This window comes from Streptomyces sp. NPDC002104 (genome assembly GCF_053593795.1).
Window position 1 is genome coordinate 56877 of sequence record NZ_JBSFDF010000027.1, and the last position, 49420, is coordinate 106296.

A 49420-nucleotide genomic window follows, 5' to 3' on the forward strand; every position below is an offset into this window, starting at 1 on the left:
CTCCCGCCACTCCCGCGCCACGGCCACCGGATCGCGGTTCATGCGCACGCTCGCCCGGCCCAGCGCGATGGTGTTCTCCCCGGGCTCGGGATCGATGTCCGGAAGCGGCCCGTCCGGGTCGTAGGCCGACAGGTCCCGGTTCCAGACGTGCTCCAGGTACTTGATCGCGGTCGCCCCGCTGACCTGCAGGCGCCGCACCTCGTGGGCCAGTTCCCGCGCCTCGGCGTCGGTGTCGCCGAGGACGAAGGTCGCCGCCGGCAGGATCTTCAGCTCGTCGGGGGTGCGCCCGTACCGGGACAGACGCCCCTTGACGTCCGCGTAGAAGGCGCGGCCCTCGTCCAGCGTGCCGTACCGCCCGAAGATGGCGTCCGCGGAGGCCGCCGCGAACTCCCGGCCCTCGTCCGAATCGCCCGCCTGGAAGATCACCGGCCGCCCCTGGGGGCTGCGCGGCACGTTGAAGTGCCCGGAGATGTCGAACTGCTTGCCCCGGTGGGCGAAGGCGCCGGGGCCCGCGTCCCGCAGGAACTCCCCGGAGAGCGGGTCGGCGAGGATCTCGCCGCCGTCCCAGGAGTCGAACAGCTCGTGCGCGGTGTCCAGGAACTCCCGTGCCCGCTCGTAGCGTTCCTCGCGCGGCAGGAAGCCGCCGCGCCGGAAGTTCTCCCCGGTGAAGGCGTCCCAGGAGGTCACCACGTTCCAGGCGGCACGGCCCCCCGACAGGTGGTCGAGGGAGGCGAACTGGCGGGCCACCTCGTACGGTTCGTTGAAGGTGGAGTTGATCGTGCCGGTCAGCCCGAGGTGTTCGGTGACGGCGGCGAGGGCCGCCAGCACGGTGAAGGTGTCCGGGCGGCCCACCACGTCCAAGTCGTAGATCTCACCGCCCTGTTCGCGCAGGCGCAGGCCCTCGGCGAGGAAGAGGAAGTCGAACTTCGCGCGCTCGGCGGTCCGCGCGAAATGGACGAAGGAATCGAAGTCGATCTGGCTCCCGGCGGCCGGGTCGCTCCACACGGTGGTGCTGTTGACCCCGGGGAAGTGTGCTGCGAGGTGGATCTGCTTGAGCGGCTTGCTCATGGCTGCTGTCGGTCCTTCCTGGGGAATCAGGCGGCGGGGGAGGCGGTGGCGGGAGAAGCGGTGGCGGCGACCGCCGCGGCCGGGGCGGCGTAACGGTTCGCGGGGCGTTCGAGCCCCAGCAGGCCGCGGAGCGAGGAGGCCTCGTAGGCCTGCCGGAACACCCCGCGCCGCTGGAGCTCCGGGACCAGGCCGCGGGTGATCGCCGGCAGGTCGTGGGCGAGCACCCCCGGCCGCAGCCGGAAGCCCGTCAGCCCGGCCTCCTGCCCTTCCAGCAGCAGGTCGGCGAGGTGCGCCGGAGTCCCCGCGAAGACGGGGGCGTCACTCGTGTACGCGGACCCGTGCACGGCGTCCAGCCGCTGGAGGCGCCGCTCCGCCGCGGCCGGCTGCTCGTCGAGGAAGACCGTCAGCTCACCGAACAGGTGCGGGGTGCCGGGCAGCGCCGCGACGGCGGTGCGGATCTCGTCGGCGTTGCGCGCCGTCACGTAGCCGATGTCGGCGGACCGGGCGAGGAAGGGGTACGCGGCGGCGTCCGAGGCCAGCGCGCTGACCGGGGGCAGGCCCTGGGGCGGCCGCGGGGTGATGGAGGGGCCCTTCACACTGAAGTGCGGGCCCTCGAAGTCGATGTAGTGCAGCTTGGCGCGGTCGATGAACCGTCCGGTGGCCACGTCGCGGATCTCGGCGTCGTCCTCCCAGCTGTCCCACAGCCGGCGCACCACCTCGACGTGGTCCGCGGCCTCGCCGTACAGCTCGACCTGGTCCAGGACCCCCGCACGGCGCCCGAAGTGGGCCACCTCGTCCGGGCGTTCGGAGATCTGGATGCGCAGCCCGGCGCGCCCGCGGCTCACGTAGTCCAGGGTCGCGAGCGCCTTGGAGACGTGGAAGGGCTCGGTGTGCGTGGCCACCACGCTCGGCACCAGCCCGATGTGCCGGCTCAGCGGCGCCAGCCGGGCCGCGACCAGCACCGCGTCGAGCCGGCCCCGTACCAGGTCGGTGCGGCCGTCGGGCCCCGCCGGATCGGTGGACTGCAGGCTCAGCGAGTCCTCGAAGGTGACGAAGTCCAGCAGCCCGGCCTCCGCCTCGGCGACGAGCGCCGCCCAGTGGCCGGCGGTGAACAGCCGGTCGGCGTCCGCCCCCGGTTCGCGCCAGGCGGCGGGATGCCAGCCCGCTCCGTCGAGGGCCACGGCGAGGTGGAGAGCGGGGCCGGGGGTGGTGGTCGGGGAAGGGTGCACGGGCATGGTGGAACGGCCTCCTGATCGGGCGGCGCGGCGAAGGTGAGGAGCAGACGCGCGGAACGCGGGGTGCGCGGCGCGGGGCGCGGAACGCTGATCAGGAACGACAGAGGGAGCCGGCGACGCGCAGCAGGTCGATGTGCGCGCGGGAGTGCAGCCGCACGGTGCGGCGCGGGGTGAGGGCTTCACCGGCGGTTCGTACGGTCATGCCCAGCCACCCCCTTCACCTCGTGCTCCGGTCGTCCTACCGACGCTAGATCAGGCGGGACCGGGTCACAACGGGTGGAATGTCAATCCGTGTTAATGCTTCGTGTCGGGAGTGCGAAGCCCGATGAAGACCGGCTCGCGGCGCAGCGTGAACCCCATCGAGAGGTACAGCCCGACGGCCGAGGTGTTCTGCGCCGCGGCATGCAGGAACGGGGTGTCCCCGCGCTCCTCCACGGCGGCCGCGACCGCACGGATCAGCCGCCCGGCGAGCCCCTCGCCCCGGTGCTCGGGGTGCGTGCACACCGCGCTGATCTCCGACCAGCCCGGCGGCCGCATCCGCTCGCCCGCCATGGCGACGAGCCGGCCGCCGCGGCGGATCCCGAGGTACGTGCCCAGCTCGACGGTGCGCTCCCCGAACGGGCCGGGCCGCGTCAGCTCGACCAGCTCCAGCATCTCGGGCACGTCGGCGGGCCCCAGGACGACGGCCTCCGGCTCCTCCTTGGCCTCCACCGCGCGGCCGTCGAGCTGCACGCCCGGTATCGACATCACGGTCTCCCAGCCCGCGGGCGGGGTCGGCAGCCCGGTCACCCAGACCTCCCGGCCGGGGCCGGCGAGCTCGGCCAGATCCGCCCAGGCCCGCGGATCCTCCGGGTCGCTGAGCGCGGCGAAGGGGGAAACCCCGGCCGGGTAGCGGGCGGCGAGTCCGGCGGGACCGGGCTCGGCGAAGCTCCGGTGCGGGCCGTCGAGCGCGGCCCAGACGGGATTGTCGAGGACCGCTTCGGGCCGGGACTCACGGGACATGGGCGGAAGCTTCCTTCGATCGGGCGCAGGCACTCGTGCGGGCGGTCTTGACGGCCTCTGGCGGTGCCGTGAGACTGCGAACGCCAGCCTAATGGGGGTCGCGGACAGGAAGGGGGCACGGTGGACATGCTCACCGCACCATCCGCCGCCACCACCCCGCTGCGCCGCTCCTGGCTCACCCGCCGGCTGCACATCGATCTCCTCCGCGTCTGCAGTGCCACGGCCCCGGCCGCCTGAGGCCCGCCGAGCACGCACGCACGTATGCACATAAGCGCGTACATATGCACGTACGCAGACCGAGGAGCACCATGTCCCAGACCCATGTCCAGACGCCTGCCCAGACCGCTGCCCAGACCGCTGTCCAGACCTACGTCCAGGCGGCCGTCCAGCCGGCCCAGCGCCGCGGCGTGCGGGCCGCCGTCCTGCGGGGCCGGATCGGCACCGGCTTCTCGCCCGTACCGCACCGGTACCGGCTCTTCGTCGCCGCCGACGACTGTCCGAGCTGCCTCGGCGTCACCGCCGCCTTCGCCGAACTCGGCCTGCGGGACACCGTGGCCCTGACCGTCCTGCGGCCCGGCTCCGACCCGGCCGGCTCCGACGCGGCCGGATCCGACGCGGCCGCGTACGACGCGCTCCGCCGCGCCTACGAGGCCGCCGGGCACGACCACGACGGCACGCTCACCGTCCCCGCGCTCTGCGACGGCTGGAGCGGCCGGGTCGTCTCCAACCACGCCCCCGACATCCTGGAAGACCTGCGCAGGCTGAGCGTGCACCCGGCCTTCCGCCCGGGCCGGTAGACCCCCCGGGCAGGACCTTCGGACCGTTCGTCCGGCTTTCACGCAACGAATCGCCGCCTTCTCCCGCCGATGCGCAACGAATCGATGCGCGGAGCGCAACGGTCACGCCTTGTCCCGGTCGAACGCACGAACGTACCGTTGAGGGACCCCCACCCCTCCTGCCACAGAGGTACGCCCATGCCCCCGCTGCGCACCGCCCTCCTCCAGAGTTCCGGACGGCTCGGCGACACCGCCGACAACCTGAAGGCGCTCGAAGAGGCCGCGGCACGCGCCGCACAGGCGGGGGCCGGGCTCCTCGTGACCTCGGAGATGTTCCTGACCGGCTACGCGCTGGAGATCGAGGACATCGCCCGGCTCGCCGAACCGGCCGACGGCATGTCCGCCCGCGCCATCGGCGAGATCGCGGGCCGCCACGGGCTGGCCGTGCTCTACGGCTACCCCGAGCGGGACGGCGACGCCGTCTACAACGCGGCGCAGCTCATCGGCCCCGACGGGGAACGGCTCGCGAACTACCGCAAGACCCACCTCTTCGGCTGCTTCGAGCAGGCGGCCTTCACCCCCGGCGACACCCCCGTCGTCCAGGCCGACCTCGGCGGCCTCCGCGTCGGCGTCATGATCTGCTACGACGTCGAGTTCCCCGAGAACGTCCGGGCGCACGCGCTCGCCGGCACCGACCTCCTCCTGGTGCCGACCGCGCAGATGCACCCGTTCCAGTTCGTCGCCGAACAGCTGGTCCCCGTACGGGCCTTCGAGAACCAGATGTACATCGCGTACGTCAACCGCACCGGCCCGGAAGGCGAGTTCGAGTTCGTCGGCCTCAGCTGCCTGGCCAGCCCCGACGGGGTCACCCGGACCCGGGCCGGCCGCGGCGAGGAGCTGGTGTTCGGCGAGGCCGACCCCGAACTGCTCCGCGTCTCGCGCGAGACCAACCCGTACCTGCGCGACCGGCGCCCGGGGCTGTACGCCTCGCTCGTCTGACCGCGGCCGGCGGCGAGCCCGCCGCCCCGCCCCCACCGCTCGCCCTTCCCCCTGCCCCACCCCGCTAGGAGTCGTACCCCATGACGTCCACGGTGCCCACCACCGCCGTCCCGCACAGCGACGGCGCGCTGCCGATCACGATGTTCGGCCCGGACTTCCCCTACGCGTACGACGACTTCCTCGCGCACCCGGCAGGACTCGGGCAGGTACCGGCGACCGAGCACGGCACCGAGGTCGCCGTCATCGGCGGCGGGCTGTCCGGCATCATCTCCGCGTACGAGCTGATGAAGATGGGCCTCAAGCCCGTCATCTACGAGGCCGACCAGATCGGCGGCCGGCTGCGCACCGTCGGCTTCGAGGGCGCGGGCACCGAGGAACTGACCGCGGAGATGGGCGCCATGCGCTTCCCGCCGTCCTCCACGGCCCTCCAGCACTACATCGACCTCGTCGGCCTGGTCACCGAGCCCTTCCCGAACCCGCTCGCCGAGGCCACCCCCTCGACGGTGGTCGACCTCAAGGGCGAGACCCACTACGCCGAGACCATCGCCGACCTCCCGCAGGTCTACCGCGACGTGTCCGCCGCGTGGAACGCCTGCCTGGACGAGGGCGCCGACTTCTCCGACATGAACACCGCGATGCGCGAGCGGGACGTCCCGCGCATCCGGGAGATCTGGGCGAAGCTCGTCGAGAAGCTCGACGACGAGACCTTCTACGGGTTCCTCTGCAAGTCCGAGGCCTTCAAGTCCTTCCGCAAGCGCGAGATCTTCGGCCAGGTCGGCTTCGGCACCGGCGGCTGGGACACCGACTTCCCGAACTCGATCCTCGAGATCCTGCGCGTCGTCTACACCGAGGCGGACGACCACCACCGCGGCATCGTGGGCGGCTCGCAGCAGCTCCCGCTGCGCATGTGGGACCGCGAGCCCGAGAAGATCGTGCACTGGGCCCAGGGCACCTCCCTGTCCTCCCTGCACGGGGGCACCCCGCGCCCGGCGGTCACCCGCCTGCACCGCACGGCGGGCAACCGCATCACGGTCACGGACGCCTCGGGCGACATCCGCACGTACCGCGCCGCGATCTTCACGGCCCAGTCCTGGATGCTGCTCTCCAAGATCGCGTGCGACGACACGCTGTTCCCGATCGACCACTGGACGGCGATCGAGCGCACGCACTACATGGAGTCCTCGAAGCTCTTCATCCCGGTGGACCGGCCCTTCTGGCTGGACAAGGACGAGCAAACGGGCCGCGACGTCATGTCGATGACCCTGACCGACCGCATGACCCGCGGCACCTACCTCCTGGACAACGGCCCCGACAAGCCGGCCGTCATCTGCCTCTCCTACACCTGGTGCGACGACAGCCTGAAGTGGCTGCCGCTGTCCGCGAACGAGCGGATGGAGGTCATGCTGAAGTCCCTCGGCGAGATCTACCCGAAGGTCGACATCCGCCGGCACATCATCGGCAACCCGGTGACCGTGTCCTGGGAGAACGAGCCCTACTTCATGGGTGCGTTCAAGGCCAACCTGCCGGGCCACTACCGCTACCAGCGCCGCCTGTTCACCCACTTCATGCAGGACCGGCTCCCCGAGGACAAGCGCGGCATCTTCCTCGCGGGCGACGACATCTCCTGGACGGCGGGCTGGGCGGAGGGCGCGGTCCAGACGGCCCTCAACGCCGTCTGGGGCGTCATGCACCACCTCGGCGGCTCCACGGACTCCACGAACCCGGGCCCGGGCGACGTCTACGACGAGATAGCCCCGGTCGAACTCCCCGAGGACTGATTTCCTCACGCACCACTCGCACCACTCGGCCCTGGCGGGCCTCCCGGGCTTCGCGGCGCTGCGCCGGACTCCGTCCGGCGGGGGCGCGTCGGTGTGGCGGCTCCGGCCGCCCGGGGCTGATGTGGGTGGGCGGGCCCTGCGGGGCGGGGTCCCCTACCCGCCCTTCGCCCGTTCCCCGGGGCTCCGCCCCGGACCCCGCTCCGCGGGCGATCTCAGCCCCTCCGGCGTTTGAGGAGCGGGGGTCCGGGGGCCGGCCCCCGGGGAACGGTGGAAGGGCGGGTAGGGGACTTCGCCCCGCAGGGTACGGTGATCAGCCCGTCGGGGTCAGGAGGCAGCGGCCGACCAGGCCGACGCCCGCGTCGAGGGACTCGGTGAACTCCTCCGCCAGGTCGGGGGAGCGCCGCAGCGACCAGAGCAGACGGGCCGACGCCCAGGCCCCCGCACGGGCCCGCTCCAGGCTCCACGCGCCGAGCAAGTGCGTCAGCGGGTCCGCGACCTCCAGCAGGTCCGGGCCCGGCATCAGGTCCTCCCGGATGTGCTCCTCCAGGGAGACCAGGGTGTCGCCGACCCGGTCGAAGTCCGCTTCGAGCGCCGCCGGTTCGCAGTCGAGCGAACGGCAGGTGGCGACCACCGCCAGCGCCAGGTCGTGGCCGATGTGCGCGTTGATCCCGGCCAGCGCGTGCTGGAGCGGCCGGATCCCGGGGTGGCGGCGGTACTGGAGCAGCGGCCGCCAGCAGGCCGGGGCCCGGTCGGCCTCCACCGCCGTCAGATAGCGCTCCGCGAAGCGGACGCTGAGGGCCTCCGCCCGGCGGGGCGAGGGGAACGCGCCGTGGGCGATCCCCTCGTGCAGGGACTGCGTCACCGTGAGGTACACCCGGTTGAAGACGGCGACGCCGTCCCGCTCGGGGAGCCGCTCGTCCAGGGCGCGCATCCGCGCCAGCACCGCTTCCATGGGGACCATGGGACGCAGCGTCGCATCCGCGGGCCGCGATCAGGGGAACTTGGCCGTACGCTTCGCCGGTTCGGGCGAAACTCCGTCAACCCCGCTTGTCCCCGGGGTCCGCGGAAGCGTCCCCCGCGCCCCCCGCGCCGCCCTCGGCCCCCGCCGTCTCGTCGTACGCCGAGGTCCCCGAGTCCAGCAGCGGTTCCTGCTGCTTCAGGTGCGCCGGGGCGAAGTACCGCAGGGCGTGGTAGCCCGTGATCACGACGATCGTGCCGAGCGCGATCCCGCCCAGCTCGAAGCTGTCGGTGATGTGCAGCTGGACCCCGCCCACGCCGATGATGATGCCCGCCGCGGCCGGCACCAGGTTCAGCGGATTGCGCAGGTCGACCCGGCCGTTGATCCAGATCTGCGCGCCGAGCAGGCCGATCATGCCGTACAGGATCACGGTGATCCCGCCCAGCACCCCGCCGGGGATCGCGGCGACGACCGCGCCGAACTTGGGGCACAGGCCGAAGAGGAGGGCGAAACCGGCCGCGGCCCAGTAGGCCGCCGTGGAGTAGACGCGGGTGGCGGCCATGACGCCGATGTTCTCGGAGTAGGTGGTGTTCGGCGGGCCGCCCACCGCCGTGGACAGCATCGAGGCGGCGCCGTCGGCCGCGATGGCCGTGCCGAGCTTGTCGTCGAGGGAGTCGCCGGTCATCTCGCCGACGGCCTTGATGTGTCCGGCGTTCTCCGCGATCAGCGCGATGACCACCGGCAGCGCGATCAGGATCGCCGACCACTCGAAGGCGGGCGCGTGGAAGGTGGGCAGCCCGACCCAGTCGGCCCTGGCCACGCCCGACAGGTCCAGCCGCCAGTGGTCCACGGCGTCCGGCCCGCCCACCGTCGAGTGGATCTTGCCGAAGACGAGGTCGAGGATCCAGGAGAGGGCGTACCCGAAGACCAGGCCGAGGAAGATCGCGATCCGCGACCAGAAGCCGCGCAGGCAGACCACGGCCAGCCCGGTGAAGGCCATCGTCAGCAGGGCCGTCCACTGGTCCTGCGGCCAGTACGTGGACGCCGTCACCGGCGCCAGGTTGAAGCCGATCAGCATCACGACCGCGCCCGTCACCACCGGCGGCATCGCCGCGTGGATGATCCGGGCCCCGAACCGCTGGACCGCCAGCCCCGCCAGGAACAGTGCCGCGCCGACCACGAAGACCGCGCCCGTGACGACCGCGCTGTCCCCGCCGCCCGCCCGGATCGCCGCCGCGACCCCCACGAAGGAGAGGGAGCAGCCCAGGTACGAGGGGACCCGGCCGCGGGTCGCCAGCAGGAAGATGACGGTGGCGACACCGGACATCATGATCGCGAGGTTCGGGTCCAGCCCCATCAGGACCGGCGCCACGAAGCTGGCTCCGAACATCGCCACGACGTGCTGGGCACCGAGCCCGGCGGTCCGCGGCCACGACAGCCGCTCGTCCGGCCGCACCACCGCGCCGGGGGCGGGGGTGCGCCCGTCTCCGTGCAGGGTCCAGCGCACGCCGAGGCCCATGTTCCACCGCTTTTCGTTCGTTCTGCGTTCTGCGTTCGCCGTCGCTCGCCGAGAGCGTGGCCACGCTACGAGGACGTAGGTGGCCAGGCGACATATTACGGCCGGATAGGTGCAGGTTCGTCCCGGTTGACGGCCGGGACCTGTGCCGCCGCCGGCCGCTGCCGCAGTACGGCCGCCCCCACGATCAGCGCGAACGACAGCAGCGTGACCAGCCCGAACGACACCACGAGCGAGGTCGCGTCGGCCACCGCGCCGATGGCCGACGGGGCGATCAGCCCCGAGGTGTACGTGATCGTCGCGACACCGGCGATGGCCTGCGCCGGGGCCGGACCGCTGCGCGCGGCCGCCGCGAAGGCGAGCGGGACCACCACGGCGATGCCGAGCCCGATCAGGCCGAACCCGGCCAGGGCCGCGGCCGGCTGGTGGACCGTGACCACGAGCAGCCCGCCCGCGGTGGCCAGGGCGCCGCCCGCGCGGACCGTGCGGACGGGCCCGAACCGGTCCACGACCTTGTCCCCGGCCAGCCGGGCCAGCGCCATCGTCAGCGCGAAGGCGGTCGTCGACGCGGCGGCGAGACCGGCGTCCGTGTGCAGCACGTCCCTCAGGTACACCGCGGACCAGTCCAGGCTCGCGCCCTCCGCGAAGACCGCGCAGAAACCGATCGCGCCGATGAACAGCGCGGACTTCGGCGGCAGCGCGAAGTGCGGCGGCGCCTCCTCCCCGCCGGTGTCGGTGCGCAGGTCCAGGACGCCCCGTACGGCGATCAGCCCGGCCAGCGTCAGGGCGAGCGCGGCGATCAGGTGGTGCAGGCGGGCATCGGCGCCGGCGTGCGCGGCGACCGTGCCGGCGGCCGAGCCGATCAGGGCGCCCACGCTCCACATGCCGTGCAGCGAGGACATGATCGAGCGCCCCAGCCGGTTCTCGGTCTCCACGCCCAGCGCGTTCATCGCCACGTCGGACATGCCGGCGGTGGCCCCGTAGACGAAGAGCACGAAGCAGAGCGTCCACAGGTTCGGGGCGAGGCTCGGGAGGATCAGGGCGAGCGTCCACAGGCTCAGCAGCATCCGCAGGGCGGTGCGCGCGCCGAAGCGGTGGTTGATGCGGCCGGCCAGCGGCATCGTGAGCGCCGCGCCGAGCGCGGGGAAGGCGAGGGCCAGGCCCAGGGTGCCCGCGCTGAGCTGCGCGTGCTCCTGGATCCATGGGATGCGGGTCGCGAAGGAGCCGGTCACCGCGCCGTGTGCGCAGAAGACGCCGGCGATGGCGAAGCGGGCATGGCGCAGTCGCGCCGGGCTGAGGTCGGTTTCCCCGGTCATGACACGTAAACTATCAGGGACCCTGCCTGATAGTTAGCCCCCGGAACTCCTAGGATGGGCTCCGTGACTCCTGCCAAGGCCCTGACCGCCGCCACCGCCTCCACCCGCGCCGCGTCCCCCGCTCCGTCCCCCGCGTCGCCGAGCACGGCCCGTGCCATCAACGACAGGCTCGCCCTCGAACTCCTCCAGGAGGAGGGCCCCCTGACGGCGCCCCAGCTGAAGGAGCTGACCGGTCTGTCCCGGCCCTCCGTCGCCGACCTGGTGGAACGGCTCACCGGGGCCGGACTGATCGAGGTCGTCGGGGAGTCCGGCGAACAGCGCCGCGGACCCAACGCCAAGCTCTACGGGATCGTCGCGGGGCGGGCCCACCTCGCCGCGCTCGACGTACGGACGGACAGCGCCACGGCGGTCGTCGCCGACCTCCTCGGGCGGCCCCTGGCGCAGGCGGCCCTGCCCGTGGACGCCGTGGACGAGGCGGTGGACCGGCTGGAGGAGCTCGTCCGCGAGGCCGGCGCCGACCGGCTCCACACGGTGGTGATCGGAGCACCGGGACTGGTGGCCCCCGGCTCCGGGGAACTCCGCGACACCGCCGGGCTGCCCGCCTGGCACCGGGACCTGGTCGCGGCGGTGCAGCGGCGGCTGCCGGCGGTGGTCGTGGTGGAGAACGAGACCAACCTGGCGGCCCTGGCCGAACAGCGCGTCGGAGCGGCCCGGGACCTCGACTCCTTCGTGCTGCTCTGGCTCGGCGAAGGGGTCGGCGCCGCCGTGGTCCTGGACGGGCGGCTGCGCCGGGGCGCCTCCGGCGGAGCGGGGGAGATCGGCTTCCTGCCGGTGCCCGGGACGGGCGGCCTCCCGTCGGCCACGAACTGCGACGGCGGCTTCCACGAGCTGGCCGGCCGGGCCGGGGTGGCCGCGCTCGCCGCGGCCCACGGCTACGACGGGCCGGTCGAGGAGGCCGTCGCGGGCGCGGCCGGACCGGAGTTCCTCGAGGCCCTGGCCGAACGGCTCGCCCTGGGGGCGGCGGCCGTCGCGGCGATCCTGGACCCCGGCTGCGTCGTGCTCGGCGGGGAACTCGGCCGCGCGGGCGGACCCGCCCTGGCGGCCCGGGTCGCCCGCCGGCTCACCGCCCTGAGCCCGGTCCCGACCGAGGTCCGCGCCGGGGCGCTCGGCGACACGGCGGTGCTCACGGGCGCGCGGCTCGCCGCCCGCGAGTCGGCGCAGTCCGTCCTCTTCACGGCCTGAGGCGCCGGGGCCACGGCCGCAGGCGCCGGGTCCCGCCCGGCCCCGGCCGGCGGGCCGCCCTCAGCCGGCGGGCCGCCCAGCCGCCCCCTCAGCCGCCTCCTCAGCCGGCCAGGAACTGCGCGAAGGTCTTCTTGCCCACCGCGTGCGCGGGAGCCAGGTTGCCGCCCCGCACGAACCCGGCGTACGCCTTGCCGGCCAGGGGGAGCGGCACCACGCGCCGCCGGATGCCCCGCGCGGCCAGGTACATGCGGCCCAGCTCCGTCAGCGCGTGCGTCTCGGGGCCGCCCATGTCCGGGACCCGGCCCGCCGGCTCCGGTACGGCCAGCTCCGCGAGCCGCTCGGCGACCTCCTCGGCGGCGATCGGCTGCACCCGGACCCCCTTCGGCAGCAGGACCACCGGCAGCTTCGCCGCCGTGCCGGAGACCCGGGCCACCAGATCGTGGAACTGCGTGGTCCGCAGGATCGTCACGCCGAGCCCGGAGGACTCCAGCAAGCGCTCCACCGCCAGCTTGCTCCGGTAGTAGCCGAGGGGGACCCGGTCCACCCCCACGATCGAGATGTAGACGATGTTCCGGACCGTCCCGGCCCGCCGGGCCGCCTCGATCAGGTGCCCGGCGGCCACCTCGTCGCCGCCGCGGGTCGCGGTCGCGCAGTGCACGACCACCTCGGCGCCCGCCGTCGCCGCGTCGAGGCCGGCGCCGTCCAGCAGGTCCACCGGGTACACGGGCGCGTGCCGGCTGAGCACGCGGACGTCCTCGTGGCCCGCCTCCCGCAGCCGGGCGGCGACCAGCGCCCCCAGGTTCCCCGTACCTCCCGTGACCAGGATGCCGCCCATGGTGTCCGCTCCCTTCCCAGGTCGGCGCGCCCCCGTGCGAGCCCGCCACCTGGGGACCGTACAGCCCCCGCGGTCAAGGAAGTTGGCGGACCCGGCGAGATCGCCGAGCGGTCCGGGGAACGCGAGGACCCGGTGGCCGCCGGGCCACCGGGTCCTCACGTTCCTTCACCTACGCGGTCACCGCGCGGGCTGTCAGCAGGCGCCCTGGTCCTTCCAGACGCCCCACTCGCCCGTGGTGCCGGGCGTCTCGTTCTGCGTCCACCACTGGGCCTTCCAGTTGTGGCCCTGGTGCGAGACGACGCTTCCGCCCGTGTACACGTTGCCGGCGACGTACGCCGGGTTGGTGCAGGTACCGCCCGGAGGCGTGGTCGGAGGCGTGGTCGGCGGGGTGGTCGGGGGAGTCGTCGGCGGGGTGGTGGGCGGCGTGGTGGGCGGGGTGGTCGGCGGGGTCGTGGGCGGCGTGGTGCTGCCCGGCTGGACCACCGTGGTGCCGCGCGCCAGGTCACCGGCGAGGGCGTACGTGGTGCCGGAGATGTTCACCGTCCAGTTGGAGGGCGTGGACACCGGCAGGTAGTAGTTGAAGGCCAGGTCGACCGAGGCGCCGGGGGCGAGCGTCTGCCACGCCGGGAGCTTCAGCGAGACCCGGTGGAAGTCGCCCTTCAGACCGCCCACGTTGCTGCCGGTGTGGTCGCTCTTGATCACCTTGGTGCCGAAGCCCGACTGGTCGGAGGCGTTGGCCGGAGCCGCCGTCGAGTAGTCGAACTGGAACTCCGTGCCGCCCGGAAGCGTCGCGTTCGTGTTGTTCGTGATCTTGAGCTTCGGGGTGATCGGGTAGTTGGAGTCGCCGAGCTTGAACTCGTTGAACTCCGTCTTGATGTCCACGGCCTGCGTCGGCAGCGCGGTGTTGGACTTCTTGGCGCCGTACGGGGAGGCCGCCTTGAACTTGTCGTACATCACGGAGGTCAGCGTGTCGCCGATCTCGTACTGGCCCTTCGCGGCGTTCCAGCCGTAGTCGCCGGCCATCTCCCAGACCATCGTGCCGCCGATGCCGCGGTTGACCACGTAGTCGGCCTTGGCCGCCACCGACTGCTCGTCCTCCGTGGAGAGGAAGACCTTCTTCTGCGCGTTCCACAGCCACGGGGCGACCAGGTTCGCGTCGTACTTGCGGACGTAGGTGCCGGTCAGCGTGGTGTTCGCCGGGAAGCCGTACTTGGTGACGTAGTCGCCGACGATCCCCTTCTCGAGGTTCTTGGCGTGCCACATCGGGTTGGAACCGGCGGGGGACTCGACCCCGTTGGTGTCCTTGTCGTGCCACAGGTTGTCGATGCCGACCGCGCCGTCACCGCACTTGGTCAGACCCGCGCCGGCCGGGCAGGTGGTCGCGGAGGCCTTGCCCCACAGGCCGTCGGTGCCGCCCTGGACGTTCTTGAAGCCGCGGGTGTAGTAGGGCAGGCCGATGTTGATGCGGCCCGCCGGCATGGAGCCGCGGAAGTAGTGGTAGGCCCAGTCGGTGTTGAGGTAGCCGATGCCGCCGTACTGGGAGCTGCCGTAGACGTTGGCGGCCGCCAGTTCGGCGTCCTTGCCGTCGTCGAAGAGCGAGGCGTTGGGACCGACGTACTCGTTCCAGGCGCCGTGCAGGTCGTAGGACATGATGTTGACGTAGTCCAGATACTTCTGCATCTGGAAGGTCTCCATGCCGCGCAGCAGGTAGCCGGAGGAGGGGGCGGCGACGGTCAGCAGGTAGTGCTTGCCGTCGGCGGCGCCGGCCCGGTCGAGCTTCTCGCGCAGGGCCTTCATCAGGGCGTCGTAGCCCTGGACCAGTCCGGCCCGGCGGGCGTTGGAGAGCTGCCAGTCGAGTGGGTTGCCCGCGTCCTTCATGGTGGTCGGGTACTCGTAGTCGATGTCGACGCCGTTGAACCCGTACTTGCGGATGAACTCGACCGAGGAGTCCGCGAAGGTGTTGATGCCGGCCTGGTTGACCGAGCCGTCGGCGTTGGTGGCCATCGAGTAGAAGCCGCCCGACGCGACGCGGTTGCCGTCGTCGCCGAAGTAGCCGCCGGTCTCCGCCCAGCCGCCGACCGAGATCAGCGTCTTGACGTTCGGGTACTGCTTCTTGAATTTGTTCAGAAGGTTGAAATTGCCCTTGTAAGGGAGGGCGGGGTCCATCTCGGCACCCGCGACGCCCGGCCAGGTCATCCCGGTGGCGGAGTTGTTCGCGTTGTCGTTGCCGACCGAGATCTTGTTGTTGCCGTCGACGTGGGCGAAGGCGTAGTTCAGGTGGGTGACCTTGGACCACGGGATGTTGTTGGGCAGGTAGGCGGGGGTGCCGTCCTTGCCCGTGCGCCAGCCCGTGAAGTAGCCGATGACGCGGCGCTGGTGGTCGGCGCCCATCTTCTCGCGGCCCTCGGTGTCGTAGACCGAGCAGTACGGGACGTCCACACCCGCGGTCTTGTACAGACCGTCGGGGCGACAGGACTCGTTGTCGGCGGCGTGCGAGACGCCCGCCGAGAGCCCCGCGACCAGCAGACCGGCGATTGCGGCGCCGGACGTCAGGAGCATGGCCCGCGTCTTGGTGGGGGACAGCATTGTGCCTCCTGGGGAGGGGAGGATGGCAGGACACAACAGGCTGAAACGTGGTGCGTGTTGGCCCGTGACGTGCGCACATCTGACGGGCTGTCTCCCGGGGAAGATGAAGGGAACGTTAAGAGGACTAGACCAACCCGTCAATAGGTCTGGACCAAAGTGCGCGATCCGGCAAGGCCCGGCGCGGGTTCCGTCAAAGGGATCGCCCAGGGGATCTTCCGGACATGTGCGGGGGGAGCGGATTCGGTCGAATGGCGCAATCGGCGCGCCCGCGGGTGACCGCATGTGTGACCCAGGCCACATTGACTCACCCGCATGGCCGCCGATCACCCGTGGCACACTGGCTTCAGTACCAGTAGCAGCGCACTCCGGGGTCGGTGCAATTCCGAACCGGCGGTTATAGTCCGCGACCCGTCCGCAGCCAGCGGCCGGTTGACCAGGTGAAATTCCTGGACCGACGGTTAAAGTCCGGATGGGAGGCAGTGCGCGGCGGGCCAGTCACCGGTACGCCGCCGTCGGCGGTCCACCGGCACATCCCTCGGGACGTGCCGTCGAGCGGACCGTGTTTCCGGCCTCGGCGTCCCCGCGTGTGCTACCCGCTTCATCTGTCGTATCCCGACAGGCCCCGGAGTCCGTGCCCGATGAGGCAGGAGGACCCGGTGGCGACACACGCCGCGCACGCAAGCCCCGACGCGGGCACCCGCGCCATGCGCCGAGCCATCGAGCTCGCCGCCCGCGGACTCGGCTCCACCAGCCCCAACCCCGTCGTCGGCTGCGTCATCACCGACGCCTCGGGCACCGTCGTGGGCGAAGGCTGGCACGAGCGGGCCGGCGGCCCGCACGCCGAGATCCACGCCCTCGGCGCCGCCGGCCCGGCGGCCCGCGGCGGCACCGCCTACGTCACCCTCGAACCCTGCAACCACACCGGCCGTACGGGACCCTGCGCACAGGCCCTCATCGCCGCCGGGATCACCCGCGTGGTCTACGCCGTCTCCGACCCGAACCCGCAGGCCAGCGGCGGCGGCGCCACCCTGCGCGCCGCCGGCGTCGACACCGAGGCCGGGCTCCTCGCCGAGGAGGCCGAAGCGGGCAACGCCGCCTGGCTGACCTCCGTACGCCTGGGCCGCCCGTACATCCTGTGGAAGTACGCCGCGACCCTCGACGGCCGCATCGCCGCCGCCGACGGCACCAGCCGCTGGATCAGCTCCCCCGAGTCCCGCGCCGACGTCCACCGGCTGCGCGCCGAGTCCGACGCCGTCGTCGTGGGCTCCGGCACCCTGCGCGCCGACGACCCCCACCTCGCGGTACGGGGGATCGACGGGTTCACCGCCGCCGACCAGCCCCTGCGCGTGGTCCTGGACACCCACGCCACCATCCGGCCCACCGCCCGGGTCCTGGACGAGGCCGCGCCCACCCTGATCGCCGTCGCCGAGGATGCCGATACCCGCCACCTCGCCGGAGTGGAGCTGGCCCGGCTCCCGTACGACAAGTACGGGATCTCCGTGGACGCCCTGCTGCGCGAGCTGCACGGGCGCGGCATCCGCTCCGTCCTCCTCGAAGGCGGCCCCACCCTGGCCGGCGCCTTCGTCGCCGCCGGGGCCGTCGACAAGGTCGTCGGCTACCTCGCCCCCGTCCTCCTCGGTGCGGGCCCGCTCGCCCTCGCCGACGCCGGCATCGGCACCCTCGCCGACGCGCTCCGGCTCCGGATCACCGAAACCGTCCGCATCGGCGCGGACATCCGCGTCACCGCCGTCCCCGCGCCGGCCCCCTCCGCCCCCACTGCCCTCACAGCCCTCAAGGAGCACTGAGTGTTCACCGGAATCGTCGAAGAACTGGGCGAGGTCGTCGCCGTCGAGCAGCTCGCCGAAGCCTCCCGCTTCCGCCTGCGCGGCCCGGTCGTCACCGAGGACGCCAAGCACGGGGACTCCATCGCCGTGAACGGCGTCTGCCTGACGGTCGTGGAGACCGGTGACGGAGAGTTCACCGCCGACGTCATGCAGGAGACCCTCAACCGCTCCAGCCTCGGCGCCCTCACCCAGGGCTCCCGGGTCAACCTGGAGCGCCCGATGGCGCTCGGCGGACGGCTCGGCGGCCACCTGGTGCAGGGGCACGTGGACGGCACCGGCACGATCCTCGACCGGACCCCCTCCGAGCACTGGGAGATCGTCAAGGTCGCCCTCCCGGAGAACCTCTCCCGCTACGTGGTCGAGAAGGGCTCCATCACGGTCGACGGCGTCAGCCTCACCGTGGTCGAGGCAGCGGCCGACTGGTTCACCATCAGCCTGATCCCCACCACCCTCGCGCTGACCACCCTGGGCATCAAGAAGCCCGGCGACCCGGTCAACCTCGAGGTCGACGTCCTGGCGAAGTACGTGGAGCGGCTGCTCGGCGCGAACGGCGGGCAGGGGGAGACGGCACGATGAGCGCCCTGAACTGGCTGAACTCGGAGGCGTTCACCGCCTTCGACCAGCACATCAAGTGGTCCGACATGATCGGCAACACGATCGGTCTGATCGCCCTCGCCCTCGGCTGGCGGCGCTCCATATGGACCTGGCCCGCCCAGTTCCTCTCCGGCGTGATCCTCTTCGTGGCCTTCGCGGCCGGCCACCTGTCCGGCAGCGCCGGCAAGCAGGTCGTCGTCATGCTCGTCGCTGCGTGGGGCTACGCCCAGTGGAACCGGGGCCGGCAGCAGGCCCAGGACGGCGGGCTCGCCGTCCGCTTCGCCACCTGGCGCGAACGCGGTGTCCTGGTGGCCGCGGCCGCCGTCGGCACCGTCGCCGTCGCGCTCCTCTTCACCGCCTACCCGGCCCTGTCCTGGGACCCCTGGCCCGACGCCTACATCTTCGTCGGCACGGTCGTCGCCATGTACGCCCAGTCGCGCGGCATGGTCGAGTTCTGGTTCGCCTGGCTCCTGGTCGACCTGGTGGGCGTGCCCCTGAACTTCGCCAACGGCTACGCGTTCTCCGGCTTCGTCTACGTCATCTACGGCGCGCTCGTCCTGTGGGGCATGCGCGACTGGTGGCTCCGCTCCCGCACCACCACCGCCCCGGCTCTGGAAGGAGCAACGGCATGACCTCGAACCCGAACCCCGTCCTGAAGCCCGTGCCCGACGTCGAGCTGGAGACGTTCCGGCTCGACCCCGTCGAGCAGGCCATCCGCGACATCGCGGCCGGCCGGCCGGTGGTCGTCGTCGACGACGAGGACCGCGAGAACGAGGGCGACCTGGTCATCGCGGCCGAGAAGGCCACCCCCGAGATCATCGCGTTCATGATGAGCGAGTGCCGCGGCCTGATCTGCGCCCCGCTGGAGGGCGACGAGCTGGAGCGGCTCGAACTCCCGCAGATGGTCCAGCACAACACCGAGTCGATGCAGACCGCCTTCACCGTCTCCGTCGACGCGAGCGGCGCCCACGGCGTCACCACCGGCATCTCGGCCGCCGACCGCGCCACCACCCTGCGCCTCCTGGCCGACGGGGTCTCGGGCCCCGAGGACTTCGTCCGCCCCGGACACGTGTTCCCGCTGCGCGCCAAGCCCGGCGGCGTCCTGGTCCGCAACGGCCACACCGAGGCCGCCGTCGACCTCGCCCGCCTCGCGGGCCTGCGCCCGGCCGGCGCCATCGTGGAGATCGCCGGCGAGGACGGCGTCATGCTGCGGCTGCCCGAGCTGATCCCCTTCGCCCGCAAGCACGGGCTGACGATCATCTCCATCGAGGACCTGATCGCCTACCGCCGCTCCGCCGAGCCGACCGTGCGCCGCGAGGCCCAGGTCAGCCTGCCGACCGCCTTCGGTCACTTCACCGCGTACGGGTTCCGCTCCACCGTCGACGGCGTCGAGCACGTCGCCCTCGTCCACGGCGAGATCGGCGACGGCGAGGACGTCCTGGTCCGGATGCACTCCGAATGCCTGACCGGGGACATCTTCCAGTCGCAGCGCTGCGACTGCGGCCCCCAGCTGCACACCGCCATGGAGCGGGTCCAGGCCGCCGGCCGCGGTGTCATCGTCTACCTGCGCGGGCACGAGGGCCGCGGCATCGGACTGCTGTCCAAGCTGCGCGCCTACGAGCTCCAGGAGCGCGGCCGCGACACCCTCGACGCCAACCTGGAACTGGGCCTGCCCGCCGACGCCCGCGACTACGGGGCCGGCGCGCAGATGCTCGCCGACCTCGGCGTCCACAGCGTCCGGCTGCTGACCAACAACCCCGAGAAGTCGGCGGCCCTCATCAGCCACGGCATCAAGGTTTCCGACCGGGAGCCGATGCCCATGGAGGCGGGTGAGCACAACCTGCGCTACCTGCGCACCAAGCGGGACCGGATGGGCCACGACCTGCCCTGGCTGGAAGGGGCCCCGCCCACGTCGGCCTGCGGCAACCAGTAGCACCACCCGGCGGCACCACCCCGAGCACCACCCCACGCACCACTCATCACCCATCACCATCACCCATCACGAATCGCAACGAGGAGCAGAGCTGTGAGCGGCAAGGGCGCACCCGAACTGAGCGTGAAGAACTGCGGAGACCTGCGCGTCGCAGTGATCGCGGCCCAGTGGCACGAGAAGGTCATGGACGGCCTGGTGGACGGCGCCCTGCGGGCCCTGCACGAGCTGGGCATCGACGAGCCCACCCTGCTGCGCGTCCCGGGCAGCTTCGAGCTCCCGGTCGTGGCGAAGGTACTCGCCGGCCGCGGTTACGATGCCATCGTCGCCCTCGGCGTGGTCATCCGCGGCGGCACCCCGCACTTCGACTACGTCTGCCAGGGCGTCACCCAGGGCCTGGTCCAGGTGTCGATCGACACCGGAGTCCCCGTCGGCTTCGGCGTACTGACCTGCGACAACGACGAGCAGGCGCTGGACCGCGCCGGACTCGAAGGGTCGAACGAGGACAAGGGGCACGAAGCGGTCACCGCCGCCGTCTCCACGGCCATGACCCTGCGCAGCGTCAGCGAACCCTGGCGCCAGTCCAAGGGGTGAACCCCGGCACGGGGGCACCGGGGTGAGCCCGTACCCTAGGGACATCATGGCGAACACACCCTCCAAGAGTTTCGAAGAGCTCTTCACCGAGCTCCAGCTCAAGGCCGCCAACGGCGACCCCAGCACCTCCCGTACCGCCGAGCTGGTCGGCAAGGGCGTCCATGCCATCGGCAAGAAGGTCGTCGAGGAGGCCGCCGAGGTCTGGATGGCCGCCGAGTACGAGAGCAAGGAAGCCGCCGCCGAGGAAATCTCCCAGCTGCTCTACCACGTCCAGGTGATGATGGTGGCGCGCGGGATCTCCCTCGACGACGTCTACGCGCACCTCTAGGCCGCGGTCCCCGGACCCCAGCAGTTCAGCGCGGGCCCCGGCACACCCTGCCGGGGCGTCCGCGCGCCCGCTACCCGCACACCAGCACATCCCTTTCGCACCTACGCACCAAAGGAAGCCCCATGCTGCGCATCGCCGTCCCCAACAAGGGTTCTCTCTCCGGACCGGCGTCGGCGATGCTCCATGAGGCCGGCTACCGGATGCGCAAGGAGTCCAAGGAGCTCGTGGTCGTCGACCCCGAGAACGAGGTGGAGTTCTTCTACCTCCGCCCCAAGGACATCGCGATCTACGTGTCCTCCGGCAAGCTCGACATCGGCATCACCGGCCGCGACCTGCTGCTCGACTCCGGCGCCAGCGCCGAGGAGATCCTGCCGCTGAACTTCGGCCGCTCCACCTTCCGCTACGCCACCATCCCGGGCACCGCGAAGGGCCCCGAGGACTTCCACGGGATGACCATCGCGACCTCGTACGAGGGAATCGTCGCGAAGCACCTCGCGGACCAGGGCATCGAGGCCTCCGTCGTCCACCTCGACGGCGCGGTCGAGACCGCCATCCAGCTCGGCGTCGCCCAGATCATCGCCGACGTCGTCGAGACCGGCACCAGCCTGCGCAACGCCGGCCTGGAGATCATCGGCGAGCCGATCATGACCTCCGAGGCCGTCGTCATCCGCGGCAACGGCACCGACCCCGAGGACCCGCGCGCGCAGCAGTTCCTGCGCCGCCTCCAGGGCGTCCTGGTCGCCCGCAGCTACGTGATGATGGACTACGACTGCCGCGCCGAGCACCTGGAGCGCGCGGTCGCCCTCACCCCGGGCCTGGAGTCGCCGACCGTCTCCCCGCTGCACAACGAGGGCTGGGTCGCCGTCCGTGCCATGGTCCCCGCCAAGGAGGCCCAGCGGATCATGGACGACCTGTACGAGCTCGGCGCGCGCGCGATCCTCACCACCTCGATCCACGCCTGCCGCCTCTGACGGTCCGCCGGCGTTCCGCCGCGCACACCCGTCTCCATCCGGCACCACCCCGAAGGCACCTGACGCACATGGCCGACGCCACCGCCCAGCCCGTACCGCCCGCCCTGCCGGTCACCTTCCGGCCGACCCGGACCCGGGCCGTCCTGCTGGGCGTGGGCGCCGCCATGTTCGTCACGATCACGGCGATCGCCCTGATCCTCGAAACCCTGCACCCCGGTGAGCGGATCGCCTTCGTCTTCACCGCGGCCCTGCTCTCCTCCGTCCTCGTCCTGCTCAGCCGCCCCAAGGTGGTCGCCGACGAGACCGGGGTCACGGTGGTGAACCTCACGACCACCCGCCGCCTGGAGTGGGCGCAGATCCTGCGCGTCAACCTCCGCCCCGGCGACGCCTGGGTGTTCCTCGACCTGAACGACGGCACCAGCCTGCCCGCCCTCGGCATCCAGCCGGGGGTCGCCAAGGCCCAGGCGATCGCCGACGCCCGCGCCCTGCGCGCCCTGGCCGAAGCCCGCGGAACCGGCTCAAAGAACGACTGAGCCCGGCCCACCTCGTCGCTGCGTCCCATTGCGGCGGCGATCTCAATGACTAACCTGGTGTGGGGGCGCGACCGTGCGCCCTCCCACCGGCCCCGGGACCCCGAGGCCCGTGGGCACCTGCGACTCGAGGAGTGACTCCCTCCAGCAATGGACGGATCGTCCGGTAGTACACGCGCCGCCCTCCCCACGGAGGCGGCGGCATGACCATCCCGCTACTTCTGCTCGTGGCGGCATTCGCCCTGATCCTCGCCAACGGTTTCTTCGTGGCGGCCGAATTCGGCCTCGTCACCGTCGAGAGACCCGAGGCCGAACGCGCCGCGGCCGAGGGCGACCGCCGTGCCCGCACGGTCGTCGCAGCCCTGCGAGAGCTGTCCTTCCAGCTCTCCGGCACCCAGCTCGGCATCACCATCACCTCCCTCGTGGTCGGCATGCTCGCCGAGCCCGCCCTCGCCGCCCTGCTGGCCGGACCGCTCGAAGCGACCGGCCTCCCCAAGGGCGCCGTACCCGGCGTGGCCGTCGTCATCGGCATGCTGCTCGCCTCCGCCGTCCAGATGGTCGTCGGCGAGCTCGTCCCGAAGAACTGGGCCGTCTCCCGGCCGCTCCAGGTGGCCCGTTTCGTGGCCGGCCCGCAGCACGTCTTCTCCCGGGTGTTCCGGCCGGTCATCGCCGGCCTGAACGCCGTCGCCAACCGGCTCGTCCGGGCGCTCGGCGTGGAGCCCACCGATGAGATGGCCTCCGCCCGCACCCCCGGCGAACTGGTCTCCCTGGTCCGCCATTCGGCCCAGGCCGGCGCCCTGGAACAGGACACCGCCGACCTCTTCGTACGGACCATCTCGCTGGGCGAGCTCACGGCGCAGCTGGTCATGACCCCCCGGGTCAAGGTCAGCGCCCTCCAGCACACGGCCACCGCGGCCGACGTGCTCAACCTGACCCGCGCCACGGGCCTGTCCCGCTTCCCCGTCTACCGCGAGCGCATCGACGAGATCACCGGGGTCGTCCACCTCAAGGACGCCCTCGCCGTTCCCGAACACGAGCGCGCCCGCACCAGCGTCAGCAGGATCTGCGTGGCCCCGATGCTGGTGCCCGGCTCCCTGCCGGTGCAGCCGCTGCTGGAACGGCTGCGCAGCGAACAGCCCATGGCGGTGGTCGTCGACGAGTACGGCGGCACCGCCGGCGTCGTCACCCTGGAGGACATCGTGGAGGAGCTCGTCGGCGAAGTCCGCGACGAGCACGACCTCGCGGAGGACGGCAGCCCCGAACTGGCCGCCGTACCCGCCGAGGACGGCCGCCCGTCCTGGGAGGCCGACGGGAGCTGCCGCGTGCAGACCCTGCGCCGGATAGGCCTGGAGGTCCCCGAAGGCCCGTACGAGACCGTCGCCGGACTCGTCGCCGACCTGCTCGGCCGCATCCCCGCACCCGGGGACCGCGCCGAACTGCCCGGCTGGAAGCTCTCCGTGCGCCAGGTCCGCCGCTACCGCGCCGAACGGGTCCGCCTCGTGCGCACCGCTCCCGCGGGGCCCGGCTCCGGCGTCGACGGGCTCGCGCCGTCGGCTCCGGCCGCCTCCTCCGCCTCGGCTTCGGCCGAGCTGGCGCAGGTGGGTGGCCGGTGAACGCGCTCCAACTGCTGTTCGCCCTGCTCCTCGTCCTGGCCAACGGCTTCTTCGTCGGCGCCGAGTTCGCGCTCGTCTCCGTCCGCCGCAGCCAGATCGAACCCCTGGCGGCCGGCTCGAAGCGGGCCCGCCAGGTGCTCCACGGCCTGGAGAACCTGCCGCGCATGATGGCCGCCGCGCAGTTCGGCATCACCATGTGCTCGCTCACCCTCGGCGCCGTGGCCGAGCCCACCGTGGCCCGGCTCCTGGAACCCGTCTTCCACGCGGTCCACGTGCCCGAGGGCCTGATCCATCCGCTGGGCTACGCGGTGGCCCTCACCGCGGTGATCTTCCTGCACCTGGTCATCGGCGAGATGGTCCCCAAGAACCTCGCCATGGCCGCCCCCGAGAAGACGGCCCTGTGGTTCAGCCCCGGACTGGTCGCCTTCGCACGGGTCTGCGGACCGGTCACCACGGCGCTGGGCGCCTGCGCCACGCTGATCCTGCGGCTCTTCAAGGTGGAGCCCAAGGACGAGGTCGAGGCCGTCTACACCTCCGCCCAGCTCGGCCGCCTGCTCAAGGACTCCCGGCAGGCCGGCCTGCTGGAGCCGGTCGAACAGGAGCGCCTGGAGGACGCACTGGAACTGGGCAGCCGCCCGGTCACCGACGTCCTGCTCGCCCCGGACCGGCTGGTCACGGTCGGCCCGGCCGTCACCCCGCGCCAGATCGAGCAGCTGACGGTCCGCACCGGATACTCCCGGTTCCCCGTCCGCACGGACAGCGGTGCCTTCATGGGCTACCTGCACGTGAAGGACGTCCTGGACCTGGAGGACCGCGAACGGGCCGTGCCCCAGCGCGTCTGGCGCAGGATGACCACGGTCTGCTCCACGCTCCCGCTGGACGACGCCCTCACCGTCATGCGCCGCGACGCCACCCACCTGGCGCAGGTCGCCGACCCGTCCGGCCGGGTGCTGGGCCTCGTCGCCATGGAGGACGTCCTGGAAACCCTGGTCGGCGAGGTGCGCGACCCCGCGCACCGCACGGCGCCGCAGGCCCGCAGGCCCGAACCCCGCTCGGAGGGGGCGCTCACCGGCTGACGCCCGCCGCCGGACCCGTCGCACGAGGGGTCCGGCCGCGGCGTCCGGCCGCCATACTCGTGAGGAGGCGGCGGGAGGGGGCGCTCATGCGATCCGGTGAACACGACGACGGGGACCCGTACTTCCTGGACATGGACTTACGGGACATGCACGCGCGGGACAGGGACGTGCGGGCCACGGTCCGCGAGGCGCTGGACCTGCTGAGGGAGGACCCGGACGCCCCCTCCCCGGTGGCGCGCCGGCTGCGCGAGGTGCTCCTCGACGGGCTGCCGTCCGACCGGGTGGGCGCCGTCGCCGCCTTCGACCGCGAACCCCACGCACCGGCCGTGGCCCAGGCCCTCGCATCGGTCCTGAGCGAACGCGCGGCCGCGGACCCGGAGTTCGCGGACCGGGTCCGGGCGCTGGTGCAAGGCAGGCTGGGCGACGGCGGCGCGGACGAGCAGTGGGCCGAGCAGTACGGCGGACGGCCCCTCTGGGGAGGCTGGTTCCTGATCGCCGCGGTCGTCGCGCTCTTCCTCCTCAACGCCTTCGCGGCCTGCTCCGGCCCGCCGCCGGAGATCCCCTAGGCCTTCTACAGCGGCGGCGGCTCCGGACGCTCCTGGGGGCCCCGGCCCGACAGCACTTCCCCGTACGCCTGCATCAGGTCCGCCAGCCGCAGCGTGGACAGATCCTCCCGGGACGGATCACCGGCGAAGCCGGACAGCCGCAGGTCCCGGTACGCGCAGCTCTTCTCGTACAGCGTGCGCAGGAACCGGCCGTTGCCCAGCTCGTCGATCCACCCCTGCTCCACCACGTGCCCGCTGATGCTCCGCAGCTCCTCCAGCGCCTCCTCGTCCCACCGGTCCCCGTTCGCGTCCGCCAGGACCCCGCCGATCGAGGTGAGCTCCAGCGGCCGGTAACTGGGGAAGTCCACCCGGGTGGTGAACCGCGAGGACAGCCCCGGATTCGTGGCGAGCAGCCGGTCCATCCCCGCCGGATACCCCGCGAGGATCACCACGAGATGGTCGCGGTTGTCCTCCGCCCGCTTCAGCAGCACCTGCAGGGCCTCGTCGCCGTACGCGTCACCCTTGCTGTAGCCGGAGTTGGAGAGGCTGTAGGCCTCGTCCACGAACAGCACCCCGCCGATCGCCGAGTCGATCAGCTCGTTCGCCTTCACGGCGGTCTGCCCGAGGAACTCGCCGACCAGGTCCGCGCGCCCGGCCTCGACGAGGTGGTCGCCGCCGAGCAGGCCCAGCGCGTAGAAGACCCGGCCCAGGATCCGCGCCACCGTGGTCTTGCCGGTGCCCGACGGCCCGGAGAAGACGAAGTGCCGTTTCGGCGGCTGCACCGGCAGCCCCTGGCCCGTGCGCAGCCTGGCCATGTGCAGCTGCGCGGAGAGCGCCTTCACCTGCCGTTTGACCGGCTCCAGGCCCACCATCCGCTCCAGCTCCGCGAGCGCCTCGGCCAGCGCCGCCGGATCCGCCGGCCCGGCCGGCAGTCCCACCGGTCCCGGCTGGGCGGGCAGCGAGGCCTTGCGCCGCACCCCGGCCGGCAGACCCGTGCCGGGCCCCGGTGTCCCCGCCCCGTGCCGCGGCTCCGGCGGATCGGCCGCCGCCAGCGGGTCCGTGTCCGGCTGCCCGTCGGCGGCGAGCCCCTGGACCGGACCGCCGCCGCCCAGCGCCACCGCCGCGAAGTCCCCGCCCGACGGGGCCGCTCCGTGCCCGCCGAAGGCCTCGTAGCCGCCGCCGCCCGCGTACCCGGCCAGGCCGTCGGCGTCCTCGCTGTCCTCGATCGCCGTCAGCCGGGCCGCCGTGTCCATGAACGCCGGGTCCACCCGGTGCACCGCCCGGTACAGCGGCAGGGCCGCGGCGCTGCGCCCGGTCCCCTCGTGCGCCCGCGCCAGCCAGTACCGCAGCTCCTTGCGCTGGGGCTGCTCGCTGCGGCAGCGCATCAGCGAGGCCGACAGCAGCGGCTCGGCCTGCCCGTACATCTCCAGCCGGACCCGGGCCATCCCGCCGAACAGGCCCGCCTCGATGCCCAGGAGCGGATCGTCGACCAGCGATTCGGTGGAGCGGACCAACTGCTCCCAGTCCTTGACCAGGTACGCCCGGCAGGCGTGCAGGAAACGCACCTGCGGGTCGGTGTCCACGGGCGGCAGGGCCGCCAGCGCCTGGTCCAGCTCCGGGACGTGGCGCCCGTCCAGCCAGTGCGAGGCGTGCGCCAGCAGCAGGTCCCGCCGGGTCTCCAGGACCGGCTGCACCCACCAGCCCAGCCAGTACCAGGAGTTCAGCGTCCGCCGGTGACGGGCCCGCTGCTCCCCGAACCGGTCGCGGTGGGCGTACATGCGCAATAACGCGTTCGTGGTGTCGACGCGGAGCGCGTGCAGCCCCAGCCAGGCGTCGGCCATGGTGGGATCGAGTCGTACGGCCGCCCGGAACTCCTCCTCGGCCTGCGGATAGGCGCCCATCGTGCAGGCGTCCACTCCCCGAAGCCAGGCGAGTTCGGCCGGGGCGTGCGCGCTGCTGCCGTGCGCGGCGAAGTCCATCACATCCCCCACAAGCCTGCCCCCGTGGTGCCCAGCAACCCCCGCGATGCGCACGCGAGTTGTCCCTGCGCCGATGAAATCAGGGGTGCATCGTACCTGCGGTTACGCACCTTACGTAGGGTGCGTCGAAGACCTGCCGATTGCGCAACGGAGCGGTCCGTGGTGACGCAGGGTGAGGGAACGGCCGGGATGTGCCCCCTGCGACGCCGCGACGGCGGAGTGCCGGGCGGGAACGCGCGGGGGACCGGTGACGACACGAAGCCCCCGATCACGGGGGAACAATCGGGGGCTTCGCGTCCGGGGCGGCCGGTGAGGGCCGCTTCTTCAGAACGTAAGGCCGCCCCGGCCCCCCGGTCAAGCGGCCGGAAGGCGCCCGCGGAGAGGGTCTTGGAGCCGCCCCTCAGGCCTGGGGGGACTCGTCACGCTCCGTCACGCGAGCACTGGTTTCGGCCACCCCACCGTCCCCGGAAGTCCACTCGTATCCCGTACCGCTCTGGCGCACCAGGGTGTCGGCGAAGGGGCGCGAAGGATCATCCGAGAAGTGCGCGAGCTCCGCGCGCTCCCATCCGTCCCAGAAGTCGGACAGTTCGCGCCCGTCCCGGTCGCGCCCGCGCCCCCACGACTCGTCCCGCGGGGTCTCCATCCACAGCAGCCGCGCCAGGTGCGGGCGCAGGGCGCGCCGCCCGGCACCGACCCCCTCGACCAGCAGCACCGGACCGGGCTCCAGCACCCGCTCCGGACCGAACCGCCGCCCGACCCAGTCGTACGGGGCCCAGTGCGCGGCCCGCCCTGCGGCGAGCGGCTCCAGCACCTGAGCCCGCAGCCGCCCCACCCAGCCGAACAGCTCCTCATGGGTGGCCACATCGTCCAGCCGCAGCACGGGCGCCCCGCCCAGCGCGTCGGCGAGCACCCCGGCGAAGGTGCTCTTCCCGGACCCGGCGTGCCCGTCGATCCCGACGAGGCGGACGGGCCCGAGGGAGGGCGGCGCGGCGAGGATGTCACGCGCGAGCGGCTGGAGCGCGGAACGGGACGAAAGTGACGGCTGAGTCTCCATGGACCCAGCGTATGGCCTCGGCTGCCCGCACCCTCAGCCGCCGGAGCCGGTGGCACCGGGCGTCGTACCGGGCGTGGCGTTCGGCTGCGCGGCGGCCGGCAGCGACCACACGTGGGCGGGCGTGGCGATCTCGGTGACGGCCCTGCCGATGATGGTGCTGAGACTCCCGGTGTCCTCGGCCGTACCCGTACTACCCGTACCCGTGCCCGTGACCGGGTCCTCGTCCGAGTTGACGATGACGACGAGGACCGCACCGTCCTTCGGGAGCCCGGCGGCGATCGTCTCGTAGCCGGGGAGTTCACCGTTGTGCCCGACCCAGCCGTTGACCTCGGCGATCCCGAGGCCGTAACCCACACCCGGGTAGCCGGTGGGCAGGGCCCGCATGCGGTCGGTCTGGGTGGCCGGCTTCAGCAGCGGACTCCCGTCCTTCGTCTTCCCGCCGTTCAGCGCGGGCACCCAGGCGTGCAGATCGTCCAGGGTGGAGGTCATGGCCCCGGCGGCCCACCCCCACGAGGGGTTCCACGAGGAGGCGTCGACGCGCTTCCCGCCGGGCGAGAACGTCGTGTAGCCGTGGGTGTACGGGCTCGGGATCTCGGCGCCCTTCGGCAGCGCGGTGTCCGCCAGCCCGACCGGTTCGAGCACGTGGTCGCGCAGGTAGTCGGACAGGCTCCGGCCGCTGAGCTGCTCCACGAGCACACCGAGCAGCACGGTGTTGGTGTTGCTGTACGCCCACTTGGCGCCCGGTGCGAAGTCCATGGGGTGCGCGAAGGCGACATCCAGAACCTCCTGCGGGGTCCAGGCGCGGTTCGGATCGGCCTGCAGCCCGGCCAGCCAGGCGGTGTCCGAGGTGTAGTCGAACAGCCCGCTGCGCATGTCGGCGAGCTGCCGGACGGTGACCTCGTCCGCACCGGCCACCCGCCCCAGCTTCGTGGCGAGGGGCCCGCGGAGGTAGTGCAGTACGGGGGCGTCGAGCCGGAGCTTGCCCTGGTCGACGAGCTGGAGGACGGCGGTGATCGTGAAGGTCTTGGTGACGCTCCCGATCCGGGTGTGGAGGCCGGTCTTCATGGGCGCGCCCGTGCGGGTGTCGGCGGTGCCGAAGGCACGCTCGTAGGAACCCCCGCCTTCGAACCACAGGCCGACGCCCACCCCGGGAATGTCCGCCTTGCGCATGGCGGCGGTGATCGCGGCGTCGAGGCGTGCGGCGGTGGCCGCGTCGACGTCCCGCGGCGCCACGGAGGCGGGTGCGGTTCCCGCGCACAGCGCGGTGAGCAGCAGGGAAGCGGCGGCCATCGATGTGACGGCCCGGAAGCTGCGCATGACGCATCACCCCAGAACCAGGCTCCCCGAGTCCTCTCCCCCCATCCTAGAAACGCCCCCCCACCCCGGGCCACCGCGCGCCTTCTGGTGTACCGCTCGCGGCTCGGCCCTGGAGGGCCTCCGCGGCTTCGCGCCGCTGCGGCCGGTCTCCGTCCGGCGGTGGCCGGACGGGGCCGGCGCCACCGCCGTCCCGGCGGGGCCCGGTGGGCGGGTGCGGGTGGGCTGCCCTGCGGGGCGGAGTTCCCCGACCCGCCCTTCCGCCGTTCCCAGGGCGCCGCCCTGACCCGCTGGCTCCCGGGCTCCGCCCTGACCCGTCGGGCCCCGGGCTGCGCCGGGCCCCCTGGGGCTCCGCCCCAGACCCCGCGCCTCAAACGCCGGCGAGGCTGGATTCGGCCGGCGCCGGCCCATACCCACACGCCCGCGGGCTGCATGGCCCGGAGGGCCATGTCAGCCCCTCCGGCGTTTGAGGAGCGGGGGTCCGGGGGCTGGCCCCCGGGTACGGTGCCGCACGCGGCGGACGGGGTCCGGGCGGAGCCCGGGGAACGGTGGAAGGGCGGGTAGGGGAACTCCGCCCCGCAGGGCCCGCCGGTGGAGGGGGCCGCGCCCCGTCACCGCCCCCCCGGGAGGGGGAGTCGGGGCCCGTCACCCCGACACGGCCCCCGGCTTCACCGCCCCGCAGGCGGGAACTGGAATGGTGGGCGGGAGCCGACCCGCCGTACCGAGCCCTGGGGGCCACGCCGATGACCGCACCCACACCCCGCCGAGCCCTCCTGGCAGTAGCCCTCGCGGCAGCCACCGCCGCCACCGTCCCCGGCGGCCGAGCCTCCGCGGCGGAGCCGAAGGCCGCCCCGGCCGGGGCCGGCTCCGAGGCCGTCGCCGCCGGAGCCACCCGCAAGACGGTGGACAACCGGTTCTGGTACTCGTACGCCCACTGGACCGCCGGCCTCCACCAGGGCACCACCGCCATCGGCGGCGCCCGCCCCGGCCTGGAGATCAAGACCCCGACGGGCCGCAGGGAGTACGCCGACCCGCACACCGGAAAGAAGAGCACCTGGGAGTACGCCACCTGGACCTCCCCGGTCCACACCTCCACCGTGCCCGCCACCGAGGCCGTCGCCTCCTGGAACGCCCGCACCCCGGTCGGCACCTGGATCCAGGCCGAACTGCGCGGTACCTACTCCGACGGCACCGCAACCCCCTGGTACGTGATGGGCCGCTGGGCCTCCGGGGACGGGGACATCCGGCGCACCTCCGTGGACGGGCAGACCGACGGCAAGTCCACCGTCTGGACCGACACCCTCGCCGTGGACGCCCCCGCGAGCGGGCTGCGGATCAAGGACTGGCGGCTGCGCCTGACCCTGTACCGCAAGCCCGGCGCGAGCCGCGGCCCCACGGTGTGGCTGGCCGGCGCCATGGTCTCGGACGTTCCGGACCGGTTCTCGGTCCCGGCCACCACCGCCTCCGGCGGGGCCCACGAGCTGAAGGTGCCGAGGTACTCGCAGGAGACGCACGCCGGCCAGTACCCCGAGTACGACAACGGCGGCGAGGCCTGGTGCAGCCCGACCTCCTCACAGATGATCATCGAGTTCTGGGGCCGCAGGGCCAGCGCCGGTTCCGTGGCCTGGGTCAAGAAGGACTACGCGGACCCGCAGGTCTGCCATGCCGCCCGCTCCACCTACGACGCCGCGTACAAGGGCTGCGGGAACTGGCCCTTCAACGCCGCCTACGCCGCCACCTACCGGCAGATGGCGGGGGTCGTCACCCGGCTCGGTTCCCTGACCGACCTGGAGACCCTGGTCCGGGCCGGAGTCCCGGTCATCACCTCCCAGTCCTTCACGGCCGAGGAGCTGACGGGAGCGGGCTACGGCACGGCCGGCCACCTGATGACCGTCATCGGCTTCACCGCCTCGGGCGACGTGATCGCCAACGACCCGAACTCGGCCGACAACAACGCCGTGCGCCGCGTCTACCGGCGCCGGGAGTTCGAGAACAACTGGCTGCGGACCAAGCGCCACAACGCGGCCGGCAAGGTCGTCTCCGGCACCGGAGGCGTCTGCTACCTCTACGGTCCGATCCGGCCGAACGCGGCCCAGGTCCTCGCGCTGCGAGCGGTCGGCGTGCTGTGAGAATTTCGCGTTGCCCCGAATGGGTTGTAAGCGCAACATAAAGGGCACAAGGGCAATAGGAGCTTCTCCAGAGGAGGCAGCCCGCCATGACCACCCAACCGAGAATCGAAAACCACCCCGACCTCGCTGAGATGCGCTCGCGGTTCGAGCGGGTCACCAGCACGCCGAGTGCCCAGATCGTCGAGGCGCTGGCCCTGATGACGGGCCTCTACATCGCCGCCTCGCCGTGGATCGCCGGATTCAGCGGGCTCAGCTCGCTGGCGATCAACAACCTGATCGCGGGCCTGGCGTACTGCCTGTGCATGAGTGGGCTCGGCTCCGCGTACGAGCGCACCCACGCCATGGCCTGGACGGCGGTCGGCCTCGCCGCGTGGACGATCGTCGCGCCCTTCGTCATCGCCGGCGACGTCAGCACCACCCGCACGGTGTGGAGCAACGTCCTCGCCGGCGGCATCGCCCTGTGCCTGGCCCTGGCCATGGCGGGCATGGCGGGCCGCGACCGCACCACCTGATCACCTGATCACCTGATCACCAGGCCACCTGATCCGGCACGCACGCACACACCCCTCACGCCCCCGGTCCGCAGCACGCGGCCGGGGGCGTGAGACATGCCACGCGTGACCATCGTCTCTACCGCGGGAGCCGCCCCCGCTGTCACATTGGAGACATGACCGCACACAGCGCCGCCCTCACCGCCCGCGCCCGCAACCTGGTCCGCACCGGCGGACCCGAGGACGATTCCTCCTCCTGGCTGGAGCACGTGCTCGGCTGGACCCTGGTCGTGGTCGTGGCCATGTTCGTCACCCAGGTCGGCTGGTTCTTCTAGCCACGGCCCGCTCCTCCCTCGCGGCCCCGGCCTCCACCCCGGCCTCCGGGTCCGGCTCCACCCGCCAGTGCCCGTCCGGAATGCCCACCAGCCCGTACAGCGCCCGCACGGGCGAGCGTGCCGGCAGCAGCACCACCCCGGCCAGCAGGGCGAACACCCCGGCCCCGGCCCACCACCCCAGCAGCCGGACGAGGACGCTCGCGCCCACCGCCCCCGCGAACGGCAGCCCGTAGACCCCCGCCCCGGCGATCGCCACCGCGACCACCCTCGGCACCTTGAGGTCCGCCGCCGCCCCCGGCAGCCGCCAGCCCTCCATCAGCCAGCCGATCTCGGCCAGCAGCATCGTGCCGATCACGGCCGTCCCGAAGATCAGCACGGCCAGGAAGGTGCCCGAGGTCGCGAAGGCCAGTACGGAGTTCACGACGCCTTCGGCCGGCCAGTCGGCGAGGGCCCGCGCATCGGCGCTCAGCAGCCGCTCGTACCCCCGGCCGTCCCATCCGTGGATCAGGGTGAAGAACAGCTGGAAGTACCCGGCCACCGCCTGGAGATACCCCCAGTACCCGGCCCCCACCAGGACGAACAGCCGCGCCACCAGGAACCCGAGCAGCGCGCCGGCCACCACCGAGGCCCCGTAGAAGAGGGCGAAGCCGGCCCACACCCCTTCGTGGTCGCGCGCCGCGTGCATCGTCGACCAGGCCGGGTTCTGCCAGAGCAGGTACGCCCCCGTGGGCGCGGGCAGCAGGGCCGCGTAGAGCAGGGTGAGCGCCAGGTACGGATTGGCCGCGCGGCTCCTCGTACGGACCCCCTCGCCCCGGACCGACCGCTCCCACCACTGGAGCTGGCGTCCGGCGGCCACCGCGAAGGTCGCGCCGATGCCGTACGCCCACAGCGGCGCGGCCTGGACGGGGATCACGAGGCCACCAGCCGCAGGTCGTCGGTCCTGATCACGTCGGAGGTGACGAGCGCCTGCTCCGCGCTCACCTGGGTCATGAAGACGAACGGCGGGATGACCGGGGGAGCGGGCAGCCCGTCCGGGCTGAAGGTCACGCACAGCAGTCCCTCGATGCACCCGCTGAACCTCGTCAGGTACAAGGTCACCTCGCCGCTCAGGTCGAGCCTCCTGGCGGCGAGCCCGTACTCGTCGTCACCGTCGCGGGTGCGCAGCCGGTAGTCGGTGAGGGTGGCGGCCCTCATCCGCAGCACCAGCACCTTCAGCGGGCCGTCCGCCGTGGGGACCTGGGTGACCCCGGCGAAGGCGAACCCCTGCGGGGCGAACAGCGAGGTGGTCACGGTCGGGGGAGTGCGTGCGGCCATCGGCGGACCGGCCTGGGCGGCGGCCCGCGCGTCCCCGGCGCCCGCCACCAGCGCGGCGAGCAGCACCACCGGGAGCGCGACGGCCAGCGTGCGCGGGCCGCTGCCGTCCAGGCTCGGGACGTACGGTCCCTCCTCGCCCGCCTCCGCATCGGCCCGCGGGGTCCAGCCGAAGGCCAGCGCGCTGCCCGCGATGCCGAGCAGCATCCCGACGAGGAAGCCCCCGAGGTTGGTCGCCACGAAGGACAGCACCGAGAGCAGCAGCGCGTGGATCGAGACGTAGGCCCGGGTCTGCGGCAGCAGCCACAGGAACAGGCCGGCGGCGATCAGCGCGAGGCCGATCCCGATGGCGGCGATCCCGCCGAGGCCCAGGCTGACCAGCACGGTGAGCGGGGAGAGCGGGACCAGCAGCAGTTCGGTCCCGCCCAGGATCACCAGCAGCCCGCCCCAGAAGGGGCGGGTGCGGCGCCAGGCGCGCAGCCGCCGCCGGGGGCCGGGCAGCGGGAGCCGCTGCTCCAGCCACCCGCCGCCCGGCCCCGCGGACCCGCGCGGGCCTAGAAGCACTTCTTGCCGTCCAGGCTGACGTTCAGCTTCAGGCCCTTGAGGTGGAAGTTGCCGCCGGTCGCCGACCAGGCGTGCGACTTCACGTCCACGACCTCGATGTCCCCGGCCTGGAGGCCGAACTTGCCGGCCTCGCCCTTGATCCCGCCGACCTGGTCGAGGGTGGAGGCGTCGCGGCCGATCTGGGCCGTCCCGAAGACGGCGTCGCCGGCCAGGTCCTCGCCGTCGATGACGAGATTGCTGGCGGTGACGTTGCCGGCCGGGCCGCCCGCGGTCAGTTTGAAGACCACCTTGCCGACCGGGGTGTCCACCTCGGCGGCCTGGCAGATGTCGGTGAGGGTGGCCTCGCCGATGCCGAGCAGTGCGACGGGATGCCCCTTGCCGTCGACGGAGCGGTCCGTCTGCACGTAGGAGGACAGGCCCTTGCTGCTCAGCTTGGAGGAGGAGACCTGGAAACTGGTCCCCGAAACGGCGAAGGAGGCGGCGAGCGCGCCTTGCGCCATGACCATCGCCATCGCCCCGACCGCGACGACCGCGGGCATGGCCACGGCGGCGGTCTTCTTCCAGTTGACCCGGCCCTCGGAGGTGCTACTGGTTCTGCTGTTGCCCATGATGTGTTCCTCCCGTACGTCGTCCGGTGCGCAGGGGGAGTGCAAAGGGGGGTGCCCAGGGGTCTGCCATACTGCGGGCTTCCTGTGGCAGTTCGAGGCTAGGGCTGAATTTGAATAATAGTCAACAGCGCGGAACGACCGGACGTTCGCAGGTTCGGAGGGCCGAACTCATAGCGACCGGACGGAAGTTGTTCGCCGACACCTCGTACGACGCGCTCTCCATGGACGACATCGCCAAGCACGCGGGTGTGGCCAAGGGGCTCATCTACTACTACTTCAAGAGCAAGCGCGGCTACTACCTGGCCATCGTCGAGGATTCGGTGGCCGAGCTCGTGGCCCGCGCCGCGGGGGAAAGCGAACTGCCCAACGCGCAGCGGGTGCGCTCCACCATCGACGGCTACCTGTACTACGCCGAGCACCACCAGGCCGCCTACCGCACCATCGTCACCGGCGGCGTCGGCTCGGACTCCGAGGTCCTGGCCATCCGCGACGCCGTCCGCGAGGAGCTCATGGCCACCATCGCGGAAGGCGCGTACGGCCGCCGCGAGATCCCGCCGGTCGCCCGGCTGGCACTGGTCGGCTGGCTGGCGGGCGTCGAGGGCATCACCCTCGACTGGATCGGCCCGGGGGACACCGCGGAGCGGGTGCCCGGCCAGATCCCGGCGCAGGGCGCTGCCGAGGCGCCGGCCGAGGCGCCGGCGCAAGTCCCTGCCGAGGCGCCGGCGCAGGTCCCCGCCGTGGCCGCGGCGCAGGCCCGGGAGGGCCGCGGGACCGGGGTTCCCGGCGACCCGGGCCATCCCGACCGGGCCGCGGTCGGAGCCCTGCTGGTGCGCACGCTGCGCGCGACGCTGACGGTGATCGAGGAGTTCGTCCCCGAGTGCCCGGCCCCGCCCCTGCCCGAGGACGATCCCGTACCCGTGACGGGAAGCCCCTGATCGGGCATACTCAACCGCCGCAGCCCCTTGAACAGGACCTTCCCGCGATCCGGGAGGGCACCATCGGTTGTGAGCCCCGAGACCCGGCGACGCGTACCACCCTCACGCGCCGCCCCGTGCTTGAACGTGAGGAGAGCGACGCCATGACCGACCGTGCGCCGCAGGTGGACCGATCGCTGCCCACCGAGGAGTCCCGAGACCTGCTCGCGCTCGTGCGCGAGATCGCGCAGCGGGAGATCCGCCCCCGGGCCGCCGAGGAGGAGGACGCCGGCCGCTTCCCCCGCGAGGTGTTCGCGCTGCTCTCCGAGGCCGGGCTGCTCGGACTTCCGTACGCCGGCGAGTTCGGCGGCGGCGACCAGCCGTACGAGGTCTACCTCCAGGTGCTGGAGGAACTGGCCGCGGCCCGCCTGACCGTCGGGCTCGGTGTCAGCGTGCACTCGCTGGCCTGCCACGGTCTGGCCGGCTACGGAACCAAGGAACAGCAGGGCGCCCACCTGCCCGCCATGCTCGGCGGCGGACTGCTCGGCGCGTACTGCCTCTCCGAGCCGTCCTCGGGCTCGGACGCCGCCTCCCTGACCACCAAGGCGGTCCGGGACGGCGAGGACTGGCTGATCACCGGCACCAAGGCCTGGATCACGCACGGCGGCGTCGCGGACTTCTACACGGTGCTGGCCCGCACGGGCGTGGACGGCCCGAAGGGCATCACGGCCTTCCTGGTCCCGGGCGACGCGCAAGGCCTCACGGCCGCGGTCCCCGAGAAGAAGATGGGCATGAAGGGCTCGCCCACCGCCCAGCTGCACTTCGACGGCGTACGGGTCCCCGACACGCGCCGCATCGGCGAGGAGGGCCAGGGCTTCACCATCGCCCTCGCCGCCCTGGACGCGGGCCGCCTCGGCATCGCGGCCTGTGCGATCGGCGTGGCCCAGGCCGCACTGGACGAGGCCCTGGCCTACGCGCTGGACCGCAAGCAGTTCGGACACCCCATCGCGGACTTCCAGGGCCTGCGGTTCATGCTGGCCGACATGGCGACGAAGATCGAGGCGGGCCGGGCGCTGTACCTGGCGGCGGCGCGGCTGCGGGACGCGGGCAAGCCCTTCTCCCGCCAGGCGGCCATGGCCAAGCTCTTCTGCACCGACGCGGCGATGGCCGTCACGACGGACGCGGTCCAGGTCCTGGGCGGCTACGGGTACACGGCGGACTTCCCGGTCGAGCGGCTGATGCGCGAGGCGAAGGTCCTCCAGATCGTGGAGGGCACGAACCAGATCCAGCGCATGGTGATCGCCCGCCACCTGGCGGGCCCGGAATCCCGCTGACCGGTCGGGCGCGTCCGCCGCGTCCGTCGCGTGAGTCGCGTCGGCCGCGTCGGCCGCGTCAGCCGCCGAAGAGGGGGCCGGTCGGCCAGATCGGGGAGGAGGCGATCCGGGACCACTCCGGATCGCGCTGCCCCGGCACGGTCCGGCCGTCCTCCTCCCACCGGGTGAGCAGCGCGCGGTAGATGGGCGGGTCGGGGGCCTGCCGAACCGATTCTTCGTACCCTGCGGCGGGCGCCCGCCGACGGCGCCCCACCCTCGGCGTGGAAGTCTCCATCGTGGTCATACCGGGCCAACGCGCCACCGGACCCACGGGTAACCCCGCCCATCCGTTCGACCTTTCCCCTCAGCTCCCTCCGGGCCCCCTCCGGCCCTCTCCGGCCCTCTCCGGCTCCCTCCGGCTCACTCCGACCCCCTCCGGTTCCCGCCCGGCCGGGTCCGCGATCCTTCACGCCGGTTCGACGGGCAGCCACAGCTCGCAGGTCGCGGTGCTGAAGTCCTCCGCGCGCTCCAGGACCGCGACGATCGAGGGACCGGGCCGCAGGCGCCACGGGTTGGAGGGGAACCAGTCGGTCGCCGTCGCGGCCCAGGTCGTCTGCAGGGCCTGCGGATGGGGTCCGGCGGTGCGGAAGACCGCCCACGTGCCGGCCGGCACCTCGATGGCGTCCAGGTCGTCGGGGGCCGCCGTCCCCCGGGACGCGGCGACCCCGTGCAGGTAGGTCAGCTCGCTGCCCTCCGTACCGTCGGGGTCCACGTCGTCCGACACCGCCAGCAGTCCGGCCGGTTCGGTGTCGCCGAGGGCCTTCAGCCGCAGGTGCTCCTCGTACGGCAGCGCGGTGACGTGCCGCTGGATGTGCGGGTTGACGCCCTGGTGGACGAGCGGAACCCGGGCCGCGTGTCCGAGCAGCCGGAACGCGGGGCGGTCGGTGAGGCGGGTGTCCATGGGGGTGCTCCCTTCGACGGTCAGGCGGATCCTGAGCCGTGGCTGTGTGCGCAGGGGGCCTCCGTCGCGGCGCACGTCACGGGGGCCGGCGCCGTGGACGGCACGGAACGCGCGTCCGAACGCCTCGGTCGAGCCGTACCCGTACCGGACGGCGATGCCCAGCAGATCGTCGCCGCCGCGGACGAGGTCGGCGGCGGCGACGGTCATGCGGCGCCGGCGCACGTACTCCGACAGCGGCATGCCGGCCAAGGACGAGAACATCCGGCGCAGGTGGTACCCGGTCGTGCCGAGTTCCGCGGCCAGTCCGTGGACGTCGAGCTCCTCCGCGAGGTGTTCCTCGACGAGATCGACGAGCCGGTTGAGTGCCGAGATCACGAGGCCTCCTTTCGAGTCGGGTTCCACCCTGCCCGGTCGCACCCCGGCGGGACCCGACCGCAGCGATCCGATCCGGTCATCCGGCCGTCCGGTCGTCCGGTCGTCCGGTCATCCGGCCGTCCGGTCAGGCGGAGGTGCTGCCGCCGGGTTCGGAACCGTCGGCGCGTCCCGGGAGCAGCAGGGCCGAGTCGGCGTGGAGCGTGATGCGCACCGGTGCGAAGACGGTGGCGTCCAGCGCCGGCTCCCCGGTGCCGGTACCGCGGGCGTAGCGCGGATGGGCGCCTCCGCTGATCTGCCAGCGCACACGGTGACCGACGGCGAAACGGTGTGCGGTGGAGCTCATCGGCACGGTGATCCGCGAGGGTTCCTGCCCCTGTGTCCGCACCCGGCCCAGCCCGTCGCAGACGTTGACGGAACGGCCCTGGGCGTCCACGTCGCACAGGCGGGCGAAGACGTCGGCGTGGCCGGTGTCGGTGGAGATGCTCAGCCGCGCGGAGACCGGGCCGACGACGTCCAGGGGCTCGGTCAGCGGCGGGCCCGTGAAGGTCAGGACGTCGTCCCGGACCTCCAGGGCGCCGTTGTCCCGGGGACCGGCCGTACGGGAGAGCAGGGGGCCTCCCAGCGAGGGGGTGGGGTCGCCGGGGTCGTAGCGGAACGTCATCACGGGCGCGCGGTCCGCGGGAGCCTGCCGGATCAGGTGCTCCTGCGCGGTGGGGAACCACGGGCCGGCGGCCGCGGTCGGCGCATCCCAGTCGTCCATGTCGCGCCATGCGCCCGCGCCCTCGCCCTCGCCGCCGACGTGTACGCGCACCCGGGTGGGACGCAGCTCCGAGCGATCGCCGCACAGGTGCGCGCGCAGCCAGGCGAGACTGTCGGCGAACACCTCGGGCCACCCCTGCTGCAGCGCGGAGGTGTGGGTCCACGGGCCGACGAGCAGGGAGGTTTCGCAGCCGGCCGCACGGAGCCGGCGGTACTGCTCCAAGGTCTGCTCGCCCAGTGCGTCGTGCCAGCCGGTGACCAGGCTGGTCGGCACCCGCAGCCGCTCCGCGACCGCTGCCAGCGACGCGCCGTCCCAGTACGCGTCCTCGGCGTCGGGGTGCGCCATCACCTCGTCCAGCCAGGGCACTTCGCCCCCGAGGGCGGACACGTGCGCCCCGCGCAGCGGCTGCGCGGTGGTGACCTCGCCCAGCCGCCGCTGCAGACGCAGGGTCGCCTTCACGAACGCCGCCATCCCCTGGTGCTGGTACGTCATGCCGGCGCCGACGGCGAGGGCGTTCTCCAGACGGAGCGCACCGTCCGCGTGGAACAGGGCGTGCGGATCGTGCAGCCCCACCTGCACCACCATCGCCTTCAACTCCGGGGGCGGGTCCGCGGCGAGGGCCCACTGCACGTAGCCCAGGTAGCTGGGGCCGACGGTCCCCAGCGTCCCGTTGAACCAGGGCTGTTCGCGCAGCCAGTCCACCGTGGCCAGGCCGTCGGCGGCCTCGTTGCGCCACAGGTCGAACGTGCCGCCGGATCCGCCGGTGCCGCGGCAGCTCTGCAGCACCACGTGGAAGCCCTGTTCGGCGAAGAGCATCCCGTACATCGGGGACCACGGCAGGCCCCGGCCGTACGGGGAGCGCACGAGCAGGGTGGGGAAGTCGCCCTCGGTGCGCGGGAAGTAGTGGTCCGTGATCAGCGGGCTGCCGTCGGCGCCGGGCACCTGGAGCCCCGGCTCCCAGCCGATGTCGTGCCGCTTGGCCGGGAGGCCGCGCCAGGTCGCCCTCATCATCCGCGAGGCGAGCGGCGGCTTGCCGGCGGGCGCTGCCCAGGTGGTGGACCTCGCCCCGGAAACGTTCATGCGTGCTGCCATCGTGCTGCCCCTCCTCTTTATCCGTACGATGTACGAGAATAGCTTATGTTTGCATGAGAGGCGCAAGGGCCTCGATCAAGGAAAGAGGCGCGGACATGTCCCGTGCAGGAGAAGGCGGCGCCCCGGGCGTCGACCCCGAGCAGCTCTGGCTGGGCTCCGCCCAGCCCCGCAGGGGCCGCAAGCCCTCCTACAGCCGGGAGGCGATCACGGCGGCGGCCGTCGCGCTGGCGGACGCGGAGGGGATCGACGCGGTCACCATCCGGAAGGTGGCCGCGGAGGTCGGGGCCGGCGCGATGTCGCTGTACAGCTACGCCCCAGACAAGGAGACGCTGGTGGAGCTGATGGTCGACCACGTCTGCGCCGAGCTGCCGGCCGCGCACACGCCCACCGGCGACTGGCGGGCCGAGCTGAAGGCCATCGCCCACCTCCAGCGCGCCCACATGCTCCGCCACCCCTGGCTGCCCGCCGCCCTGGCCGTCCGCCGCACCCCCGGGCCCAACACCCTGGCCTTCCTGGAGCGCGCACTGGCCGCCCTGCGGCCCACCGGGCTGGACGGTGCGGCGAAGCTGGAGGTCTTCGCCCAGCTCACGGCATTCGTGGCCGGCCACGTCACCCACGAGCTCGCCGGCGCCGCGGCCCTCCAGTCCCCCGACCGGCTGGCGGCCGAAATCCGCTACCTCACCGCCGTGGCCGCGGACGGCCACCACCCGGAACTGGCGCAGGCCCTGGCGTCCCCCGGCCGCCCCGTCACCCCCGAAGCCACCTTCACCCGCTTCCTGAACCGCCTGATCGACGGCCTCACCACGAACTGACCGGGCGCCCTACCGCTGGTGCTCAGTTGCCCGGCTCGTACGGCCGGCAGATCCGCGTCCGGCAGGCGCAGACGACCGCCGCGGCCACCCACAGCGTCGCCACGGCGCCGGGGTGGTCCACCAGCACCGCGGACAGGCCGGACACCGCCGCGACCAGCAGCACCATCAAGGGCCCGTCCCGCTTCCGGCACCGCTGCCGGTCGCCCTCACCGGCGCACCCCTGGTCATGGTGGCGGCCTGGCTGCTGCACCGGCTCGCGGATGCCGAGCGCGACCGGCACGCCACCCTGTGCGGGCTGGAGATTCCCGCACAGCCGGCTCCGGAACTGTCCGTGAACCTGCTGCGGTCCACGCTCACCGTGCTGACCAGCCGCTCCACATCCCGGTCGACCGCAAGGCCGGCCACACCGTGACGGTGAGGACGGACGACGGCGGTATCGACATCCACCCTTGACGAGCGCCGACGTCGAGCGCGTGGAAGCGCACGACCGCCCGATGTCCACCCGCGCCGCCCCCGGGGGCTCCCCGTGGCGCGGTCTTGACCGGCCGCCGCGCTGACGGGCTCGGGCCGGCCCCACCGTCCGCGGGTCGGGCGGGCCCCGGGGCCCGGCAGGCCGCACCGCCCGCGCCCCGGCCCCGCCGGCCCCCGTCCCAGGCCCGCCCCGACCGGGCCCCCGCAGAACGTGTCTCCTTGGCAGTTCGTGCCACAACCCTGGTCCCCACCCGGCAATCTGACGTACCGTCATTTCCGCTCAGGTGTCACCCCCCGCACCCGTCCACGGAGGTTCGCCATGCCCGCCGACCGGCCCGTACCGCTCGACGAATACCCCATCCACCAGGCCCCGTTGTCGATGAAGCACCTCGTCACCGGAGATCGCAACGCCTACGACCGCTGCATCTTCCACGTCTTCGACCACGCGGGCCGCGCCGTCCTGATCCTCGGCCTCGGGGTCTACCCCAACGCCGGGGTCATCGACGCCTACGCCACCCTCCGCGTCGGCGACGAACTCCTCGCGGTCCGCGCCTCCGACGCCCTCACCGACGACCGCATGAACCTCACCGTCGGCCCGCTCCGGATCACCGTCGACGAACCCCTCCGCCGGCTCACCCTCTCCTGCGCCGCCGACCCCGAGGACCCCGACGGGCTCTCCTACGAGATCACCTGGACCGCCGGGTTCCCCGCCGTCTGGGAGCCGCACCACACCCAGCGCCGGGGCGACCGGCTCATCCTCGAAGGCCGCCGCTTCGTCCAGGCCGGCAGCGTCACCGGCACCATCCGTGCCAAGGGGGAGGAGTTCACCCTCGACGCCGACTGGACCGGCACCCGCGACCGGAGCTGGGGCGTGCGCCCGATCCCCGGCGAGGACGGCGGCCGCGCCGCCGAGGAGCACCGCCCCGAAGGCTTCCACTGGCTCTGGATCCCCGTCCGGTTCGAGGACCGCTTCCTGATGGTCATCACCCAGGAGGACGCCGACGGCCACCGGGCCCTCAGCGAGGCCGTCCAGGTCTTCCCCGAGGGCGACGGCCGCCACGACGTACAGCTCGGCTGGCCGCACACCGACATCCGCTACCGCCCGGGCGGCCGCCACCCCGAGAGCGCCGTCGTCCACCTCACCGACCCGGCCGGCCGCAAACCCCTCGAACTCGGCGTGGAGATCCTCAACTCCTCCCCGCTCGCCGTCGGGGCCGGCTACCCGCCCGCCTCCGACTGGCAGCACGGCACCTGGCAGGGCCGCGGCTGGACCGACCGGCGCACCTACGACCTCTCCGACCCCGCGGCCCACCCCATGGCCGCCTTCGGGGTCACCGACCACTCGGCCCGCTTCACCCTCGAAGGCCGCACCGGCTACGGCATCTTCGAGCACGGCAGCTTCGGCCGCCACGACCCCAGCGGCTTCGCCGACTACAGCTCGGTCGCCCCGTAGCGAGCGCCGGCCCCAACCGCGTACGCCTCAACGGCCAATCCAGAGAAGGGGTTTCCCATGGCAGGACCGGCACCGCGCCCCCGTACCTCCACCCGCGAACCCGAGGAGCTGGGCCGGCGCCTCGCCGCCTGGCTCGACGCCGAGCTGCCCGGCGCGAAGGTCACCAACATCTCCGTCCCCGGCTCCAACGGCATGTCCAGCGAGACCCTGCTCTTCGACATAGAGCACCCCGACGCCCCGATCCGCGCCTGCGCGCTGCGCCTCGCCGCCGACCCGGCCGCCTACACCGTGTTCCCGACGTACGACATGCCCCGCCAGCACCGGGTCATGAGCCTGGTCGCCGCCCACACCGACCTGCCGGTCCCGCGCGTGCAGTGGCTGGAAGAGGACCCCGGGCCGCTCGGTGCCCCGTTCTTCGTGATGGCCCGCGCCGAAGGGCGCGTACCGCCCGACGTGATGCCCTACACCTACGAGGGGAACTGGCTGCACGCCGCGACCGACGCGCAGCGCGCCGCGCTCCAGGAGTCGAGCATCGCGCTGCTCGCCCGGCTGCACGACCAGTTCCCGCCCGAACAGGCGCGGTTCCTCCTCCCGGAGGGTGAAGGCAGTCCGCTGCGCCGCCACGTCGAAGCCCAACGGGCCTACTACGACTGGGTGGTTGACGGAAAGTCCCGATCGCCCCTGCTGGAGCGGGCGTTCGCCCGCCTCGAGGAGCTCTGGCCCGCCGACGAGGGCGGCCCCGCCGTCCTCAACTGGGGCGACGCGCGCATCGGCAACGTCGTCTTCGAGGCCGACGGCTTCGCACCCGTGGCCGTCCTCGACTGGGAGATGGCGGCCTGCGCCCCGCGCGAGGTCGACCTCGGCTGGACCGTCTACCTGCACCGGTTCTTCCAGGACCTGACGGTGAGTTTCGGCCAGCCGGGACTGCCGGACTTCCTGCGCCGCGCGGACATCGAACGCCGGTACGCCGAACTCACCGGGCACACGCCGCGGGACATGGAGTTCCACACGCTCTACGCCGCCCTGCGGCACGGGATCGTGATGCTGCGCATCGCCTACCGGCAGGCGCACTTCGGGGAGGTCGAGGTCCCGCAGGATCCCGACAGCCTGATCCTGCACCATGCCAGTCTCGCCGCCATGGTGCAGGGAACGTACTGGTAGAGGTCCTCGGGCTCAGGCGGCCTGCGCGTGCTGGCGCATCTGCGGCATCACCGCGGGCGCCGGCATCCGCACGGGCCGCGAGCCGGGGCCGCCGACGTGCGAGAAGGGCTGCGTCCGCCAGTCCAGCCCCTGCGGCAGCGCCAGGTGGACGACGGGCTCCAGCTCCGTGGCCTCGACGTCGCCGAAGACGAGGGTGGGCAGCGCGTCGGAGGCGGGCCGCCCGGTGCCCGCGCACACCGTGAGCCCGAAGGGGTTCCACGGGGTCAGGCAGAGGGCGTGCTCCGGCAGGAACTCCTCGTCCGCGACGAGGGCGATCGACTGGCCGCAGTCGGGGCAGGTCGCGTGGTGGATCTCGAAGCCCTCGGCGTATGCGAGGTATTCGTCGTCGTCGGCGTAACCGCTCTCGACGATTTCCAGGGGCTCCGGTTCGATGCGACCGGCGCGCTTGGTGTTCAGCATGGATGTACTCCCCCTTGGGTGGGCCGGGCGGGCAGGTTCTTCGGCCACGGCCACCCCAAGCACTTCCCGTCGCACGGCACGAGTAACCACATCCGGCCGCCGTACGCCCGCTTACCCCTGTGGCCTTGGTCACATGCCCGTCGCAGGTGCCGCCTCAATCCGTGGACACGGCTGGGCCTGAACGGTTCGGGGCCGTAAGTTGTGCGGCTATGAGCGCAATGGAGGAGCTGGACCGCCAGATCGTGGATCTGCTCGTGCGGGACGGGCGGATGAGCTACACGGACCTGGGCAAGGCCACCGGACTGTCCACGTCGGCGGTCCATCAGCGAGTACGCCGACTGGAGCAGCGCGGAGTCATCCGCGGTTACGCGGCGGTCGTCGACCCCGAGGCCGTCGGTCTGCCCCTCACGGCCTTCATCTCGGTCAAGCCCTTCGATCCGAGCGATCCGGACGACATCGCCGAGCGACTGGCCGGGGTCCCCGAGATCGAGGCCTGCCACAGCGTCGCGGGCGACGAGAACTACATCCTCAAGGTCCGCGTGGCCACCCCGCTGGAACTGGAAGACCTCCTGGGCCGCCTCCGCGCCCTGGCGCACGTCTCCACCCGCACGACGGTGGTCCTCTCCACCCCGTACGAGGCCCGCCCGCCCCGCATCTGAGCCCACCGGCACCAGCCTCGCCGGCGTCCGAGGCACGGGGGTCCGGGGCCGGCCCCGGCAACGGGGTCCGGGGCGCAGCCCCGGGGAACGGGCGAAGGGCGGGCAGGGGAACTCCCCCCGGCCGCCACGACGGGGCCGTGTTCCGCGGTGCGCGACGCACCCGCCAGACTGTCGGCATGACAGACCGCACCACCGCCGACTCCGCCACAGCCGCCGGAGCCCCCGCCCCCACCGCCGCAGGCTCCCGCACGGTCCTCCTCCGCGGCGGAGAGGTCCACAGTCCCGCCGACCCCTTCGCCACCGCGATGGTCGTCGAGCGCGGGCACATCGCCTGGGTCGGCTCCGAAGGCGCCGCCGATGCCTTCGCGCAGGGCGTGGACGAGGTCGTCGACCTCGGCGGGGCGCTCGTCACCCCCGCCTTCACCGACGCCCACGTGCACACCACCTCCGCCGGCCTCGCCCTCACCGGCCTGGACCTGACCGGGGCCCGCTCGCTCCCGGAGGCGCTGGAGCTCGTCCGCGCGTACGCGGAGCGCCGCCCCGCCGACCGGGTGCTCCTCGGGCACGGCTGGGACGCCGCCCGCTGGCCCGAGCGGCGCGCCCCGCGCCGGGAGGAGCTGGACCGGGCCACCAACGGGCGCCCCCTCTACCTGAGCCGGATCGACGTGCACTCGGCCGTGGTGACCACCGCCCTGCTGGAGCTCGTCCCGCAGGTGCGGCCGGCCGGTGACGAGCCGCTGACCCGGGACGACCACCACGCCGTACGCCGGGCCGCGCTGGCCGCCGTGACCCCCGCCCAGCGCGCCGAGGCCCAGCGGGCCGCCCTCGACCGGGCGGCTTCCCTCGGCATCGGCTCCGTCCACGAGTGCGGCGGCCCGGAGATCTCCTCCCCGGAGGACTTCACCGCGCTCCTCGACCTCGCCCGCGAGCGCCCGGGTCCCCGCGTCTTCGGCTACTGGGCCGACCGGGACCTCGCCCTGGTCAGGGAACTCGGCGCCGTCGGGGCGGCCGGCGACCTCTTCGTCGACGGAGCCCTCGGCTCGCACACCGCCTGCCTGCACGCCCCGTACGCCGACGCGGAGCACACCGGCACCGACTACCTCGACGAGCGGGCCGTCGCCGAGCACGTCGCCGCCTGCACCGAGGCGGGCCTCCAGGCGGGCTTCCACGCCATCGGGGACGCCGCGATCACCGCCGTGGTCACCGGGGTCCGGGCCGCCGCCGACAAGGTCGGCCTGGACCGCGTCCGCGCCGCCAGGCACCGCGTCGAGCACGCCGAGATGATGACCCCGGACACCATCGCCGCCTTCGCGGAGCTCGGCCTCACCGCCTCCGTGCAGCCCGCCTTCGACGCGCTGTGGGGCGGCGAGCAGGGCATGTACGCCGACCGGCTCGGCGCCGGGCGCGCCCGCACCCTGAACCCGTACGCGGCCATGCTCAAGGCCGGCGTTCCGCTGGCCTTCGGCTCCGACGCCCCGGTCACCCCGCTCGACCCGTGGGGCACCGTGCGGGCGGCGGCCTTCCACCGCACCCCCGCCCACCGCATCTCCGCCCGGGCGGCCTTCGCCGCCCACACGCGCGGCGGCTGGCGTGCCCTGGGCCGCGACGACGCGGGCATCCTCGTCCCCGGCGCCCCGGCCGACTACGCGGTCTGGGACACGGCCGAACTGGTGGTCCAGGCCCCCGACGACCGGGTCGCCCGCTGGTCCACGGACCCCCGCTCCGGAACCCCCGGACTGCCGGACCTGACCCCCGGCGGCGAGCTGCCGCTCTGCCTGGCCACCGTCGTCGGTGGCCGGGAGGTATTCGTACGGCCACAGGGGTGATCCGGGTGGCCGTGGTTCGGTGAGGGCGGCCGGACCCGGATAGGTTCGGCCGGGTCCACCACCGGACGTCCGAACCGGACGGAGCCGATCGCTCAGCCGCGCCCGCGCCTCGGGGGCGAGGGAAGGTTTCGCCGCAAGGGCGTCCCCCCTGCTCCGCAGGAGATTTGGGGGCCGGTGGCCTCAGATCGGGGCCCCGCGGTCCAGTAGACAACGGTCAGGCGGCCCGCAGCCAGCGGGAGCCGGTCCGGCCCGAAGGACCGCGGGCCCCGATCGCTGTTCTAAAATCATCCTCTGCGACACGACGTACTGGATGTACGAGCACGCAAAAAGGGGAATCAGTGAGCGACGGCGGACAGCGAAGCTACGGACCGCTCGGCACGGCCTTGGTGATCATTCCGACCTACAACGAGGCGGAGAACATCGGGCTGATCGTCGGCCGCGTCCGCGCGGCTGTGCCCGGGGCCCACGTCCTCGTGGCCGACGACAACAGCCCGGACGGCACCGGAAAGCTCGCCGACGAGCTGGCGGCCGCGGACGACCAGGTCCACGTCCTGCACCGCAAGGGCAAGGAAGGCCTCGGGGCCGCCTACCTGGCCGGCTTCGGATGGGGTCTGGAGAACGGCTACGGCGTCATCATCGAGATGGATGCCGACGGCTCCCACCAGCCCGAGGAGCTGCCCAGGCTGCTCACCGCCCTGGAGGGCGCCGACCTGGTGCTGGGCTCCCGCTGGGTGCCGGGCGGCCGGGTCGTCAACTGGCCCAAGAGCCGTGAGTTCCTCTCCCGGGGCGGGTCCACGTACTCCCGGCTGATGCTGGGCGTCCCGATCCGCGACGTGACCGGCGGCTACCGCGCCTTCCGCCGCGAGACCCTCGAGGGGCTGGGCCTGGCCGACGTGGCCTCGGCCGGCTACTGCTTCCAGGTGGACCTGGCCCGGAGGGCGGTGCAGAAGGGCTTCCGCGTGGTGGAGGTGCCCATCACCTTCGTCGAGCGCGAGTTCGGCGACAGCAAGATGAGCAAGGACATCGTGGTGGAGGCCCTCTGGCGGGTCACCCAGTGGGGCCTCAAGGAGCACGCGGGCAAGCTCTCGGACAAGCTGACGGGCAAGCCCACGGGCAAGCCGACGGGCAGGCCGCAGGGCAAGTAGCCCGCGCCACCCCGGGGCCCGCGTCACCCCCGGGGCCCGCGTCACCCCCGGGGCCCGCGGCACCCCTAGGGGATGTCCGGTACCTCCGGCTGAGGACGTCTTTACACCGGCCCAGGCACACTGGGGATATGACGACCGGTGTTCCGACCTCTGCGGCCCCCCGGCGGCGTTCGCCCGCCCGGACGTACCTTCCCCTGGCCATCGCGGCCTGGCTGATCCTGGAGATCTGGCTGCTCGGCCAGGTCGCCGGAGTGATCGGCGGCGGCGGTGTCGCCCTGCTGCTCGCGGGCGGCCTGGTGCTGGGTGCGGTGGTCATCAAGCGGGCCGGGCGACGCGCCTTCAAGAACCTGACGGAGACCTTCCAGCAGGCCCAGCAGGCCCAGCAGGCCCAGGAGGGCCGCGGGCCGACCCCGCCGCAGCCCGGTAAGCCCGGCACGGGCAACGGCCTGACCATGCTGGCCGGCCTGCTCCTGATGATGCCCGGCCTGATCTCGGACGCGGCCGGCCTGCTGCTCCTGCTCCCGCCCGTCCGCGCCCTGATCGGCCGCCGGGCCGCCCGCTCCCTGGAGCGGAAGATGGCCACGGCCCCGGCCGGTTCCTTCGGCGACGCCTTCCAGCAGGCCCGGATCCACTACCCGGACGGCAAGGTCGTCCCGGGCGAGGTCATTCAGGGCGAGGTCGTCCGCGAGGACGCCCCGCGGCGGCCCGACACCGGCCGGCGCCCGCCCCTGACCCACTGACCCGCCGGGCAGGACGAGACGGACCGGACGGACCGGACAGCACGAAGCGGAGGGGCCCACCACACGGTGTGTCTCCATGGTCCAGGCCTCGGAGTTCGTACGCGTCATCGAGGAGCGCCAGGGCTTCAAGATCGGCTGCGTCGAGGAGGCCGCCTGGC

Annotated in this window: 46 protein-coding genes, 1 pseudogene and 1 riboswitch (1 of these 48 running past the window's edge); of the genes and pseudogenes, 27 read left to right on the forward strand and 20 right to left on the reverse strand. The window is 72.9% G+C overall.

Going from position 1 to position 49420, the window contains the following annotated elements; translation table 11 throughout:
- From ACWCP2_RS22620 to ACWCP2_RS22635, 4 genes are all read right to left on the reverse strand, one after another.
- Positions 1-1068: the 5' portion of an NtaA/DmoA family FMN-dependent monooxygenase gene (locus ACWCP2_RS22620; protein ID WP_450910373.1), read on the reverse strand. Its footprint begins 300 nt before the window's first position; only the first 1068 of its 1368 coding nucleotides appear in the window; its start codon is at positions 1066-1068; the stop codon falls past the left edge of the window.
- 26 nt (positions 1069-1094) lie between these two features.
- Complete coding sequence (locus ACWCP2_RS22625; RefSeq protein ID WP_450910374.1) at positions 1095-2303, reverse strand: LLM class flavin-dependent oxidoreductase; 1209 nt, start codon at positions 2301-2303, stop codon at positions 1095-1097.
- Between the two features lie 91 nt (positions 2304-2394).
- Positions 2395-2505 (reverse strand): putative leader peptide, encoded by a 111-nt coding sequence (locus tag ACWCP2_RS22630; protein WP_450910375.1) that lies wholly within the window; start codon positions 2503-2505, stop codon positions 2395-2397.
- 92 nt (positions 2506-2597) lie between these two features.
- On the reverse strand, positions 2598-3305 hold the full coding sequence (locus tag ACWCP2_RS22635; protein WP_450910376.1) for a GNAT family N-acetyltransferase: 708 nt from the start codon (positions 3303-3305) through the stop codon (positions 2598-2600).
- A gap of 308 nt (positions 3306-3613) precedes the next feature.
- On the opposite strand from ACWCP2_RS22635, the gene ACWCP2_RS22640 reads away from it, so the two are divergent.
- The 3 genes from ACWCP2_RS22640 (at position 3614) to ACWCP2_RS22650 (ending at position 6858) form a co-directional block, all read left to right on the forward strand.
- Positions 3614-4102, forward strand: a complete 489-nt coding sequence (locus tag ACWCP2_RS22640; RefSeq protein ID WP_450910377.1) for a hypothetical protein — start codon at positions 3614-3616, stop codon at positions 4100-4102.
- Between the two features lie 177 nt (positions 4103-4279).
- Positions 4280-5080 carry a carbon-nitrogen hydrolase family protein gene (locus tag ACWCP2_RS22645; protein WP_450910378.1) on the forward strand — a complete coding sequence of 267 codons (801 nt, stop codon included), beginning with the start codon at positions 4280-4282 and terminating at the stop codon, positions 5078-5080.
- A gap of 80 nt (positions 5081-5160) precedes the next feature.
- Positions 5161-6858 (forward strand): flavin monoamine oxidase family protein, encoded by a 1698-nt coding sequence (locus ACWCP2_RS22650; RefSeq protein WP_450910379.1) that lies wholly within the window; start codon positions 5161-5163, stop codon positions 6856-6858.
- A gap of 310 nt (positions 6859-7168) precedes the next feature.
- Here the strand turns inward: ACWCP2_RS22650 and ACWCP2_RS22655 are convergent, their stop codons facing one another.
- The 3 genes from ACWCP2_RS22655 to ACWCP2_RS22665 form a co-directional block, all read right to left on the reverse strand.
- Positions 7169-7819 (reverse strand): DUF5995 family protein, encoded by a 651-nt coding sequence (locus tag ACWCP2_RS22655; RefSeq protein WP_450910380.1) that lies wholly within the window; start codon positions 7817-7819, stop codon positions 7169-7171.
- Positions 7820-7895: 76 nt separating this feature from the next.
- Positions 7896-9335, reverse strand: coding sequence for a uracil-xanthine permease family protein (locus ACWCP2_RS22660; RefSeq protein ID WP_450910381.1), 1440 nt, complete (start codon positions 9333-9335; stop codon positions 7896-7898).
- 95 nt (positions 9336-9430) lie between these two features.
- On the reverse strand, positions 9431-10648 hold the full coding sequence (locus ACWCP2_RS22665) for an MFS transporter (protein ID WP_450910382.1): 1218 nt from the start codon (positions 10646-10648) through the stop codon (positions 9431-9433).
- Between the two features lie 54 nt (positions 10649-10702).
- Here ACWCP2_RS22665 and ACWCP2_RS22670 point away from each other — a divergent pair, with 54 nt between their 5' ends.
- Positions 10703-11890 (forward strand): ROK family transcriptional regulator, encoded by a 1188-nt coding sequence (locus ACWCP2_RS22670; RefSeq protein WP_450910383.1) that lies wholly within the window; start codon positions 10703-10705, stop codon positions 11888-11890.
- A gap of 100 nt (positions 11891-11990) precedes the next feature.
- Here the strand turns inward: ACWCP2_RS22670 and ACWCP2_RS22675 are convergent, their stop codons facing one another.
- Both ACWCP2_RS22675 and ACWCP2_RS22680 read right to left on the reverse strand, forming a co-directional pair.
- Complete coding sequence (locus ACWCP2_RS22675; protein WP_450910384.1) at positions 11991-12725, reverse strand: SDR family oxidoreductase; 735 nt, start codon at positions 12723-12725, stop codon at positions 11991-11993.
- Positions 12726-12917: 192 nt separating this feature from the next.
- Entirely contained in the window at positions 12918-15311 is a 2394-nt protein-coding gene (locus tag ACWCP2_RS22680; protein WP_450910385.1) for a chitinase C-terminal domain-containing protein, read from the reverse strand.
- A 356-nt stretch (positions 15312-15667) separates the two neighbouring features.
- Positions 15668-15798: riboswitch (FMN riboswitch) on the forward strand.
- Positions 15799-15949: 151 nt separating this feature from the next.
- Between ACWCP2_RS22680 and ribD the strand changes: the two genes are divergently transcribed.
- The 11 genes from ribD (at position 15950) to ACWCP2_RS22735 (ending at position 25357) form a co-directional block, all read left to right on the forward strand.
- The gene (gene ribD / locus ACWCP2_RS22685; protein WP_450910386.1) at positions 15950-17116 is read left to right on the forward strand and encodes a bifunctional diaminohydroxyphosphoribosylaminopyrimidine deaminase/5-amino-6-(5-phosphoribosylamino)uracil reductase RibD; all 1167 of its coding nucleotides are present in this window, start codon (positions 15950-15952) and stop codon (positions 17114-17116) included.
- Entirely contained in the window at positions 17117-17731 is a 615-nt protein-coding gene (locus tag ACWCP2_RS22690; RefSeq protein ID WP_450910387.1) for a riboflavin synthase, read from the forward strand. It abuts the gene before it with no gap.
- Positions 17728-18381 (forward strand): nicotinamide mononucleotide transporter family protein, encoded by a 654-nt coding sequence (locus ACWCP2_RS22695; RefSeq protein ID WP_450910388.1) that lies wholly within the window; start codon positions 17728-17730, stop codon positions 18379-18381. Before ACWCP2_RS22690 ends, ACWCP2_RS22695 begins: the two co-directional genes overlap by 4 nt.
- A complete protein-coding gene (locus ACWCP2_RS22700; RefSeq protein ID WP_450910389.1) occupies positions 18378-19682 on the forward strand; it encodes a bifunctional 3,4-dihydroxy-2-butanone-4-phosphate synthase/GTP cyclohydrolase II in 1305 nt (434 codons plus the stop codon). Before ACWCP2_RS22695 ends, ACWCP2_RS22700 begins: the two co-directional genes overlap by 4 nt.
- Positions 19683-19775: 93 nt before the next feature.
- Entirely contained in the window at positions 19776-20273 is a 498-nt protein-coding gene (gene ribH / locus ACWCP2_RS22705) for a 6,7-dimethyl-8-ribityllumazine synthase (RefSeq protein WP_450910390.1), read from the forward strand.
- Between the two features lie 46 nt (positions 20274-20319).
- Positions 20320-20601, forward strand: a complete 282-nt coding sequence (locus ACWCP2_RS22710; protein WP_250741528.1) for a phosphoribosyl-ATP diphosphatase — start codon at positions 20320-20322, stop codon at positions 20599-20601.
- Between the two features lie 122 nt (positions 20602-20723).
- The gene (gene hisG / locus ACWCP2_RS22715; protein ID WP_450910391.1) at positions 20724-21572 is read left to right on the forward strand and encodes an ATP phosphoribosyltransferase; all 849 of its coding nucleotides are present in this window, start codon (positions 20724-20726) and stop codon (positions 21570-21572) included.
- Positions 21573-21640: 68 nt separating this feature from the next.
- Positions 21641-22105 carry a PH domain-containing protein gene (locus ACWCP2_RS22720; RefSeq protein WP_450910392.1) on the forward strand — a complete coding sequence of 155 codons (465 nt, stop codon included), beginning with the start codon at positions 21641-21643 and terminating at the stop codon, positions 22103-22105.
- A gap of 200 nt (positions 22106-22305) precedes the next feature.
- A complete protein-coding gene (locus ACWCP2_RS22725; protein ID WP_450910393.1) occupies positions 22306-23715 on the forward strand; it encodes a hemolysin family protein in 1410 nt (469 codons plus the stop codon).
- Positions 23712-24791 carry a hemolysin family protein gene (locus tag ACWCP2_RS22730; RefSeq protein ID WP_450910394.1) on the forward strand — a complete coding sequence of 360 codons (1080 nt, stop codon included), beginning with the start codon at positions 23712-23714 and terminating at the stop codon, positions 24789-24791. The genes ACWCP2_RS22725 and ACWCP2_RS22730 overlap by 4 nt, the downstream gene beginning before the upstream one ends.
- An 86-nt stretch (positions 24792-24877) precedes the next feature.
- The gene (locus ACWCP2_RS22735; protein WP_450910395.1) at positions 24878-25357 is read left to right on the forward strand and encodes a hypothetical protein; all 480 of its coding nucleotides are present in this window, start codon (positions 24878-24880) and stop codon (positions 25355-25357) included.
- A gap of 5 nt (positions 25358-25362) precedes the next feature.
- On the opposite strand, the gene ACWCP2_RS22740 is transcribed toward ACWCP2_RS22735, so the two are convergent.
- The 3 genes from ACWCP2_RS22740 to ACWCP2_RS22750 form a co-directional block, all read right to left on the reverse strand.
- Positions 25363-27315, reverse strand: a complete 1953-nt coding sequence (locus ACWCP2_RS22740) for an AAA family ATPase (protein WP_450910396.1) — start codon at positions 27313-27315, stop codon at positions 25363-25365.
- 400 nt (positions 27316-27715) lie between these two features.
- Positions 27716-28369, reverse strand: coding sequence for a uridine kinase family protein (locus ACWCP2_RS22745; RefSeq protein WP_450910397.1), 654 nt, complete (start codon positions 28367-28369; stop codon positions 27716-27718).
- A gap of 33 nt (positions 28370-28402) precedes the next feature.
- Positions 28403-29686, reverse strand: a complete 1284-nt coding sequence (locus tag ACWCP2_RS22750) for a serine hydrolase domain-containing protein (RefSeq protein WP_450910398.1) — start codon at positions 29684-29686, stop codon at positions 28403-28405.
- 740 nt (positions 29687-30426) lie between these two features.
- Between ACWCP2_RS22750 and ACWCP2_RS22755 the strand changes: the two genes are divergently transcribed.
- The 3 genes from ACWCP2_RS22755 to ACWCP2_RS22765 all read left to right on the forward strand — a co-directional run bounded on the left by ACWCP2_RS22755 (position 30427) and on the right by ACWCP2_RS22765 (position 32638).
- Entirely contained in the window at positions 30427-31812 is a 1386-nt protein-coding gene (locus ACWCP2_RS22755) for a peptidase C39 family protein (RefSeq protein WP_450910399.1), read from the forward strand.
- Between the two features lie 86 nt (positions 31813-31898).
- Positions 31899-32324 carry an SPW repeat protein gene (locus ACWCP2_RS22760; RefSeq protein ID WP_450910400.1) on the forward strand — a complete coding sequence of 142 codons (426 nt, stop codon included), beginning with the start codon at positions 31899-31901 and terminating at the stop codon, positions 32322-32324.
- 155 nt (positions 32325-32479) lie between these two features.
- Complete coding sequence (locus ACWCP2_RS22765) at positions 32480-32638, forward strand: SCO1431 family membrane protein (protein WP_243341628.1); 159 nt, start codon at positions 32480-32482, stop codon at positions 32636-32638.
- Here ACWCP2_RS22765 and ACWCP2_RS22770 read toward each other — a convergent pair.
- From ACWCP2_RS22770 to ACWCP2_RS22780, 3 genes are read right to left on the reverse strand one after another with little or no spacing between them, the layout of a single operon-like run.
- Positions 32613-33551 carry a hypothetical protein gene (locus ACWCP2_RS22770; RefSeq protein WP_450910401.1) on the reverse strand — a complete coding sequence of 313 codons (939 nt, stop codon included), beginning with the start codon at positions 33549-33551 and terminating at the stop codon, positions 32613-32615. The two genes, ACWCP2_RS22765 and ACWCP2_RS22770, sit on opposite strands and share 26 nt — an antisense overlap.
- Positions 33548-34513 carry a DUF6114 domain-containing protein gene (locus ACWCP2_RS22775; protein ID WP_450910402.1) on the reverse strand — a complete coding sequence of 322 codons (966 nt, stop codon included), beginning with the start codon at positions 34511-34513 and terminating at the stop codon, positions 33548-33550. The genes ACWCP2_RS22770 and ACWCP2_RS22775 overlap by 4 nt, the downstream gene beginning before the upstream one ends.
- Complete coding sequence (locus ACWCP2_RS22780) at positions 34504-35052, reverse strand: DUF6230 family protein (RefSeq protein WP_430625747.1); 549 nt, start codon at positions 35050-35052, stop codon at positions 34504-34506. The genes ACWCP2_RS22775 and ACWCP2_RS22780 overlap by 10 nt, the downstream gene beginning before the upstream one ends.
- A gap of 179 nt (positions 35053-35231) precedes the next feature.
- On the opposite strand from ACWCP2_RS22780, the pseudogene ACWCP2_RS22785 reads away from it, so the two are divergent.
- Positions 35232-35741: pseudogene (locus ACWCP2_RS22785) on the forward strand (TetR/AcrR family transcriptional regulator); the annotation flags it as partial.
- A gap of 458 nt (positions 35742-36199) precedes the next feature.
- Positions 36200-37369 carry an acyl-CoA dehydrogenase family protein gene (locus tag ACWCP2_RS22790; RefSeq protein ID WP_450910403.1) on the forward strand — a complete coding sequence of 390 codons (1170 nt, stop codon included), beginning with the start codon at positions 36200-36202 and terminating at the stop codon, positions 37367-37369.
- Positions 37370-37427: 58 nt separating this feature from the next.
- Here the strand turns inward: ACWCP2_RS22790 and ACWCP2_RS22795 are convergent, their stop codons facing one another.
- The 3 genes from ACWCP2_RS22795 to ACWCP2_RS22805 all read right to left on the reverse strand — a co-directional run bounded on the left by ACWCP2_RS22795 (position 37428) and on the right by ACWCP2_RS22805 (position 40452).
- Positions 37428-37643, reverse strand: coding sequence for a hypothetical protein (locus ACWCP2_RS22795; RefSeq protein ID WP_450910404.1), 216 nt, complete (start codon positions 37641-37643; stop codon positions 37428-37430).
- Positions 37644-37814: 171 nt separating this feature from the next.
- The gene (locus ACWCP2_RS22800) at positions 37815-38684 is read right to left on the reverse strand and encodes an AraC family transcriptional regulator (protein ID WP_450910405.1); all 870 of its coding nucleotides are present in this window, start codon (positions 38682-38684) and stop codon (positions 37815-37817) included.
- 124 nt (positions 38685-38808) lie between these two features.
- On the reverse strand, positions 38809-40452 hold the full coding sequence (locus ACWCP2_RS22805) for a CocE/NonD family hydrolase (protein ID WP_450910416.1): 1644 nt from the start codon (positions 40450-40452) through the stop codon (positions 38809-38811).
- A 179-nt stretch (positions 40453-40631) separates the two neighbouring features.
- Here ACWCP2_RS22805 and ACWCP2_RS22810 point away from each other — a divergent pair, with 179 nt between their 5' ends.
- Positions 40632-41348 (forward strand): TetR/AcrR family transcriptional regulator C-terminal domain-containing protein, encoded by a 717-nt coding sequence (locus tag ACWCP2_RS22810; RefSeq protein ID WP_450910406.1) that lies wholly within the window; start codon positions 40632-40634, stop codon positions 41346-41348.
- 22 nt (positions 41349-41370) lie between these two features.
- Here ACWCP2_RS22810 and ACWCP2_RS22815 read toward each other — a convergent pair whose 3' ends face one another.
- Positions 41371-41628 (reverse strand): hypothetical protein, encoded by a 258-nt coding sequence (locus tag ACWCP2_RS22815; protein ID WP_450910407.1) that lies wholly within the window; start codon positions 41626-41628, stop codon positions 41371-41373.
- 510 nt (positions 41629-42138) lie between these two features.
- Here ACWCP2_RS22815 and ACWCP2_RS22820 point away from each other — a divergent pair.
- Complete coding sequence (locus ACWCP2_RS22820; RefSeq protein ID WP_450910408.1) at positions 42139-43272, forward strand: hypothetical protein; 1134 nt, start codon at positions 42139-42141, stop codon at positions 43270-43272.
- 57 nt (positions 43273-43329) lie between these two features.
- Entirely contained in the window at positions 43330-44433 is a 1104-nt protein-coding gene (locus ACWCP2_RS22825; RefSeq protein WP_450910409.1) for a phosphotransferase family protein, read from the forward strand.
- A 12-nt stretch (positions 44434-44445) separates the two neighbouring features.
- Here the strand turns inward: ACWCP2_RS22825 and ACWCP2_RS22830 are convergent, their stop codons facing one another.
- A complete protein-coding gene (locus ACWCP2_RS22830; RefSeq protein ID WP_450910410.1) occupies positions 44446-44892 on the reverse strand; it encodes a hypothetical protein in 447 nt (148 codons plus the stop codon).
- 218 nt (positions 44893-45110) lie between these two features.
- Here ACWCP2_RS22830 and ACWCP2_RS22835 point away from each other — a divergent pair, with 218 nt between their 5' ends.
- The 4 genes from ACWCP2_RS22835 (at position 45111) to fxsA (ending at position 49262) form a co-directional block, all read left to right on the forward strand.
- The gene (locus ACWCP2_RS22835; protein ID WP_266581396.1) at positions 45111-45551 is read left to right on the forward strand and encodes an Lrp/AsnC family transcriptional regulator; all 441 of its coding nucleotides are present in this window, start codon (positions 45111-45113) and stop codon (positions 45549-45551) included.
- Positions 45552-45727: 176 nt separating this feature from the next.
- Positions 45728-47377, forward strand: a complete 1650-nt coding sequence (locus tag ACWCP2_RS22840; protein WP_450910411.1) for an amidohydrolase — start codon at positions 45728-45730, stop codon at positions 47375-47377.
- 338 nt (positions 47378-47715) lie between these two features.
- The gene (locus ACWCP2_RS22845) at positions 47716-48522 is read left to right on the forward strand and encodes a polyprenol monophosphomannose synthase (RefSeq protein ID WP_450910412.1); all 807 of its coding nucleotides are present in this window, start codon (positions 47716-47718) and stop codon (positions 48520-48522) included.
- Positions 48523-48650: 128 nt separating this feature from the next.
- Positions 48651-49262 (forward strand): FxsA family membrane protein, encoded by a 612-nt coding sequence (gene fxsA / locus ACWCP2_RS22850; protein ID WP_450910413.1) that lies wholly within the window; start codon positions 48651-48653, stop codon positions 49260-49262.
- Positions 49263-49420: the final 158 nt, after the last annotated feature.

Coding starts and splice junctions, on each gene's coding strand:
- ACWCP2_RS22625 (WP_450910374.1), bottom strand. CDS start 2,303: ATGCCCGTGCACCCTTCCCCGACCACCACCCCCGGCCCCGCTCTCCAC.
- ACWCP2_RS22630 (WP_450910375.1), bottom strand. CDS start 2,505: ATGACCGTACGAACCGCCGGTGAAGCCCTCACCCCGCGCCGCACCGTG.
- ACWCP2_RS22635 (WP_450910376.1), bottom strand. CDS start 3,305: ATGTCCCGTGAGTCCCGGCCCGAAGCGGTCCTCGACAATCCCGTCTGG.
- ACWCP2_RS22640 (WP_450910377.1), top strand. CDS start 3,614: ATGTCCCAGACCCATGTCCAGACGCCTGCCCAGACCGCTGCCCAGACC.
- ACWCP2_RS22645 (WP_450910378.1), top strand. CDS start 4,280: ATGCCCCCGCTGCGCACCGCCCTCCTCCAGAGTTCCGGACGGCTCGGC.
- ACWCP2_RS22650 (WP_450910379.1), top strand. CDS start 5,161: ATGACGTCCACGGTGCCCACCACCGCCGTCCCGCACAGCGACGGCGCG.
- ACWCP2_RS22655 (WP_450910380.1), bottom strand. CDS start 7,819: ATGGTCCCCATGGAAGCGGTGCTGGCGCGGATGCGCGCCCTGGACGAG.
- ACWCP2_RS22660 (WP_450910381.1), bottom strand. CDS start 9,335: ATGGGCCTCGGCGTGCGCTGGACCCTGCACGGAGACGGGCGCACCCCC.
- ACWCP2_RS22665 (WP_450910382.1), bottom strand. CDS start 10,648: ATGACCGGGGAAACCGACCTCAGCCCGGCGCGACTGCGCCATGCCCGC.
- ACWCP2_RS22670 (WP_450910383.1), top strand. CDS start 10,703: ATGGGCTCCGTGACTCCTGCCAAGGCCCTGACCGCCGCCACCGCCTCC.
- ACWCP2_RS22675 (WP_450910384.1), bottom strand. CDS start 12,725: ATGGGCGGCATCCTGGTCACGGGAGGTACGGGGAACCTGGGGGCGCTG.
- ACWCP2_RS22680 (WP_450910385.1), bottom strand. CDS start 15,311: ATGCTGTCCCCCACCAAGACGCGGGCCATGCTCCTGACGTCCGGCGCC.
- ribD (WP_450910386.1), top strand. CDS start 15,950: ATGAGGCAGGAGGACCCGGTGGCGACACACGCCGCGCACGCAAGCCCC.
- ACWCP2_RS22695 (WP_450910388.1), top strand. CDS start 17,728: ATGAGCGCCCTGAACTGGCTGAACTCGGAGGCGTTCACCGCCTTCGAC.
- ACWCP2_RS22700 (WP_450910389.1), top strand. CDS start 18,378: ATGACCTCGAACCCGAACCCCGTCCTGAAGCCCGTGCCCGACGTCGAG.
- ACWCP2_RS22710 (WP_250741528.1), top strand. CDS start 20,320: ATGGCGAACACACCCTCCAAGAGTTTCGAAGAGCTCTTCACCGAGCTC.
- hisG (WP_450910391.1), top strand. CDS start 20,724: ATGCTGCGCATCGCCGTCCCCAACAAGGGTTCTCTCTCCGGACCGGCG.
- ACWCP2_RS22720 (WP_450910392.1), top strand. CDS start 21,641: ATGGCCGACGCCACCGCCCAGCCCGTACCGCCCGCCCTGCCGGTCACC.
- ACWCP2_RS22725 (WP_450910393.1), top strand. CDS start 22,306: ATGACCATCCCGCTACTTCTGCTCGTGGCGGCATTCGCCCTGATCCTC.
- ACWCP2_RS22735 (WP_450910395.1), top strand. CDS start 24,878: ATGCGATCCGGTGAACACGACGACGGGGACCCGTACTTCCTGGACATG.
- ACWCP2_RS22740 (WP_450910396.1), bottom strand. CDS start 27,315: ATGGACTTCGCCGCGCACGGCAGCAGCGCGCACGCCCCGGCCGAACTC.
- ACWCP2_RS22745 (WP_450910397.1), bottom strand. CDS start 28,369: ATGGAGACTCAGCCGTCACTTTCGTCCCGTTCCGCGCTCCAGCCGCTC.
- ACWCP2_RS22750 (WP_450910398.1), bottom strand. CDS start 29,686: ATGCGCAGCTTCCGGGCCGTCACATCGATGGCCGCCGCTTCCCTGCTG.
- ACWCP2_RS22755 (WP_450910399.1), top strand. CDS start 30,427: ATGACCGCACCCACACCCCGCCGAGCCCTCCTGGCAGTAGCCCTCGCG.
- ACWCP2_RS22760 (WP_450910400.1), top strand. CDS start 31,899: ATGACCACCCAACCGAGAATCGAAAACCACCCCGACCTCGCTGAGATG.
- ACWCP2_RS22765 (WP_243341628.1), top strand. CDS start 32,480: ATGACCGCACACAGCGCCGCCCTCACCGCCCGCGCCCGCAACCTGGTC.
- ACWCP2_RS22780 (WP_430625747.1), bottom strand. CDS start 35,052: ATGCCCGCGGTCGTCGCGGTCGGGGCGATGGCGATGGTCATGGCGCAA.
- ACWCP2_RS22790 (WP_450910403.1), top strand. CDS start 36,200: ATGACCGACCGTGCGCCGCAGGTGGACCGATCGCTGCCCACCGAGGAG.
- ACWCP2_RS22795 (WP_450910404.1), bottom strand. CDS start 37,643: ATGGAGACTTCCACGCCGAGGGTGGGGCGCCGTCGGCGGGCGCCCGCC.
- ACWCP2_RS22805 (WP_450910416.1), bottom strand. CDS start 40,452: ATGAGGGCGACCTGGCGCGGCCTCCCGGCCAAGCGGCACGACATCGGC.
- ACWCP2_RS22810 (WP_450910406.1), top strand. CDS start 40,632: ATGTCCCGTGCAGGAGAAGGCGGCGCCCCGGGCGTCGACCCCGAGCAG.
- ACWCP2_RS22820 (WP_450910408.1), top strand. CDS start 42,139: ATGCCCGCCGACCGGCCCGTACCGCTCGACGAATACCCCATCCACCAG.
- ACWCP2_RS22825 (WP_450910409.1), top strand. CDS start 43,330: ATGGCAGGACCGGCACCGCGCCCCCGTACCTCCACCCGCGAACCCGAG.
- ACWCP2_RS22830 (WP_450910410.1), bottom strand. CDS start 44,892: ATGCTGAACACCAAGCGCGCCGGTCGCATCGAACCGGAGCCCCTGGAA.
- ACWCP2_RS22835 (WP_266581396.1), top strand. CDS start 45,111: ATGGAGGAGCTGGACCGCCAGATCGTGGATCTGCTCGTGCGGGACGGG.
- ACWCP2_RS22840 (WP_450910411.1), top strand. CDS start 45,728: ATGACAGACCGCACCACCGCCGACTCCGCCACAGCCGCCGGAGCCCCC.
- fxsA (WP_450910413.1), top strand. CDS start 48,651: ATGACGACCGGTGTTCCGACCTCTGCGGCCCCCCGGCGGCGTTCGCCC.